The sequence below is a fragment of the Embleya sp. NPDC008237 genome (assembly GCF_042956465.1).
GTDB lineage: Bacteria > Actinomycetota > Actinomycetes > Streptomycetales > Streptomycetaceae > Embleya.
Window position 1 is genome coordinate 115,130 of record NZ_JBIBGL010000002.1, and the last position, 57,671, is coordinate 172,800.

Annotated in this window: 35 protein-coding genes (2 of these 35 running past the window's edge); 18 read left to right on the plus strand and 17 right to left on the minus strand. The window is 70.3% G+C overall.

Annotated elements, in window-relative coordinates:
- Positions 1–5,437, plus strand: partial view of an amino acid adenylation domain-containing protein gene (locus ACFZBU_RS03885; protein WP_391581873.1) — the end only. The gene continues 12,071 nt to the left of window position 1, outside the view; the window shows 5,437 of its 17,508 coding nt (coding positions 12,072–17,508); its start codon lies off the left edge, out of view; it ends in the stop codon at positions 5,435–5,437.
- 283 nt (positions 5,438–5,720) lie between these two features.
- Here ACFZBU_RS03885 and ACFZBU_RS03890 read toward each other — a convergent pair whose 3' ends face one another.
- The 3 genes from ACFZBU_RS03890 to ACFZBU_RS03900 are packed head-to-tail and all read right to left on the minus strand — an operon-like array spanning position 5,721 to position 15,897.
- Positions 5,721–6,917, minus strand: a complete 1,197-nt coding sequence (locus ACFZBU_RS03890; protein ID WP_391581874.1) for an NAD(P)/FAD-dependent oxidoreductase — start codon at positions 6,915–6,917, stop codon at positions 5,721–5,723.
- Positions 6,914–9,844 carry an amino acid adenylation domain-containing protein gene (locus tag ACFZBU_RS03895; protein WP_391581875.1) on the minus strand — a complete coding sequence of 977 codons (2,931 nt, stop codon included), beginning with the start codon at positions 9,842–9,844 and terminating at the stop codon, positions 6,914–6,916. The genes ACFZBU_RS03890 and ACFZBU_RS03895 overlap by 4 nt, the downstream gene beginning before the upstream one ends.
- The gene (locus ACFZBU_RS03900; RefSeq protein ID WP_391581876.1) at positions 9,841–15,897 is read right to left on the minus strand and encodes an amino acid adenylation domain-containing protein; all 6,057 of its coding nucleotides are present in this window, start codon (positions 15,895–15,897) and stop codon (positions 9,841–9,843) included. The genes ACFZBU_RS03895 and ACFZBU_RS03900 overlap by 4 nt, the downstream gene beginning before the upstream one ends.
- Positions 15,898–16,323: 426 nt before the next feature.
- Here ACFZBU_RS03900 and ACFZBU_RS03905 point away from each other — a divergent pair, with 426 nt between their 5' ends.
- Genes ACFZBU_RS03905 through ACFZBU_RS03930 form a run of 6 tightly spaced genes read left to right on the plus strand, consistent with a single transcriptional unit; the run spans position 16,324 to position 20,599 of the window.
- Entirely contained in the window at positions 16,324–16,653 is a 330-nt protein-coding gene (locus ACFZBU_RS03905) for a cupin domain-containing protein (protein WP_391581877.1), read from the plus strand.
- Between the two features lie 16 nt (positions 16,654–16,669).
- Positions 16,670–17,209 carry a prephenate dehydratase domain-containing protein gene (locus tag ACFZBU_RS03910; protein WP_391581878.1) on the plus strand — a complete coding sequence of 180 codons (540 nt, stop codon included), beginning with the start codon at positions 16,670–16,672 and terminating at the stop codon, positions 17,207–17,209.
- Positions 17,206–17,958: a hypothetical protein gene (locus ACFZBU_RS03915; RefSeq protein ID WP_391581879.1), complete on the plus strand. Its 753-nt coding sequence runs from the start codon at positions 17,206–17,208 to the stop codon at positions 17,956–17,958. The genes ACFZBU_RS03910 and ACFZBU_RS03915 overlap by 4 nt, the downstream gene beginning before the upstream one ends.
- 26 nt (positions 17,959–17,984) lie before the next feature.
- A complete protein-coding gene (locus ACFZBU_RS03920; protein WP_391581880.1) occupies positions 17,985–18,956 on the plus strand; it encodes a quinone oxidoreductase family protein in 972 nt (323 codons plus the stop codon).
- Positions 18,957–19,013: 57 nt separating this feature from the next.
- The gene (locus tag ACFZBU_RS03925; protein WP_391581881.1) at positions 19,014–19,289 is read left to right on the plus strand and encodes a chorismate mutase; all 276 of its coding nucleotides are present in this window, start codon (positions 19,014–19,016) and stop codon (positions 19,287–19,289) included.
- The gene (locus ACFZBU_RS03930; protein ID WP_391581882.1) at positions 19,286–20,599 is read left to right on the plus strand and encodes a 3-deoxy-7-phosphoheptulonate synthase; all 1,314 of its coding nucleotides are present in this window, start codon (positions 19,286–19,288) and stop codon (positions 20,597–20,599) included. The genes ACFZBU_RS03925 and ACFZBU_RS03930 overlap by 4 nt, the downstream gene beginning before the upstream one ends.
- Positions 20,600–20,682: 83 nt before the next feature.
- Here the strand turns inward: ACFZBU_RS03930 and ACFZBU_RS03935 are convergent, their stop codons facing one another.
- Together ACFZBU_RS03935 and ACFZBU_RS03940 are read right to left on the minus strand one after the other, a co-directional pair.
- Positions 20,683–21,459, minus strand: coding sequence for a thioesterase II family protein (locus ACFZBU_RS03935; RefSeq protein ID WP_391581883.1), 777 nt, complete (start codon positions 21,457–21,459; stop codon positions 20,683–20,685).
- 21 nt (positions 21,460–21,480) lie between these two features.
- Positions 21,481–24,051, minus strand: coding sequence for an amino acid adenylation domain-containing protein (locus ACFZBU_RS03940; protein ID WP_391581884.1), 2,571 nt, complete (start codon positions 24,049–24,051; stop codon positions 21,481–21,483).
- Positions 24,052–24,845: 794 nt separating this feature from the next.
- Here ACFZBU_RS03940 and ACFZBU_RS03945 point away from each other — a divergent pair.
- The 10 genes from ACFZBU_RS03945 to ACFZBU_RS03990 all read left to right on the plus strand — a co-directional run bounded on the left by ACFZBU_RS03945 (position 24,846) and on the right by ACFZBU_RS03990 (position 35,582).
- Positions 24,846–25,169, plus strand: a complete 324-nt coding sequence (locus ACFZBU_RS03945) for a hypothetical protein (RefSeq protein WP_391581885.1) — start codon at positions 24,846–24,848, stop codon at positions 25,167–25,169.
- Positions 25,170–25,179: 10 nt separating this feature from the next.
- Entirely contained in the window at positions 25,180–25,821 is a 642-nt protein-coding gene (locus ACFZBU_RS03950; RefSeq protein ID WP_391581886.1) for a nucleotidyl transferase AbiEii/AbiGii toxin family protein, read from the plus strand.
- Between the two features lie 424 nt (positions 25,822–26,245).
- Positions 26,246–27,565 (plus strand): helix-turn-helix domain-containing protein, encoded by a 1,320-nt coding sequence (locus ACFZBU_RS03955; protein WP_391581887.1) that lies wholly within the window; start codon positions 26,246–26,248, stop codon positions 27,563–27,565.
- 194 nt (positions 27,566–27,759) lie between these two features.
- Complete coding sequence (locus ACFZBU_RS03960) at positions 27,760–28,377, plus strand: toll/interleukin-1 receptor domain-containing protein (protein WP_391581888.1); 618 nt, start codon at positions 27,760–27,762, stop codon at positions 28,375–28,377.
- Positions 28,370–30,697, plus strand: a complete 2,328-nt coding sequence (locus ACFZBU_RS03965; RefSeq protein WP_391581889.1) for a hypothetical protein — start codon at positions 28,370–28,372, stop codon at positions 30,695–30,697. Before ACFZBU_RS03960 ends, ACFZBU_RS03965 begins: the two co-directional genes overlap by 8 nt.
- Before the next feature lie 3 nt (positions 30,698–30,700).
- Positions 30,701–31,588 carry a hypothetical protein gene (locus ACFZBU_RS03970; protein WP_391581890.1) on the plus strand — a complete coding sequence of 296 codons (888 nt, stop codon included), beginning with the start codon at positions 30,701–30,703 and terminating at the stop codon, positions 31,586–31,588.
- A 116-nt stretch (positions 31,589–31,704) separates the two neighbouring features.
- Positions 31,705–32,862: an OmpA family protein gene (locus ACFZBU_RS03975; protein WP_391581891.1), complete on the plus strand. Its 1,158-nt coding sequence runs from the start codon at positions 31,705–31,707 to the stop codon at positions 32,860–32,862.
- Between the two features lie 69 nt (positions 32,863–32,931).
- On the plus strand, positions 32,932–34,488 hold the full coding sequence (locus tag ACFZBU_RS03980) for a hypothetical protein (RefSeq protein ID WP_391581892.1): 1,557 nt from the start codon (positions 32,932–32,934) through the stop codon (positions 34,486–34,488).
- Positions 34,485–34,913: a hypothetical protein gene (locus tag ACFZBU_RS03985; RefSeq protein WP_391581893.1), complete on the plus strand. Its 429-nt coding sequence runs from the start codon at positions 34,485–34,487 to the stop codon at positions 34,911–34,913. Before ACFZBU_RS03980 ends, ACFZBU_RS03985 begins: the two co-directional genes overlap by 4 nt.
- Before the next feature lie 297 nt (positions 34,914–35,210).
- Positions 35,211–35,582, plus strand: a complete 372-nt coding sequence (locus ACFZBU_RS03990) for a DUF262 domain-containing protein (protein ID WP_391581894.1) — start codon at positions 35,211–35,213, stop codon at positions 35,580–35,582.
- Positions 35,583–35,653: 71 nt separating this feature from the next.
- Here the strand turns inward: ACFZBU_RS03990 and ACFZBU_RS03995 are convergent, their stop codons facing one another.
- The 10 genes from ACFZBU_RS03995 to ACFZBU_RS04040 all read right to left on the minus strand — a co-directional run bounded on the left by ACFZBU_RS03995 (position 35,654) and on the right by ACFZBU_RS04040 (position 52,416).
- A complete protein-coding gene (locus ACFZBU_RS03995; RefSeq protein ID WP_391581895.1) occupies positions 35,654–36,622 on the minus strand; it encodes an SDR family NAD(P)-dependent oxidoreductase in 969 nt (322 codons plus the stop codon).
- A gap of 70 nt (positions 36,623–36,692) precedes the next feature.
- A complete protein-coding gene (locus tag ACFZBU_RS04000; protein WP_391581896.1) occupies positions 36,693–37,448 on the minus strand; it encodes an SDR family NAD(P)-dependent oxidoreductase in 756 nt (251 codons plus the stop codon).
- Positions 37,445–37,960, minus strand: a complete 516-nt coding sequence (locus ACFZBU_RS04005; RefSeq protein ID WP_391581897.1) for a MarR family winged helix-turn-helix transcriptional regulator — start codon at positions 37,958–37,960, stop codon at positions 37,445–37,447. The genes ACFZBU_RS04000 and ACFZBU_RS04005 overlap by 4 nt, the downstream gene beginning before the upstream one ends.
- Before the next feature lie 398 nt (positions 37,961–38,358).
- Positions 38,359–39,270, minus strand: a complete 912-nt coding sequence (locus ACFZBU_RS04010; RefSeq protein WP_391581898.1) for an SGNH/GDSL hydrolase family protein — start codon at positions 39,268–39,270, stop codon at positions 38,359–38,361.
- A 359-nt stretch (positions 39,271–39,629) separates the two neighbouring features.
- Positions 39,630–42,092: a beta-glucosidase gene (locus ACFZBU_RS04015; RefSeq protein ID WP_391581899.1), complete on the minus strand. Its 2,463-nt coding sequence runs from the start codon at positions 42,090–42,092 to the stop codon at positions 39,630–39,632.
- Positions 42,093–42,180: 88 nt separating this feature from the next.
- Positions 42,181–43,488 (minus strand): ABC transporter substrate-binding protein, encoded by a 1,308-nt coding sequence (locus ACFZBU_RS04020; RefSeq protein WP_391581900.1) that lies wholly within the window; start codon positions 43,486–43,488, stop codon positions 42,181–42,183.
- Positions 43,489–43,631: 143 nt separating this feature from the next.
- Entirely contained in the window at positions 43,632–46,445 is a 2,814-nt protein-coding gene (locus ACFZBU_RS04025) for an ATP-binding cassette domain-containing protein (RefSeq protein ID WP_391581901.1), read from the minus strand.
- A gap of 2 nt (positions 46,446–46,447) precedes the next feature.
- Positions 46,448–48,769 carry an ATP-binding protein gene (locus ACFZBU_RS04030; protein ID WP_391581902.1) on the minus strand — a complete coding sequence of 774 codons (2,322 nt, stop codon included), beginning with the start codon at positions 48,767–48,769 and terminating at the stop codon, positions 46,448–46,450.
- A gap of 1,189 nt (positions 48,770–49,958) precedes the next feature.
- Positions 49,959–50,843 carry an alpha/beta fold hydrolase gene (locus ACFZBU_RS04035; protein WP_391581903.1) on the minus strand — a complete coding sequence of 295 codons (885 nt, stop codon included), beginning with the start codon at positions 50,841–50,843 and terminating at the stop codon, positions 49,959–49,961.
- 904 nt (positions 50,844–51,747) lie between these two features.
- On the minus strand, positions 51,748–52,416 hold the full coding sequence (locus ACFZBU_RS04040) for a TetR/AcrR family transcriptional regulator C-terminal domain-containing protein (protein WP_391581904.1): 669 nt from the start codon (positions 52,414–52,416) through the stop codon (positions 51,748–51,750).
- A 1,250-nt stretch (positions 52,417–53,666) separates the two neighbouring features.
- Here ACFZBU_RS04040 and ACFZBU_RS04045 point away from each other — a divergent pair.
- Positions 53,667–54,356: a cutinase family protein gene (locus tag ACFZBU_RS04045; RefSeq protein WP_391581905.1), complete on the plus strand. Its 690-nt coding sequence runs from the start codon at positions 53,667–53,669 to the stop codon at positions 54,354–54,356.
- A 242-nt stretch (positions 54,357–54,598) separates the two neighbouring features.
- Here the strand turns inward: ACFZBU_RS04045 and ACFZBU_RS04050 are convergent, their stop codons facing one another.
- Both ACFZBU_RS04050 and ACFZBU_RS04055 read right to left on the minus strand, forming a co-directional pair.
- On the minus strand, positions 54,599–54,793 hold the full coding sequence (locus ACFZBU_RS04050) for a hypothetical protein (RefSeq protein ID WP_391581906.1): 195 nt from the start codon (positions 54,791–54,793) through the stop codon (positions 54,599–54,601).
- A gap of 1,567 nt (positions 54,794–56,360) precedes the next feature.
- Positions 56,361–57,671 carry the 3' portion of an L-aspartate oxidase gene (locus ACFZBU_RS04055; RefSeq protein WP_391581907.1) on the minus strand. It continues 420 nt past the right edge of the window, so only the last 1,311 of its 1,731 coding nucleotides appear in the window; its start codon lies beyond the right edge, outside the window — the gene reads right to left on this strand; the stop codon is at positions 56,361–56,363.

Below are 57,671 nucleotides of genomic sequence, written 5' to 3' on the forward strand. Positions count from 1 at the left end.
CAAGGCACACGGCATCGAGGTCACCCCGCGGCAGATCTTCGAGCACCGCACGGTGGCCGACCTCGCCGCGTTCCTGCACACCGGTGACCACACCACCGCCGCCCCGGCGGGGCCGGCGGGTGGCGGGGTGGGCACCATGCCGCTGCTTCCGGTCGCCCGCTACATCACCGAACTGGGAGGCGGCCACGACCGGTTCAGCATGTCGATGGTGCTGGAACTGCCGACCGGCATCGACGAGCGGGGCCTGGTCGCGACGCTGTCCGCGGTCCTCGACCACCACGACATGCTGCGCTCGCGCCTGGTGCCGGGTGTGCGGCCGGAACTGGAGGTCGCCGCGCCGGGCACGGTGGACGCGACGGCGCTCATCCACCGCGTCCGCTGCGACGGCGCCTGGGACCGGGACGACCGACGGGAGCAGGTCAAGGCCGAACTCGACGCGGCCGCAGCCCGGTTGGACCCGAAGGCCGGCGCCATGGCCCGCTTCGTCTGGTTCGACGCGGGTTCGCGGACCGCCGGGCGCCTGATCGTCGTCCTGCACCACCTGGTGGTCGACGGCGTGTCCTGGCGCATCCTGCTGCCCGATCTTGCCCACGCCTGGGAGCAGGTCCGCGAGGGCCGTACGCCCGAACTCGCCCCGGTCGCCACCTCCGCACGTCAGTGGGCACACGCCCTGGTCGAGGAGGCGGCACGGCCGAAGCGGGTCGCGGAGCTGGAGCTGTGGCGCTCGATGGTCGAGGGACCGGACCCCGTTGTCGGCTCGCGGGCCTTCGACCCGGCCGTCGACCTGCGCTCCACCGTGGAGACCGTGCGGGTGGAACTGCCGCCGGCGGTGACCGAGACGCTCCTGACCACGCTGCCCACCGCGTTCCACGGCGGTGTCGACGACGGACTGCTGGCCGCGCTGGCCCTCGCGGCGGCCGAGTGGCGCAAGCGGCGCGGCGTGGACGAGTCTTCGCTGCTGCTGCGCCTGGAAGGTCACGGCCGCGAGGAGGCCGCGGCGCCGGGGACGGACCTGTCGCGCACGATCGGCTGGTTCACCAGCATGTTCCCGGTCCGCCTGGACGTGACCGGCTTCGACCTGGAGGACGCGTTCACCGGTGGCGGCTCCGCGGGCGGCGTTGTCAAGACGGTCAAGGAGCAACTCAAGGCCATCCCGGACAAGGGCATCGGCTACGGCCTCCTGCGCTACCTCAACCCCGAGACCGCCGACGCCCTCGGGGCCCACGGCACCGGTCAGATCTCCTTCAACTACCTGGGCCGTTTCACGGCGGACACCAACCCGCGGAGCGCGAGCGGCACCGGCTGGACGGTGGCGGCGGACGCGGCGGACCCGGCCCCGGACCCGGACCCGGACATGCCCGCCCTCGCCACCATGGAGATCAACTCCTATGTCCTGGACGGTGAGCAGGGCCCGCGTCTGAGCGCCGAGATCGGCTTCCCGGCCGGTCTGCTCACCCGGGACGAGGCGCAGGAGTTCGCCGACCTGTGGCGCACCGCACTCCAAGGGCTGGCCCGGCATGCGGCCAAGCCCGGCGCGGGCGGCCTGACCCCGTCGGACGTGCCCCTGGTCCGGGTGAGCCGGCGCGACCTGGAGGCATGGGAGGAAAGCCACCCCGGCCTCGTGGACGTGTGGCCACTGACCCCGGCGCAGTCCGGCATCCTGTTCCACAGCGTGATGGCGGAGTCGTCGTTCGACGCCTACCGGATCCAACTCGTGCTCCACCTGTCCGGGGCGGTGGTTCCGGAGCGCATGCGGGCCGCGGGCCAGGCGCTCCTCGGCCGTTACCCCAACATGGGCGCCGCCTTCGTGAACGGCACGGCCGGTGAGCAGGTGCAGCTCATCCTCAAACATGTGGAACTTCCCTGGCGCGTCATGGATTTGCGCGGCCTGAGCGACAGCCTGCGGGACGAGGAACTGGAGCGAATCCTCGCCGCCGACCACGCCGAGCCCTTCGACCCCACCGTGCCGCCGATGGTGCGCATGACGTTGGTCCGGATGGACGCGCGGCGCTCGGAGCTGATCCTCACCGTCAACCACGCCCTGTACGACGGCTGGTCGCTCTCGCACCTGATGCGGGACCTGATCCTGCTGTACGAGGCGGAGGGCGACGCCTCCGCGCTGCCGCGCGTGCGTCCCTACCGGGACTTCCTGGCCTGGCTCGCGCGGCAGGACCACGAGGCGTCGGCCCGGGCGTGGGCGGAGGAGTTGGCGGGTGTGACGGAGCCGACCATGCTGGCGCGCGTGGCCGCCACCGAACAGGGCGGCGGTCTGGGCCAGTTGGAACTCCCGCTCGGTGCGGAGACATCCCATGCGTTGTCCCGCCGGGCACGCGAGTTGGGCATCACCCTCAACACCCTGGTGCAGGGTGTGTGGGGTGTGCTCCTCGGTCACCTGACCGGACGTCAGGACGTAGTGTTCGGCACCACCGTCGCCGGCCGTCCACCACAGCTGACCGGGGTCGACGACATGGTCGGCCTGTTCATCAACAGCCTGCCGGTGCGTGTGCGCTACTCCGCCCGGGAGACGTTCGCGCAGGTGCTCACCCGGCTCCAGGAGCACCAGACCGTGCTGATGGACCACCATCACCACAGCCTCAGCGCGATCCACGAAGCGGTCGGCCTGGGCACCCTGTACGACTCGATGGTGATCCTCGAGTCCTTCCCGGTGGACCGGCAAGGACTCACCGAGGCACACGCCTCGGCCGGTGTCGCCGTCACCGGTGTCCGCATGCTCAGCGGCACCCACTACCCGCTGATGCTGGCCGGCACGGCAGACCCGCACCTGCGGCTCGGCCTGCAGTATCAGGACACCATGTTCTCCGCCGACGCGGTCGAGCGGATCGGTGCCCGACTCGGGCGCCTCCTGGAGCAACTGGCCGCCGATCCGCACACCCCGCTCACCGATCTGGACGTCCTCGACGCGGCCGAACGAGACCTGGTCCTTCGCCGATTCAACGACACGGCGCGCGAGCTGCCCGAGCGCACCGTCCCGCAATTGGTCGAGGAACAGGCCGCCCGGCGGCCCGAGGCGACCGCGGTGGTCTGCCAGGACCGGTCCCTGACCTACGGGGAACTGAACGAGTGGGCCAATCGGCTCGCCCGCCACCTCACCGGGCAGGGCATCGGTCCCGACGACACCGTCGCCGTCGTTTTGCCGCGCACGCCCGAACTGGTCGTGGCCCTGCTCGCGGTGATCAAGACGGGGGCCGCCTATGTACCCATCGACCCGGGCTACCCGAGCACCCGCCTGGCGCACATCCTCGCCACCGCCGAGCCGCGGCTGATCATCACCGACGCCACCGCGGCCGGTGTGCTCCCCGAGCGGGACACCGAACTGCTGCACCTGGACCGAGTGGACGTGTCGGGCCGGCTCGGCACCGATCTCGACGACGGCGACCGGACGCGGGCGCTGCGGCCGGACCATCTGGTGTATCAGGTGTACACGTCCGGCTCCACAGGCCTGCCCAAGGGCGTGGGCATCAGCCACCGCAACCTCGTCAACGCCCTGGCCGGGCTGGCCGAGGACATCGGTGTGCCACACGGTTGGCGGATGCTGGCGAGCACCTCGATCGGCTTCGACATCGCCGCTTTCGAACTGTTCGTCACGCTGACCACCGGTGGCAGCGTCGAACTCGTCCGGGACGTCCTCGCCCTGGCCGAACGCGACGCGTGGGACGTGGACGTGATCAGCTCGGTACCCTCGGCCTTCGCCGAACTGGTCGACCGACTCGGCGATCGCGTGCACCCCAAGTCGCTGGTGTTCGCCGGTGAGGCCCTGACCACGGCGCTGGTCGACCGCCTTCGCGCGGTCTGGCCCAAGGCCCGCATCGTCAACGGCTATGGGCCCAGCGAGACCTTCTACGTCACCTCGCACATCGTGCCCGAGGACGGTCCCGGAGCCTCCGCCATCCCGATCGGCAAGCCGCTGGGCAATCTGCGGGCGTACGTCCTGGGCCCGGGCCTGACTCCGGTCGCCCTCGGCGCGGTCGGCGAACTGTACATGGCGGGCACCGGGGTGGGCCGCGGCTACCACAACCGCCCGGCCCTGACCGCCGAGCGCTTCGTGGCCGACCCGTTCGGCCCGCCGGGTGAGCGGATGTACCGCACCGGCGACCTGGCTCGCTGGAGCGAGGAAGGGGAACTCGAATACGTCGGGCGGGCCGACTCGCAGGTGAAGATCCGCGGTTTCCGGATCGAGCCGGGTGAGGTGGAGGCGGTGGTGGCGGCGCATCCCGAGGTTGCCCAGGCCGCGGTGATCGCGCGCTCCGGCGCGGGCGGCAAACAGCTCGTCGCCTACGTCGTCCCGACGCCGGGTGGGGGCGAGACGGCCACCACCGAGTTGCGCGCCTTCGTGTCCGAGCGGCTGCCGGAGTTCATGGTGCCGTCCGCCTTCGTCACCCTGGAGCGGCTGCCACTGTCACCGAACGGCAAGCTCGACCACAAGGCGCTGCCCGCGCCGGAGCTGACCGGTTCGGCGGCCTACCGAGCGCCGCGCACTCCCCAGGAGGAAGTCCTGGCGGGCCTGTTCGCCGACGTCCTCGGCGTCGGCAAGGTCGGCATCGACGACAACTTCTTCGACCTGGGCGGCCACTCGCTGCGGGCGACCCGCCTGGTCGGCCGCATCCGTACGGTCTTGATGATCGACGTACCGATGCGGACCGTGTTCCAGTCCCCCACCGTCGCAGGGCTGGCCGCGCACCTGAACGGCGGTGCGGAACCCGGCGGCCACACCGACCCGTTCGGGGTGGTGCTGCCGTTGAAGACGGGAGGCGACAAAGCGCCGGTCTGGTTCATCCACCCCGGCATCGGCCTGTGCTGGTCGTACCTGGGCATGGCGGTGCAACTGGGCGACCGGCCGGTGTACGGCATCCAGGCCCGCGGCTTCGACGGCGCACCGGTGCCGACGAGCTTCGAGGCAATGGTCCTGGACTACGTCGAGCAGATCCTCGGCATCCAGGCGTCGGGCCCGTTCCACCTCATCGGGCACTCCATGGGTGGCACCCTCTCGCACGCCATCGCCGCGGAACTCCAACGGCGCGGTCACGAAGTGCCGTTGGTGGTGATCCTGGACGCCGCCCCCAGCAGCAGGTTCGCCGAGCAGGACGTGGTCCTGGACCCGGCCCAGGCGCGAGATTTCCTCCAGGACTACCTGCCTGGCGGACAGGACGACGCCGACCGCCTGGCCCTGATCACCAACGGTTCATCCCTCATGGTCGAACACGTCAAGATGGTGCGGAAGTTCGCACAGCCCACCTACCGGGGCGACGTGGTCTTCGTCAACGCGACGCTCAGCCCGGAGCCGTCGGCCGACCTGTGGGAGCCGTACGTCCGAGGCAGCGTGCGGTCGTACGACATCGAGGCCACCCACTTCGGCCTGACGGCGCCCAAGCACACGGTCGACATCTGCGCGATCGTCAACCGGCACCTCGAAGAGTAGGCACCGCAGCCGGCGCCGCGTACGCGCGCCCCGGCCGGTCGGTGCGAACCACACCGACCGGCCGGGGCCGCCGAGCGGGGGAGTCAGGCCCCTGGCGCGGTGGTATCCGGCCGGTGCCTTCGGCACGCACGACGAACCCGGCCCACTCGCGGTGGGCCGGGTTCGTCGTGCGTACGGTGGTCGAGACCGGCTTCGCGGCGGCTCTCGGGCGGTGAGTCCCGCCGCCCTCACCTTCTTCACATCCCGACGACCGTGGCCGGCAGCCGGCGGCCGCCGTGCCCCGTCACGTCGACGCGAGCAGGTCCAGCAGTTCGGGTGTGACGAACTCGTCCGCCGGACAGGCGCCCGACATCGCCGAGAAGTAGCGATCGGTGAGTTCGGCGCTGCCCGCGATCACCCGGAGCAGCTCGATCTGGTGCTTGCCGGCCGCCAGGGCGGCGGTTTTGAGTGTGTTGCGGTAGTCGGTGACGAGCATGTCGTCGCGCTCCGCGGCAAACCTGCCCAGCGCGCGACCGAGTCGCCGCGGGTCGTGCAACCCGTCGCCGACGCAGTCGACGAGGAGCTGAACCTGGCGGAAGGCATCGGTGATGCCGCGTGCGGTGATGGAATCCTTGTGATGCCCGGCATCTCCCACCAGCACCCATCCCGGTCCGGCGGCCCTGCGGAAGAAGTTGAGCTGGTCGCCCGTGCCGTACAGGCGCTCGAGCGCACGGCCGCCGGACATCTGCTCACGCAGCTCCGGCGCGGTCTGTTGCACGGCGGTGAGCAACGCCCCGAGACCGTCTCCGCGCAACTGCCCGAACCGGTCCTGGGGGAAATACGCACCCACCAGAGTCGCGCCGTCGTTGGTGGGGATGGTCCCCACCCAACTGCCCGGCGCCTCGTGCAACCGGAACCGCTGCGGCAGGTCCGACCAGTACGTGTAGTAGGCACATGTCAGCTTGGGGTCTTCGATCTCGATCGGCGCGCCGACCTTGGCGGCCACCGTGGACCGCATCCCGTCCGCGCCGACGACCAAACCGGCACGCACCGTGTACTCGGTTCGGCCCGACCGCACGCGCACCCCGGTCACCCGGTCACCGTCGAACGTCAGGTCGAGCACGGTGGACTCGTCGCGGAACTCGGCGCCCGCGTCGACCGCGGCCTGCGCCAGGAGCGAGTCGAGGAGATACCGACGGGGTGCGAACGCGGTCCGCACCCCGTCGACGGCCCAGGAGGACCCGTCCAGTCGGACATCCGCCACGGTGTAGCTGACCCGGTCGATCGGCGGGCATCCGGTGGCGACCACACCGGGCAGCACGTTCCACCGCTTGAGCAGCGCGACCCCGGGCTGGTGGATGAGCAAAGTGGACAGTGTGTCGCGGGGAAAACGCCCGCGTTCCAGGAGCAGGACCCGGTATCCGGCACGCGCGAAGTGCATGGCGGTGGGAGATCCGGCGACGCGGGCACCCACCACGACGACGTCGTATGTGTCGTTCATCGCGAACCCCCAGCGGTGCGGGCGCAGTCGAACTCGGGCTCCGGCAGGGCCGCCCGATCGAGCTTGCCGTTCGGAGCCAACGGAAGACGGTTCAGCAGGACGAAGTCCGACGGGACCATGAACTCGGGCAACCACTCGGCGGTGAACCTGAGCAGGTCACTCGCGGAGAGCGAGGCCGTCGAATCCACGCTCGGGTCGCGGATGCCTTCCGTGTCGCCGAACCCCGGATCGCCGGCGGCCACCGGGACGACGTAACCGACGAGGCGCCGGCCGGACTCACCGTCGTGGGCCGTGACCACGGCCTGCGCCACCCCGGGGTGGGTGGTGAGTGCGGCCTCGACCTCGCCCGTCTCGATGCGCACGCCGCGGATCTTGACCTGGGCGTCGTCGCGACCGACGTACTCGTGGACACCGTCGTGGCCGGCCCGGACGAGGTCGCCGGTCCGGTACATCCGCGCACCGGCCGGACCGAACGGGTCGGCCACGAACCGGGAGGCGGTCGGGCCGCGGCGGCCGTGGTAGCCGCGGCCGACGAGTCCCGCGACGTAGAGCTCACCGACGACGCCCGAGGGCACCGGCCGCAGCCCCGGGCCGAGGACGTAGCACCGCATATTGGCCAAGGGTGACCCGATCGGGACGGCGGGCCGCTCGGCCGGCTCGCCGACCGCGGTGAACGTCGTGGCGTAGAAGCTCTCGGTCTGCCCGTACGCGTTGATCACCCGCACCCGGGGGGCCACGGCGCGCACGCGGTGCACCAGCGAAGTCGGCAGCGCCTCACCGGCCGACACGATGGTCGGCGCGTCGATGCCGTCGGGCAACCGGTCGAGGACCTCAGCCAGGACCGACGGCACGATGCTGACGACGTCGCCGGACCAACCGCCGCGCTCTGCGATGACGAGTCCGTCGCGGACGATCTCCACGCAGCCGCCGACGGAGAGCGGGGTGATGATCTCGAACACGGACACGTCGAAGTCGACCGAGGTCGCGGCGAGTACCCGTGACCCCGCGCGCATGCCGATGACGTCCGCGAGCCCTCGGACGCCGTTGACCACCCCGGCGTGCGTGATCACCACACCCTTGGGCGGGCCGGTCGACCCGGACGTGAACATGACGTACGCGGCGTTGTCCGGGGCGGCCGCGTCGATCGTACGATCGTCCGCGGCGTCGACGTCGCGATCGAGCAGCATCACCGGGACGTCCGCAGGCAGCACCGACGCGGTCGCCCGGTCGGTGAGCACCAACCGCGGCCGGGCGTCGGTGAGTACCGCGCCCGATCGTCTGCTCGGGTACTGCGGATCGAAGGGCACGTAGGCGGCCCCGGACTTGAGGATGCCGAGCATGCCGACCACGAGTTCGGCCGTTCGCGGCAACGCGATGCCCACCAAATCCTCCGGCCCGATGCCTCGGCCGGCCAACGCGTTCGCCACCCGGTTCGCCCGCGAACGCAGTTCACCATAGGTGAGCGAAACACCCTCACTGATCACGGCCACCACATCGGGATCCGTGTCGGCCTGCGCGTCGACCAGGCCGGGGACGGTGAGAGCGGGCGCGGCGGACGTGGTGCCCGCGAACCGCGCGAGCAGCAGGTCGCGTTCGACGGCGGTCAGGATGTCCGCCTGGGCCACCGGCAGGTCCGAGTCCTTGGTCAGCTGCCGCACCAGGCGCAGGTATCGCGCCACGATGCCGGCCGCCGTCGCGGGGTCGAACAGATCGGTGGCATACCCGAGGCGGCAGCGGAGTCCCCCGGTTTCCGGGTCGGGGAAGAGGGTGAACTCCAGATCGAACCGCGCCGTCCGGTTGTCGAGCACTTCCATTCGCGCGGTCAGGTCCGGCAGCTCGATGTCGATCGCGAAGTCGTCCCTCCAGGTGAACATCACCTGGAACAGCGGGTGATACGCGGTGGGCCGCTCCGAGTCGACGAGTTCGACCAGGAGGTGCTCGAAGGATGCGTCCCGGTTGTCGTACGCGCCCAGGGCCTTGTCCCTGACCGACTCCAGCAGGTCGCCGAACGACGGGTCGCCGGACAGATCGGCCCGCAACACCCAGGTGTTGGTGAACGCACCTATCGCCTCGTCGAGTTGCTCGTCGGTGCGCCCGGTGATCGTCGACCCGATCGCGATGTCGGTACCCGAGGCGAGGTGCCGCAGCAGCGCCACCACGCCGGCCTGCATCACGATGGGCACGGTCACCCCGTGCGCCCTGGCCAGTGCCCGGACCGCCGCGAGTTCGGCGCGGTCCAGCGAGCCGTCGGCGACGTCGCCGCGGTGGCCGGGTTTCGGCGGCCGGGGCCGGTCGAGCGGAAGCCTGGTCGGCTGGGAAAGACCGGCCAGCTCCCGGCGCCAGTACTCGGTCTGCTTCGACAGGAGAGCGGTCGGATCGCTCGCGTCCCCCAGCAACTCCCGTTGCCACAGCGTGTAGTCGACGTATCGGACGGAAGGCTCCGGCCGGTTCGGGGCTTCGGCCCGGACCCGCGCGGTGTACGCGGCGGCCAGATCACGGGCCAGCGGTGTCATCGACTCGCCGTCGAAGGCGATGTGATGGATCGACAGCACCAGCACGTGCAGGTCCGGGCGCACGCGCAGCAGCGTCGCCCGCAGTGGAAGGTGCGCCGCGATGTCCGGTCCCTGCTCGGCGGCCGACCGGAGCGCCGCCTCCAGGTCCGGTTCGGCCACCTCGACCACGGGCACGTCCAGCACCACCCGATCGGCGGCAAGCACGTCCTGGTGCGGCACACCGTCGTCGTCCCGCACGATCAGGGTGCGCAGGCTCTCGTGCCTGACGACGACATCGTGCAGGGCGGCACGCAGCGCCGGGACGTCGAGACGTCCCGCAAGGTCGAGGCGAACGGGCACGGCGCAGGTCGCCGACGGGCCCTCGAACCCGTCGAGGAACCACCACCGGCGCTGAGCGAACGACAACGGGATCACGACCGGGCGCTCCTGTCCATCCGTCGCAGACCTGGTCTGGTGGACTCACCGGCCGCCTTGACCGCGCGCGCCAGGTCGACGATCGCGGAGGCTTGGAAGATGGTCCGGATCGAGACGGCGACGCCGAATTCCTTGCGGATCCGGCTGCTGAGCCGGGTCGCCATCAGCGACGTCCCGCCCAGTTCGAAGAAGTCGTCGTCGATGTCGACGTCGTCGACCTCGAGTACCTCCGCGAACAACGCGCACAACACTTCCTCGTGCCGGTCGCGCGGCTCGCGGCGCACACGCTCGGTCGCCTCCGCCGAAGGCAACGCGGGCACGTCGACCCTGCCGTTCGGCAGGCGAGGGATGTAGGTCAGCGGAACGACGGCGTCCGGGACCATGCAGCGCGGCAACCGATCGGCGGCGAACGCGGCCAGTTCCCCGGCGTCCACACCGGTACCCACCACGTACGCGCTCACCTGCGGGAGATCGGATTCGAGCCCCGCCACCGCGGCGACCTCGACCACCTCCGGGTGCTCGGCCAGCGCCGATTCGACTGCGGGCAGGCTGATCCGTACGCCGCGCACCGTGACCTGTCCGTCGGCACGGCCGACGTGCTCCAGGGCACCGTTCGGCCCTCGACGCACCAGCTCGCCGGTGCGGAACATGCGAGCCGCGCCCGCACGGAACGGGTCCGGGACGAACCACCGCGCGGTTGTCGCGGGCCGGCCCCGATAGCCGAAGCCGAGCGTCGGGCCGGCGACGTACAGTTCGCCGACGGCTCCCGGTGGCGCGGGGTGGAGGGTGTTGTCGAGCACGTAGAGCCCTACATCCGGCAGCGGTGGGATCGGCGGTACGTCACCGGGCACCCCGTCACCGGAATGCGGGGAGAGCGAGTTCGTCGAGCCGGTCTCACTCGCGGCGTACCCGGCGGTTGCCGGCTTCGGGTCACGCGGCACCTCGGGGTCGGCGGCGATCTCGACGCCGCCGCCGACGCACACCGCACCGAGCACATCGACCAGCCACAGGCCGAAGTCGCCGGTGAAGTCGGTCCGCAGACTCGCTCGCGTCACGGCGTTTCGGACCCGCGCGGCGAGTGCCGCGTGGCCCAGCGCGACAGTCCGGCGACCGTCGGGGTATCCCCACGTCGGCAGCAGCGCGGCGATCTGCCCCGGGTGCACCGACTTCGGCGCACCCGCTCCGGCCGCCGGCGCGGGCAGGTCGGTGAGCACCACGTCCGCGTCGTCGTCCGGGGCCACCAGACAGCCGCCCGCGCGCAGCACCGCGACCAGCGCGATCACCACAGCCGACGAGGCCGGCAAGCGAACCGAGACCGTGGTTTCCCGAACCACGCCACGGTCGGTCAACACCCGCGCCAGCGCCGCGGCCCTGCGGTCGAGTTCCCGGTAGCTCAGCGACTCCTCGACGGACCGCACCGCGACGGCGTCCGGTGTCAGCGACGCCCGTACGTCGAGCAGGGAGAGGACCGTCTGCGAGGGGGGTGGGGTATCCGCGGCGACCACGATCGTGCGCTCGGCCGGGAAGAGGGCATCCACCGCACCGGCGCGCAGCATCGGGTCCTGCGCGATCCGGCGCAGTATCAACGCGAACCTGGCCGCGATGTCGGCCGCCGCGGCCCGGTCGAACAGGTCCCGCCGATACTGCACGCACGGGCGCAGCGGGCTGTCCGGCTCGGCGAACACCATCAGGGCCAGCGGGTAGTGGCTCACCGTGAAGGAGCGGATCCCCACCACCTGCAGCCCGGCCGCGTGACCCGCGGCGGCGATGCCGGTCCGGTCCAGCGGGAACGACTGGAAACCGACCACCGTGTCGAACAACGCCGGCACGCCGGACGCCTGGTGCAACTCGCTGAGTCCGTGGTGGTGATGGTCGAGCAGCGTGGCCTGCCTGTGTTGCAGGTCGACGACCAGTTCGGCGAGTGTGCGGGCGGGATCGCAGTCCAGGCGTACCGGAACCGTGTTGAGGAGCATGCCCACGATCGCGTCCACGCCGGGTACCGCGGGCGGGCGTCCGGAGACGACGGCTCCGAACAGCACGTCGCGTCGACCGGTCAACCTGGACAGCAGCAACGCCCACGCCGTCTGGACCAGGGTGTTCACCGTCACCCCCAGCAGCGCGGCACACGCGGCGATCGCCTCGGACTCCGCCGCGGTCAGCGCCGCGTCCACCTGCCCGATTCCCTCGCCGCCGTCGGTGTGGCGTCCGTCGTCGATCAGCGTCGGCCCGTCGACGCCGTCGAGTTCACGCGCCCACGCGGCCGCCGACTCGTTCGGGTCGCGCTCCACACGCCATTCGAGGAAGTCCCGCTGGCCACGTGCCCTCGGCAGTGGTGCGGACCGGGCACCGTAGTGCAGCAGCAACTCCCGCACGATCAGCGGAATCGACCACCCGTCGACGATCGCGTGGTGTGCGGTCAGGACCAGGTCCGCCACTTCCGGTGCGCTGTGCACGAGTGTCATCCGCACCATCGGAGGCACCACGGGATCGAAGTGTTCCCGCAGGTCGTCGGCGAGCAGGCGCTCGAACGCGGTCGTTCGCGCGCTCTCGTCCAGGTCACCGAAATCGACCACACGCCAGGGCAGTTCGGCGTCCGCGAGGATGAGCTGGACCATCTCCCCGCGGCCGTCGGGGGCGAAGACCGATCGCAGGCCCGGATGCCGTGCCAGCAGTCGCTGCCCGGCCGTGCGCATTCGCGCCGCGTCGATCGGCCCCAGCAACCTGAGGACGTACTGCACCTGGTAGGCGTCGAAGCCGGAGTCGACCACCATGCTGTGGAACAGCAGACCCGACTGCAGCGGCGTCAACGGCCAGACGTCGACCAGGTTCGGGTGTCGTTCGGCCCACTCGTTCAGGTCGGCCTGCGTGACCGACACCAGCGGTACGTCCGAGGGCATCAACCCGTGCACGCCCGGGGTGGCCGCGTGTCGGGCGACTCCCGCAAGCGCGGTACTCCACAAGTGCGCGATCTCCGCCAACTCCTCGCGGGTCAGCACACCCGAGGGTGCGGCGAACACCGCGCGCAACTGCGGTCCCTGCTCCGTGTCCACGAGGCTCGCGTTGATGTCCAACTCGGCCGGCGCGGGCATCCTCGGGTCCTGACCGGCGTCCAGCTGCGCGAGCTGGGGGACGTCGACCCGGCTCCAGGCACCGGTGTCCGGCGGAGCGAAGCGGCCGAGGTAGTTGAAGCCCACCTGGGCCATCGGATACTCCCGCAGCACCGCCGCGGTGTCGTCGTTGAGGTGGCGCAGCAGTCCGTACCCGATGCCCTTGTCGGGGACCGCACGCAGGCGCTGCTTGGCCAGCATCACGGCCCGGCCCGCGGCCGGGCCGCCCGCGAGCGCGTCGGCGACGTCGATGTCGGCGAGATCGAGACGAATCGGGTACACGGTGGTGAACCACCCCACCGTCCGGGACAGGTCGGCTCCCGGCGCCGCGCCCTCCTCCCGGCCGTGTCCCTCCAACCGGATCAACACCGACGACTCGGCATCGCCTCCGGCTCGACGCCGAGCGGTCAGCGCCAGTGCCAGCGCGGCGAGCAGACCGTCCATCACCTCGCCGCGGAACACCGACGGCACCGTGGTCAGCAGCGCCTCGGTGATCGGCACCGGCACGGTCACCGGGACGTCGATCACGGTGGCGACCACATCGGTCGACGGGTCCAGTCGGCGGGTACCCAGCAGTGGGTCCGGCCCGGCCAGGATCGAACGCCACAGCGGCAGTTCGGCCAGTCGGCGCGGATTGCGCGCCTCGTCGGTCAACGCGTGTGCCCACCTGCGCATCGAGGTGCGCACCACGGGCAACCGCGGTTCGTGTCCGGCGCGGATGGCGGCCCACGCTTCGGCGAGGTCGGACTGCAGGACTCGCCAGGACACACCGTCGACGACAAGGTGGTGCAAGACCACGAGCAGCTTGTCCGTTCGGCCGTCGAACCGGACGAAGCGGGCGAGCGCCCCCGAGGACGGATCCAGGCTCATCGTCGCCCTGTCCAACTCCCCTGCCAGGGAGGGGTGCCAGGACGGGTCGGCCTCGTCGATGCCGTCGACCCGGTCGACGGCAACCGAGACCGTACCGGCGGGCGCCACCACGATCTCGTCTCCCACCAGGCGGGCCCGCAGCATGTCGTGGTGATCGACCACGGCCTGCAGGGTCGCGGTCACACCGGCCTCGTCGATCCCCTTTGGCAGGGACACCACCATTGCCTGCGCGAAGCGGTCGAATGCCGGGCCCCAGTCCCGAATCCACCGCGCGACCGGCAGCAACGGCATCGACCCGATGCCGCCACCCTCGAACTCGTGCAACGCGTCGGCCGGCGCCGCCGCCGAGCGCGTTGTCGCGAGCTCGGCCAGGGCGGCCACCGTCCGCAGCTCGAAGACATCCCGGGCGCTGAGGTGAATGCCACCCTCGCGCAGCCGGGAAACCACCTGGATCGACTGGATGCTGTCGCCACCGATGGCGAAGAAGTCGTCGTCGACGCCCACCTCTTCGAGCCCGAGCACCTCGGCGAATCGCTGCGCGAGTGCCGCCTCCGTCTCGTCACGCGGCGCCTGGTATGCCACCTGCCGCAGCCGGGGTGCCGGCAGCGCCGCGAGATCGGGCTTGCCATTGGGAGTGAGGGGAATCCGGTCCAGCGGCACGAACGCCGCCGGCACCATCGGGGAGGGCAGGAGCCGTGCCGCGAACGCGCGCAGGTCGCCGACCGAGAAGGCGGGCTCCAACGCGAGGGCGCCGTAGGAGTCGCTCGACACGCCGTCGGAGCGCTCCGCTCGCTCCTTCGGGACGACGTACGCGACGAGTTGTTTGCTCGATCGGGTCTCGCGGGCGACGACCACCGCGTCCGCGACGCCGGGATGCGCGGCCACAACGGCCGCCACTTCGTGGGTCTCGATGCGCACGCCGTGGATCTTGACCTGGGTGTCGGCCCGGCCGTGGAACACGAGCGTGCCGTCCGCCGACCGGGCCACCAGGTCCCCGGTGCGGTACATCCGGGCGCCGGCCGGCCCCGACACGTCCGGGACGAACCGGGCCGCGGTCTCGCCCGGGTTGCCCAGGTAGCCGCGGGCCAGCAAGAGGCCGGACACGTACAACTCGCCCACGGTGTCCGGCGGGACCGGGCGCAGCGCGGTGTCCAGGACGTGCACCCGCGCGCCCGTGATGGCACGGCCGATGGTCGGCATTCGGCCGTCGGCGACCAGCGGGTCGCTCATGGTGGCGCACACGGTGGTCTCGGTGGGCCCGTAGGCGTTGATCATCTTCCGGTCGCCGGCCCAGGCTTCGACGAGATTGGGCGTGGTCGCGTCCCCGGCGACCACCAGGTACTCGACGTCGGGCATCGCTTGGGCCGGGAGCGTGGCCAGCACCGGCGGCGGCAGCGTCACGTGGGTGATCCGGCGGTGCGTCAGGGTCTCGGCGAGCGGGCGGCCCGGAGCCAGATCCGCGTCGTCCGCCAGTACCAGCGTCGCGCCGGAGAGCAGAGCCATGCACAACTCCCACACGGAGGCGTCGAACCCCGGGGAGGCGAACTGGAGTACCCGGCTGCCTTGGGCGACGCCGAGTCGGTCGGTGTGTGAGGCGGCCAAATCGGCGAGTCCACCGTGGGTGACCGCCACGCCTTTCGGTCGGCCGGTGGAACCCGAGGTGTAGATGACGTAGGCGCTCTGCGCCGGCCTCGGGAAGGCCGGCATCGGGGTGTTTCCGTCGAGCTCGTCGAGCTCGTCGAGCCCGAGGGTCGGCACCGCCAGATCGGGCAGCTCCGGGTGGACGGACTTGTCCGTCAATACCAGCGCGCATCCGGACTCGTCGACCATGTACGCCAGGCGCTCGGCCGGGTGCGCGGTGTCCAGGGGCAGATATGCCGCGCCCGCGCGCAACGTCCCCAGCAGCGCGGTCACCCAGTCCACCGATCTGCGCAGGGCGATCGCCACGATGGATTCGGCCCGCACGCCGGCGGCGAGCAGTCCACGCGCCACCTGTTCGGCTCGTTCGTCCAGCTCCCGGTAGGTCAATGACGTGGAGCCGTACTCCACGGCCGTCGCATCGGGTGACGTCGTCACCCGAAGGTCGAACAATTCCGGAAAAGATCGTGCGCCACCGTCGGCATCGGTGCCCGGTCGTCCCACGTTCCCATCCCCCACGGTTCCTCCTAGACGTTGCCGTGCGACGGGCTCCGCAGATTCCCGGTCATGGTCTGGCGGAGTAGCGAACTCAAAACAGTGCAAATTGACCGCCGAATCCGATTCGACCAGCGTACGAACACGACTGCTCAAGCTGTCAAGGAATGCACGCCGGCAGCCTTCCGATAGCGAACAGTCCACCGCAAGGGGCTTGCCTTGTCCTGTCGCCGGGACACCCGACGGTACGCTCTCCTGGTAAATCCGCGGGAGACACACCCGATCGGAAATTCCCGAACCACATCGGGCCGCACTTTCCCTCACGCATTTCGAGCGCATCGCACCTCGACGACCCACGGGAGTAATAAAATGGCAGCGAAGAAGCACCGTTCGGGCACCTCGGTGATCGCCGACATGTTCCCGAAGGCGCGCCTGGAATTCATCCACGGCGACACGATGACGGTCACCCTGTGGCAGTTCGACCAGGGCGGCGACGTGCCGCCCCACCAGCACCCGCACGAGCAGATCGTGCACTGCCTCGAGGGTCTGTTCGAGGTGACGGTCGACGGCGAAGTCGTCGTGCTGGAGGCGGGCGAATCCGTGGTCATCCCCGGCGGTGCCGAACACGCGGCACATGCGCGAACGGCCGCCCGGGGAATCGATATCTTCCACCCGGTGCGCGAGGATTACCGACTCTGAAGTGAAGGGAACATTCGTGTCCACGAATAACCGCCGCCTGCAGGTCCACACGCTGGGGCCGACAGGCACGAACTGCGAAGCGGCCGCACAGTACTACCTGGAACAGAACAACCACAAACAAGGCGACGTCGTTCTCTACGAGACTCTGGAAGAGGCACTCGACGGCGTTATGTCGAACCCGGCGGACAGCGTACTGCTCGGTTGTGTCGTCTACCCGAAGCTGAACGAGATCGTCTTCCGGAACCTCAAGTCGATGTCGTTGCACGAATGCTTCATGATGCCGACCCATCCGATGGTTCTCGCCGGGCGCGATCACGGTCCGGTGCAGAAAGTGCTGAGCCACCCCGCGCCGGTCAACCTCCTCGAGGGCCGCGGCTACGACATCCGGCTCGTGACAAGCAACGCCGCCGCCGCGCTGGAGTGTGCCGGCGGCTCGGCGGACGCGTGCATCACCACCAGTGTCGCCGCCGAGGCGAACAACCTCGAGATCCTCGAAGACTTCGGCCCGGTGCGGATGGGCTTCAGCATCCACGTGCCGCACGGAACCGCGCTGTGACGGCGGGCATCGACGACCGGCGGCCCGACACCGACGCCGAGGCGCCGCACGGCGAAACCCACGCCCTGATCGCGAAGGCGGTGCAGGAGCACGGCATCTCCACCGCCACGATCGCGGACGTGCTCGACGGGCTGGGAATCACCAACCGGGTGCTGGACTCGCGGCTGCACCGCGTCTCGGGCGACGACCGGTTGTTCTTCGGCGCCGCGTACACCGTCTGCTGGGTGATGGTGCGCAAGGGCCCGAGCATCGTGGCCGCCTCTCCGAGCACATGGCAGGAGGTCCGCGACTTCCTGGTACCCGAGGTCGTCGACGGCCGAGGCATGGTCTACGTCGCGGGCTCCGGGCCACTGATCACCGACGCCGCGCTCGCGGGCGGCCTGTCCACGACCTATCTGCTCGAACAACTGCGCTTCGAGGGGATCGTGTTGGGCGGCGCCATCCGCGACCGAGACGTCGTCGAGCAGAGCACCCGTCCCGTCGTCGCGAGCAACTTCGTCCCGACCGACACCCAAGGCGCGTACCGCGTCGAGTCGGTCGGTGGCACCTGCCTGGTCGACCACGTGCCGGTGCACACGGGGGACTGGGTGTTCTCCGACGGCAACGGCACGGTGGTGGTGCCGGCGGCACGCCTGCACGAGGTGCTGGCCGCGGCCGCGACCACCGGATGCACCGAGCAGGACGTTCTGCGGCGCATCCGGGCCGGCGAGCGGCTGCCGAACATCATCGACGAGGTCGGCACCATCTAGCCCCGACACCCGATAAGGAGGCCGCAATGCGTGCGGTCGCGGTATACCGCCATGGCGGTCCCGAGGTACTGACACCGACCGAGTGGGCAACGCCGGTCGCCGGTCCGGGCGACGTGCTCGTCGACGTCGCCGCCATCGGCGTCAACTACCACGAGACCTACGAACGAAGCGGCCTGTACCCGCGTGAGCTGCCCTACGTCCCCGGACGTGAGGTGGCGGGGACCGTGGCCGCCGTCGGGGCCGACGTCACCGACCTGTCGGTCGGTGACGTGGTGGCAACGGCGGACGTGCCGATGCCCGGCGCCTACGCGGAACAGGTGGTACTACCCGCCGACCGGGTCGTGCGGGTGCCCGAGGGGGTGAGCGCCGAACAGGCCGCCGCGGTGCTGTTGCAGGGCCTGACGGTCCACGTGCTCACCCGGGACAGCCACCCCGTACGCGCGGGGGAGACGGCTTTGGTGCACGCCGCGGCGGGCGGTGTCGGGCTGCTGCTCACCCAGGTGTTGCGCTCGCTCGGCGTCCGCGTCATCGGAACCGTGTCCAGCGCGGCGAAGGAGGAGGCGGCGCGCCAGGCGGGGGCGCACGAGGTCATCCGTTACACGAAGGTCGACTTCGCAGCCGAGGTCGGTAGGCTCACCGGCGGCGGTGGCGTGGACGTCGTCTACGACGCGGTCGGCAAGACGACCTTCGAGGGAAGCATCGCCTCGCTGCGTCCACGGGGCACCTTCGTCCTCTACGGACAGTCCGGCGGCAAGATACCGCCCATCGACCTGAGCACCGGCACACGCGGCTCGATCAAATTGACCCGCCCCTACCTTCCGGACTTCATCGCGACCCCCGAGGAACTGCGGTCTCGCGGCGCCGCGGTGTTCTCCTGGCTACGCCGGGACAACCTCAGCGTCCACATCGGACGACTTTATCCACTGGCCGACGCCGGTATCGCGCAGGCGGACATCGAGCAGCGCCGCACCATCGGCAAGCTGCTGCTGAAACCCTGAGCGAACACCGTGCACACATCCGACCTGCGGCAACGGCACGACACAAGGGGGCAAGGCGTGTTGGTCTCAGAGACCGAATCCCTGGCGGACGTGGACATCCGACTGTCCACAAGAGAAGCGCGTACCGACATCGACAATCTCGACCTGGGCATCATCAGCCTGTTGCGGATGCGTCGTGAAGTGTCCCAGCGCATCCAGCAGGCTCGCCGGCAGGCGGACGGGCCGAAGTTCGACTCCGGCCGGGAAGCCGACATCGCGGGGGTGTACCGCTCCCACTTCGGGGACAGCGGCGACGAGGTCGCGGCCGCCGTCCTGCGGGCCTGCCGGTCGTGACCGCCGCGACGAACACCGCGCTCAGCGGGGTCGATGCGCTGCATCTGCCGGTCGAGAACCAGCAGCCGAACTGGCGTGATATCGACGAACTGGCCGATGTGGTACGTGCATTGGGCAGTCTGCCTGCGCTGGTTTCACCCGGTGACTGCGACGAGCTCCGGCTGCGCCTGGCCGCGGTGGCCCGCGGTGAGGCGTTCCTGCTCCAGGGCGGCGACTGCGCGGAGTTGTTCGCGGGGCCGCTGATCGAGCCGACACGAGACAAGCTGCGCTGCCTCGCGGACATGGCGGCGGTGCTGACCTCGGAGTCCGGGCTGCCGACCCTCACCCTCGGCAGGATCGCCGGCCAATACGCGAAACCGCGCTCGATGGGCACCGAGACCAGGGGCGATCGGGTGGTGCCCGTCTATCGGGGCGACGCGGTGAACGAGCTGCGTTTCGACACCGAGGCGCGTACCGCGAATCCACAGCGTCTGCTCGCCGCGTACCGGGCCGCGGACCGCGTCCTGTCCGACATCCGGCGGCTTCGCACCAGGAGCCACACCCTGTTCACCGACCTCGGCGGCGACTTCTTCACCAGCCACGAAGCGTTGCTGCTGCCCTACGAGACCGCGCTCACCAGGGTCGACCCGGCTTCCGGGCGGACATACGGCCTGTCCGGTCACCTGCTGTGGATCGGCGAGCGCACGCGACGACTCGACGGGCCACACGTGGCCTTCGCGGCCGGCGTGCACAACCCGGTGGCGGTCAAGATCGGGCCGACCACGACCCGCGCGGATATCGCGGAACTGATCGAACTGATCGACCCGCACAGGGAGCCGGGCCGGCTGACGTTCATCACCCGCCTGGGCGCGGATACGGTGCACGACCGGCTGCCCGCGCTCGTCGACGAGGTAATCACTCGGGACTCGCCGGCGATCTGGGTGTGCGATCCGATGCACGGCAACACCTTCGCGACCGCGGACGGCACCAAGACTCGTCGGTTCGAGGCGATCCGGGCGGAGGTGCAAGGGTTCATCGAGGTCCACCGGGCGATGGGTACCCACCCGGGCGGCCTGCACCTGGAGTTGACCAGCCGCAACGTGACCGAATGCGTGGACGAACACACCCCTGTGCAGGAGCGGGATCTGCACCTGCGGTACGAGACGGCCTGCGACCCGCGCCTGAACCGCGGCCAGGGACTGGAGTTGGCCCGATCGATCGCACCGCTGCTGCGCCGGAGTGCTCCGAGCGCTCCGATTGCTTCGAGCGTTCCGAGCGCTCCGAGTGCTTTGAGCGGGGAGTTGTTGCGGGACACCGCCACGCTCGGCTGAGCACACACTCGTGACACCCGACGAAGACGCTGCACGGGCAAGTCGCCCGTGCAGCGTCTTCGTCGGTTGGTGCGGCAGCGGCGCTATGTCCCCAGCAGGGTCCGGCCGACGAACCCGGGGACGTCGTTGCCTTCTTCGGTCAGGTAGAAGTGACCGCCGGGGAAGAGTTCGGTCGTGAACGACGCCGAGGTGTACTCGCTCCACCCCACAACGGTTTCCAGCGGGGCCCGCCAGTCGGACTTCCCGACGAGCGCGGTGATCGGGCTGTCCAAGGTGGGCACGGTGGCGACGCGGTGGCGCTCCCAGAGCTGGAAGTCGGCGAGGACGACCGGTACCAGCTCGTCCATGACCTCCTGATCCGCGCTCACCTCCTCGTCGAATCCGCCGAGGCTGAGCACGGCGGCGTGGAACTCGCGCTCGGGGAGGTCGTGCAACTTGGGCCCGGCCCAGATCACTTCGGGTGTGGACTGCGCGGACACGAACAGCCGGGTGGGGCAGGGGCCGCCCTGCATCTGCAGCGCCCTCGCCACCTCGAAGGCCAGCATCGATCCGCACGAATGCCCGAAGAAGGCGAACGGCCCGGTGAGCACGGGGCGCAGGTCCGCGACGATCTCCTTCACGAGTCGACCGACGTCGGTCGCCGGCTCCTCGGCGATCCGGTTCTGCCGGCCCGGCAGTTGCACGGCCGCCAATTCGATGTCCTGCGGCAACGCGCGCGCCCAGTTCGAGTACGCGTTGGCGCCCCCGCCCGCATGGGGGAAGCAGACGATCCGGTGCCGTGCCTCGGGTCGCCGCGCACGCCACAGGTAGCGGTTCTCGGGGACCAGACGACCCTTCAGGCCGGGTCTTTGGGTGCGCACAATGCCCTCCGCGAATGTGGATCAGCAGGATTGGTCAACAGGTGCGGCGGCCGCCGCTTCGTCGCTCAGCGCCGCGATGGTCTGCAGGCGGAACAGGGCCTTGGCCGAGATCGACACACCCGCGGCCCGAGCCTTGGCGACGACCTTGATCCCGAGGATGGAGTCGCCACCGAGTTCGTAGAAGTTGTCGGTCACCCCGACGCGATCGATGTCGAGCACATCGGCCCAGACCTCGGCAAGCACCCGCTCGTCGTCTGTTCGAGGCGCGACGTAGTCCTCGGCGTCGGCGATACGCTCCGGGGCCGGCAGCGCGGCGCGGTCGACCTTTCCGCTCGGGGTGAGCGGGAACTCGGCGAGCAGCACGACGACCGCGGGCACCATGAACTCCGGGAGTCGGTCTCCGACGAAGTCCCGCAGCACGGCCGGCTCGGGCCGGCGTTCCGGCTCGGGGCGAACGTAACCGACCAGGCGCTTGTGCTCACCGTCGTCGCGCACGACGACCACGGCCGCTTCGACGTCCGGGTGTTGCTGGAGCACGAGTTCGATCTCGTTCGGCTCGATCCGGAAGCCGCGGACCTTGACCTGGCGGTCGATCCGGCCGACGTACTCCAGCACGCCCTCCGCCGACCAGCGCACCAGGTCACCGGTGCGATACAGCCGATCTCCGGGTGTCGTGCCGAAGATGTCGGGCAGGAAGCGTTCCGCGGTCAGGCCCGGACGAGCCAGGTAACCTCGCGCGACCCCCGGCCCGCCGATGAACAACTCGCCGACCACACCCACCGGTACCGGGTTCAGCCGTTCATCGAGCACGTGAACGCCGGTGTTCACGACCGGACGCCCGATGGGCACCGTGCGGTGCTCCTCGATCCGCTCCACCAGGTGCCACGTGGCGAAGGTGGTCGTCTCGGTGGGCCCGTAGCAGTGGATCAGGCGCTGCGGTGGACCCGCCGCCAATGCCTGCGCCACCCGGTCCGGATTGACCGCCTCACCACCGAAGAGCAGGTGGCGCAGCGTCCTGAACGCATCCGGCTGCGCGGCGACGACCTGGTTGAACACCGCCGTCGTGAGCACGAGCGTGCTGATGTGATGCCGAGTCAGCGCGTCCGTCAGCGCCTTGGGGTCGAGCATCGTGTTCTTGTCGATGACCACCATCCGAGCACCCGCGACCAGTGGCCCCCAGATCTCGAAGGTCGCCGCGTCGAACGTCGCGTCGGCGCCCTGGGCGACGACGTCATCGGACCGCAGCGGGATGTAGTCCGCCTCGCAGAGCAGTCTGGTGATCGAACGGTGCTCGACCACCGTCCCCTTCGGTCGGCCGGTCGAGCCCGAGGTGTAGATCACGTACGCCCCGTCCCGCCCGGAGACCGGGATGGCCGGCGGCGCGGTGGGCTGCGCGGCCAGGTTGTGTTCCTGTTCGTCGATCGCGACGAAGTCCGCGTCGGTGGCCTCTCGTAGTTTGCCCACCAGCGCGCTTTCCGTCACGCACACCGCCACGTCGGCGTCGGCGAGCATGAAGTTCAGCCGCTCGGTCGGGTATCCGGGGTCCAACGGCAGGTAGGCGCAGCCGGCGCGAAGGACCGCAAGCAGTGCGGTGACCAGCTCCGGGCCGCGCGGCAGGCACACGGCGACGACATCACCGCGCCGAACCCCGGCGGACACCAGCAGGTTGGCGAGTCGGTTGGCCCTGGTGTGCAACTGCCCATACGTCACGGTGTCCGTGCCGGCGACGACCGCGACCGCGTCGGGCTTCGCCTCGGCGCGCTCGGCGACCAACTCGTGCACGCACGGCCATGCCCGCAACTCCACCTGGTTGACGCCCCACTCGCCGAGCAGGGTGTGCCGCTCCCGCTCGTCCGGCAGCGGAAGGTCACCCACCGGGCGCTCCGGATGACGCACGGCGGCCGTCAGCAGCCCCACCAGGTGCCGGGCCAGCCGCTGGACGGTGGTCGCCTCGAACAACCCCGGATCGTAGGTGACGGTGCCGAGCAGCTCACCCGTATCGGTCGACCGGCAGTCGATGGTGAGGTCGAACGGCTGAGGCACCTCGACGGTGCCGGGGTGCTCGTCTCGCAGCACCAGCAGCACCCGAGGCAGGGGAGAGCCGGTATCGGCGCCGCGGGGGCCCGGCGGGTCCGCAAGTCCGGAAAAGGGCAGGTCCGCGTTGGCCACCGCGTCTTCGACGATCGGGGCGTTTCGCTCGATCAGCCGGGTGAACGGCTCGTCCGGCAGGATCGTCGACCGCAGGACGACGACATTGACGAAACGGGTGTCCGGTTCGTCGAGCGTGCGGCCGCTCGCCACGGTGGCCACAGGAATGTCCTGCTGCCTGCCGTAGCGGGAGAAGAGCACCTGGGAGCCGGAGAGCAGGGCGGTGAACAGCGTCCCGCCGACTTTGCCGGCCACATCGTCCAGGGCCTCGACGACCTCCGCCCGCACCCGGAACTCGACGGCGGCGCTCGCCGTGCCGGCCGTCGTCGGCCGCGGCCGGTCGGTCGGCAGCCGCAATACCGGAAGGTTGTCGAGCCGGTCGAGCCAGTAGCGCCGCTGTTCGGCGAGGTGAGCCTCGGTGAGCCGGTCGCGCAACAGTGTCACTGTTTTCCCTTCGCGTTTATTGCCTGCGACCGGCCCGGCGCACAGCGCCAGGACAGTCCGGCTCGTGAGTTCTGCGGTTTCCGAAGCGATCGCACGCGCAATTCCGCGACGACGTGCTCACGCAGGCACTCGGAACCGCATCTCGACAAACTCTTCCCGAAGCACCTCGAACACGCCGCCGGCACGGTGTCCGAGATTCGGAAGTCGCAGGCCCGCAGGCGAAACGATGCGATGATGGCACCACTTGCCACCACCGCGAACCGCGAGGCCGGCGCCCTCTTGTAAATGCCGTCCGGAGAATCCGACGCGGTCCGGTCGTTGCGGTGGTGCAGGCGGTGTTTCCCGAGGTCACCGCGTTGCCGCAGTGGCTTCATGTACGTAGTGCCGACGCTATCCAATGTCGATTGACCACGGTAGTGAACCGATCGTGATCGATCAATCGGCACGACGGAACGGCACCGTCGGCGATCTTCCATCTGTCTCGTCGACGGGACAGGCCCCGCGAACTCGACCGAATACTTGACGGACCTTTTCATCCGTGCCACGGTCTCAGCGGGAGCGTAATCGACGTTCGACCCCCGGCCGGCCCGCCGAGTCCGCCGGCGATCGGTGCCAGAATTCACGGACCGCATGGAGCCGCGGCAAAACATCGATTGAATTCCGCGTTCCCGATTTCCGGCAAACGACTGCCGCGGAGATATCTGCGGATATCTGCCGAGACCCCGCCCGCCGAGCATCCGGACGCACCGGAGGATCCGCAGGGTCTCTCGGGCGCCCGTTGGCATACTGAAGGGATGGGCCCTCGTGTGCGGTACGCGGATGTCCGGCCGTATGCCGTGCCGGACACCTTCGCGGAGTTGGCCGGCCCGGCCGAGGGTGTCGTCGCGTTGCCCACATCCTTGGATTGGACCCCGAAACAGTCGTACGATCTGGCGGACGACGCCGATGTGCGTCTGCTGTACGAGACGGTGCTGCGTGAGGCGATGCATGCCGAGGAACTCGGTCGTCACGTGAACGGGGACCTGCTGGCGCGGGTGTGGCCGCGGCTGTGGTTGCCGCGTCGCCTGCGGGTGATGTGGGAGTCGAGGTTCCCGGACCTGGTCCCCGTCGCCGCATAGCATTCCGGCCATGTATCCCCTGCACGCCAGGCTCGCCCGCGTCGGCCTCGCCGCCGCAGCCTCCTACGGCTTCGCCCTGGCGGGCGGCTACGCGCTCCAGGCCCACGGCTTCCTTGAACGCATCTCGGACGACGTCGACCTGTTCACCGACATCACCGACCCCGCGGCGTTCGCCGAAGCGGTCGATCGCGTGGCCGCGGCCTACCGGACCGACGGCCTCACGGTCGACGTCGAACCCCTCGGGGAAGTCTTCGCCCGCTTCGCGGTGATCGACGAGGCGGGACGCGCGGCCAAGGTCGAGATGGGCTGCGACTGGCGATCCCACCCGCCGGTACGACTCGACATCGGCCCCGTCCTGCACCCCGACGACGCGGTCGCCAACAAGGTCACGGCACTGTTCGGCCGAGGCGCCCCACGCGACTACCTGGACGTCGACGCGGCCCTCGACTCCGGCCGCTACACCCCGAATCGCCTGCTCGAACTCGCCGAAGAACACGACCCCGGCTTCGACCGCGCCTACTTCGCCCTGGCCCTCCAAGCCGTCGACCGCTGGCCGGACCGCGAATACGCGGTGTACGGAGTGAACGAGAAACAGAGCACCCACATGCGTGACCGGCTGAAGAAGTGGGCCGCCCGCATCACCGACGCGTGACCTGATGGGTGTCGGAGGTCCCTTGCTGCTTGTCGGGCGGACGAAAAGGACCAAGGCGCGTGCGCGGGTGGTGGCGACCCACAGAAGTCGACGTTGCGCCCGGGTGCGCTCCGCAGCCCGGCCCGGGTCCAGCAGGCGGTCCGCATAGGGGACTTCGACGGTCACGCCGTCGAATTTTGAAGCGATCCTGCGGAATCGAAACCGAGCGGATTCGAAAACCACACCCGATCCGCATCGCCTGCCATGGCGGAGCGCCACCCTTTCCGGCGCGTCCACCGGCTCCGCCGACCGGAACGCACTTTGTCACTTCCGCTTTTCGACACTGGGAAGTCCGCTCGTGTGTAATCTGTCTATCCGACAGTACGCGGGCGAAGACGGGCAGGTCGCACGCCGGGTCCCAGGCGGTAGTCGGCGGGGGTGTGTGGTGGGATGGACATCGGCGCGATTCGGAGACGAACTGCGCCGCCGAAGGTCCGAGGCGCGGTTATCTCTCAGATCCTTTGCAGAAACGATCAACTTCTCACAAAGTCATATAAGCAAGGTCGAGCGAGGATTGAAGAATCCCAGCCCGGAACTCGCTCATGTGTGCGATGCGGCTCTGAATGCGCACGGTGAACTGAGTCGATTGATCGCGCCGAAACCACCCGCCGAGCCGGCGCCACCCGACATCACGTCCTCGTGGGCCGTGCCATGGACGTTGCACCTCTCCCCGGACGGCGGCAACGAGTTCATCGCGCTCGACGACGGGCCGCGGGAATCCTCCCTCGTCAAACCCGCGGTGATGACCTGGAAAGGCCCGCCCGTCGCATATCCCGGTGGCCGGTGCGGACTCTCCCTGCCGCATTTCCATCGCCTGCTCGACGAATACCGCGCGCTCGGGCAGTTGCTCGGGCCCGCGGTGGTCGCCCAACTCGTCGTCGCCGCGACCAACGCTCTGCGGGGTATCGCGCGATCGACACGCGGCGCGGACCGCGACGCGACCCTCGCGTTGGCGGCCCGCTTCGCCGAGTACACCGGCTGGATGACCCAGGAAGCCGGCAACGACGTGGCTTCGCTGTGGTGGACGGACCAGGCCGCAACGCTGGCCGAGGCCGCCGGAGACACGGAACTGGCCGTGTACACCCTCATCAGAAGGGCGGAGGTCGCCTTGTACCGGGGCGACGCGTACTCGCTCCTGGAGCTGGCCCGCGGGGCCGCCGCCCGCTCGCACAGTCCGCGCATCCGCGGCCTCGCCGCGCAGCGGGAGGCGCAGGGCCACGCCCTGTTGCGCGACGACCGGGCCTGCATGGCGGCCCTGGAACGCTCTCGGGAGTTGATGGCCCAGGCGCTCGCCGCGGGTGATGCCGGAGGCGAACCGGCCCTGGGCAGCGTCTACTTGGCGCGCAACGCGGCCTTCGTGTCCGGCTGGTGCCTGCACGACCTGGGGCGTGACGCCGCCGCGGTGCGTGCACTGGAGGGTGGGCTCGACGCGATCCCCCCGCAGGCGCTGCGAGCCAGGGCGCGGTGCGGCGCACGCCTTGCGGTGGCCCTTGCACGCTCCGGAGAACTGGAACGGGCCTGCGCGATCGCCGACATGGTCACGTCGTCGGTCACGATCGTGGACTCCGCCACCGTCCGCGCCGACCTGCATCGGCTGAACCACACCCTCGGCCGTTGGCCGCGCGACGAGGTCGCCCGGCTCACGGTCTCGCGGATCGCCGCCGCGATGCGTGTCGGCGGATACCACCCCCAGTCGAACACGTAATCGGTAACCCGAGCGAGTGTTCCGTTTCCCGGAGAAAAGGGCGCAGGAAACTCGTTGACCCGCCACGCGAATACTGAAACGCTCACCTCTCCGGCTTTCCCGAGCCCATATTCCAACGCATCTCCCGCCGCGCCGAGGAACCGGTCGATGTCGCAAGGCGGAATGCCAAAAACGGAAGCGAGAGTCGATTCCTCATGCCCGGCGTATTCATCAACTATCGAACCGGAGACGGTGACGCCACCGCCTCGCACGTCGACGACAAGCTGCGCCGAGTCTTCGGTGACGACAACGTATTCCGAGACCGCCGCAGTATGACCTCCGGGACCGACTTCCCGCCGGAGCTCCGCCGCAGGCTGGAGAACAGCACGGTGCTCCTGGTGCTGATCGGCGAGAGGTGGCTCGACATCGAAACCCCGGACGGCAGGCGCAGGATCGACGTCGACGGCGACTACGTGCTCGAAGAGATCCGCTGCGCGCTGAGCTGGCGAAAAGTCGTCATCCCGGTATTGCTGGACAACGCCCGACTGCCCGCCGTCGGCGATCTCCCGCCGGATATCTCGGACCTCTCGAGTCGACAGCAGATCGTGCTGCGCACCCCCTATATGCATCGCGATCTGGACTGGATCGTCGAAGAGGTGGCGCGCCACATTCCGCCCGCCCCCGAAACGACCCAGGAAAAGACCGGAGGCGGCCCCCCGGACGATCGAGGCGGAGGGAACTACGGCGGCACGTTCACCCGCAGCGCCGTGGGGCCGAAGGCCTCGTACGTGGAGAATCCCGCCCCGAGGCGGAAGAAGAACCGCGATGACTGAGCAGGCCGGCCCGGAGGGCGCCGAAACCCCCGGTGGCGAGGAAGGCGTCGACACCGTGGGCACACCACGAGAGGCGAGTGAGGAAGGCCCGCCGAACGACGAACGGGCCGGCACCGAGACGCCCGCCGCACCTCAGGGACCCGCCGCCCCCGCGGCCGACGCTCCGCCCGTCCGACCCGAGGCCGCCGGCACCGGGTCGCCCACGCGACGCAGGGTCGAGCGGCCCGCCGACTTCGCCGAGAGCCAGGACGCGCACGAGCGGCACGGGCTTCAGAAGATCAAGCGCGCCGCGTTCAGTTCCGGCACGAACGGCACGGCCTTCTACGTCGAGAACGTGTTCGCCAACGGCGACGGAGAAGCCCTCACCGAGGTCCGGGTCATCCCTTTCACCGAGGACGCCGTGATCGACCTGTACGAGCCCGTCGCCGACCACGGACGGATGGCCGCACACCTGGAGGAGGTCCACATCGTGGCACTCGCCGGGCGCGTCGGCAGCGGTCGACGCGCGACGGCGGCGGTCCTGCTCGTGAAGCACTGCCACCGATATGCTCTCGGCACCCTCCACCGCGAGGGACCGGACCTTGTACGGGCCGTGTGCGACCAAGCCGACGAGCTGCTCGCGAACGCCCCGAAATACGACGGCTACCTGCTGGACGTCGGCCCCCACCCCGTCACGGCCCAGGCCCTCGACACCCTCGCGCAACTCGCGCGTTCCGCCGGCAAGTTCCTCGTCCTGATCGGCGGACCCGAGACGTTCCCCAGCGACCCGCCCACGCCCCACGTGTTCGAGCACGCCGGCGCCGACCGCAGGGCCGTGCTCGCAGTACACCTGCACGCGCAACTCACTTCGCACATCGCCGACTGCGTCCCGCAGGAGGGGACACACGAACGGTGCGACCCCGCGACCACCCGCGCGTACGTCACCCGTGTGCTCGAAGGCGCACAGATCCAACATGCCCTCGACATGGCCCGATCCGTCGAACGCGTCGTGCACCTGGCCCGTCTCCTGGCCGAGAACATCCACGGCGCGGACGCCGACGGAGAGGCCCGCATCATCGGTCGCTGGCGCGACCACCTGCCCGCACTCGCCAGGAAGCTCCTCGGCCCCGACGAGGCACGCGAAGGCGACCCCATCCTCGACGACCCGCACCGGCAGGCCTTGCGCATCGCGTACGCGCTCTTCCACGGCCACCCGCTGTCGGACGCCATCGAAGCCGGCGACCTGCTCGGCCGCACCGTCCTGCCGTACTTCGAGGTACGCGAAACCGCCCCCCTCAACCACGTGTTCGAGCGGGACCTCAACCGGCTCATACCCCGCGAGATGCGCGCCTCCGAATCTCTCGCGGGAGTCGAACCGGACGACAACCCGCGTCGCGCCCTGCTCGTGCACGAAGAACTCCTGCACGCCGTGCTGGAAGTCGCCTGGCACGAATTCCCCAGCCTGCGACAGCCGTTGCTCGCCTGGCTCGACCTCCTGATCGGCGTCGAACAAAGGAGTCTGGACTTCGAGCGGATCCGCGTGCGTGTTGCCCACCTCGCCGGCCTGCTCATGCGCCGCGACTTCGGATTCGTCTACCGCGAGATGGTCGGGCTCTGGGCCCGCCACTCCTCCGGTGCCTACCGGCAGTGCGCCGCACTCGCGATGGAGATTGCCGCCGAGGACGACACGTCGGCCGTCCGTGTGGCCACCCTCGTCAAGGACTGGGCGCGCAGCCCGGACACCAGGTTGCAGGACGCCGCGGCCCGCACCTACGGAACGAGCTTGGGAATGCGCGATGTTCAGCTCACCTTGCGCGAACTCGGCCGACTCGGCCGGATGCCGGGACTGTCCGCCAGGACCTCGGTCGCCTTCTCGACGGCATACCTGCTGCTCAACGGCCGCGTCGACGAAGTGCTCGCGGACCTCGACACCTGGATCACGTCGAAGGACGCACACCTGCCGCGGCATGCGGTACGCGCAATGCTGGCGTTCGGCCGCTACACCAGAACCCCCGACCGGCGCGGTCGACCCGCCCTGGCCGAACTCGCGCTGAAACAGACCGGGCATCGCGAGCTGCTGACGAACTTCTGGCGCCACGCGCTGAGCGAGCAGGAGACCTCGGCCCGAGCCTGGCACCTCCTGGAGCGCTGGCTCGCGGACGCCGACGGCAACGACGACCTCGCGCAGCTGTACGTGGACCTCGCCCCCCGCTTCCTGGGCGCGGAGCTGACCGGCCGTTCGATGTTCCACCTCGGACTTTGGCGGATCCGCCACCCCGATTCGCACACCCTCCGCCGTGTTCAGCGGTCCCTGGCAACGGGGACCGGAGAAGGGAGATAGCGCATGTCCTCCAGGAGAGGCCTCCTCGCCCGACTGCGCGACTGGTGGAACGCCAGTCACCCGGTCACGGATCCGCCGTCGGCACCGGTCACCGCAACCGCCTTGCAGTCGCCGGCGATCGTGGAACTGCCATTTGATGGGAAACCGTTGCCGTGCGTCGCACGGGGCGACGTGTTCGAGTTCCACCTGCTGCCGCACATGCGCTGGAGCAGCACCGAGATGAGTTCCGCGACGCTGCGCGAACGCGCCGGCCTCTTGCAGGAGGCCGCCTTGGTCGAGGTCCTGCGGCGCGCGTGGACCGTGACCCGCGGCTGCGAGGCCGGCGACCCCGCCGGCGCCGAGACGCAGATCAACCGGGAACTGGGTGACGGCTGGTGCTACACCGACGACGAGGGCCTGATCAGTTGCCGCCCCTCGGTGCGCGTACGCATCGATCCCTCGCTGCGCGACCACCTGCGCCCCTTCGTCCTGAGCGAAGTGAGCATGCGGAGTGAACACGGCAACGCACTGCTCAGGGCCGCGCAGACGGAGGCGCTCGTCGAGGAATGGATGCAGGTGATCGCCAGGCTGGAGATGTCGGGCGGACTCGGGCCGGCGCAACGTCAGTTCCTCGTACCGTTCGTCGCCACACTGGTGGACAGGGACTTCGCCGCCGCGACGGGCGCACTGCGGGACGCGCGCGGCAGCGGCACACTCGTACTCGCCGAGTTCCTCAAGACCGCGGTCGGCAACCATGAGCGCATCGGCCTGTTCGAATACGCCAACGCTTACGACAAGGCATTGAGCGGATTCTGCGTACAGATGGGATTGTCCCCGTACGCGATGGTCTTCCCGCCGAGCGACGAGCCCGCGTCCGCGCCCGTGAACGGCGTCGCGGGGGCGACATCATGACGAGAGGCCGCACCGGTCGTGCCCGAGGGCGGTGTTCGCGATTGCTCGTACTCGCACTCCTGGCCGCGGGCATCACGTCGTGCGCGCAGCCGCACGATTCCCAACGGTGCGGCTGGATGAGCCGGGACGTCGGCGCGGCGAACGGCCAGGGTCGAACCGTGATTCTCGTGGACACGTCGGCATCGCTGCGCGGAACCTCGCCCACGACACCCGGACGCGACGGCGCCCGAGCGCTCACCGACCTCGTCGCGCGCGTTGTCGCAGACAAGGACATTGTTGCGGTCGGGGCGTTCGGCGGATCCTCGGACATCGCCTGGATCAGGCAAGGCATGACGACCGACTGGGCGAAGGGCATAGCCAACGGCACCAACCGGAACAACCGCAGGCAGCAGGCCCTTGATTGCCTCACCGCGACCATCACCGAAACCCGGGAATCCGTACCCCGGCAAGGCGGCACCGACGTCCTCGCGGCTCTGCGCGCGGGCGGCACCGGATTCGCGAACGCCGGCGCGGGTCGCCGACTCATCGTGCTCACCGACGGTCTGACCACCAGCGGGTGCGCCGACCTGCGTCCGGCGGGATTCCGCGAGGACAGCGAGATCGACGCCGTCTCTCGGGTCTGCCTCGAACGGCAGGAGATCACCGAACGCACACTCGCGTCGGTACGAACCGTCCTGGTGGGACTCGGACAGCCCGCGGAAGGCCAACCGACACCCACCGCGGCACAATCCGCGTGGCTGAAGCGCCTGTGGCTGAGGCTGTGCACGGACGCGCACCCGACACCCGCCGTGGAAGGCGACTGCGTCGCGCCGGACACGCCCTTGACGAACGAGTCGAAGGCCCCGACGGCATCGGTCACGCCCCCCGCGGATCCGGTCGTGCGATTCGGGCAGAACCGGCGCACCACGTACCCACTTTCCCAGGTTGCGCTGTTCGCCCCCGGCTCCCCGACCGTACTCCCGCAGGCCAGGCCGCAACTCGAAGACATCGCGGTGCGGGTGCGCAGTGTGCCCGGCGCCGAGGTGCAGGTCCACGGATACGTCGACCCACGCGGGGACCCCGGGAACAACCAGCGGCTTTCGCAGGACAGGGCCGAGGCCGTCAAGGCGGTCCTCGGCGAACTCGGCATGACCAACAACGTGACCGCGTACGGCCACGGCGTCGCCAACGACTGCCCTCAGCCGATTGCCGAGGCCCCGAACACCGGATCGACGAACGCCGCGGACCGGGAACTCCAGTGCCGGCGCCGCGTCGACGTCGTCGTCATCGAATGAACGTGCCGTCCGGCAACGGACGTTGCAGAGCAGCCAGGCGACATAACCCAGGGGGATGGGACGACGATCATGAGCATCAACGGCAGCTCGGCGGCGTCGGCCGCCGTCTACCAGGCTGCGGTTCCCTGCCCGTGTGACACATTCTCGACGAACGGCGCCGACGACGGACACCGCCGATCCAAGCCGGTCGACCGTGTCGAGAGTCGCGAACAGGCCGCGCTCATGGCCGCTTTCGCGGCAGCCAACACGGGACTCGCCCAGGATCAGCGTGGCCTCGTCCGCGCGTGCGCCGCCGTCGACGAGTCCGCCCGGCGCGTCGAGGGCGGCATCGAGGCCGTGGAACGCTTCGCCGCGATACGTTCGGTCCGCAAGTCCCGCGAGCGCAGCCTGGCGACGGAACGATTGCACGCCGACGACGGCCCCGAGGACCTGCGGCGCCCGCCGACCCTGTGGCGCGTGCTGTTGTGGCCCGTGCTCGTCGCGGGTGTCGTCTTCGACGCGATGTTCATCGGCAGCGTCATCCGGAGCTTCCTGAACGGCGAAGGCGGCAACAAACGCACGATCGGGTACTGGTTGGCGTGCCTGCCCGGACTCGGCGCGAGCATCTGCCTGTTGGCCGCCGGAACCGTGTTTGCGGAAGCGCTGTTCCGAGCGCGCACCCGCAAGGCGCGCGCCGGCGAGCGGCGGCGGTCCGGACTCCCGGCCATCCTGCGCCACCGCTTCGGTTTCCGGCGGCCCGTGGAACGGCGCGAGCCCGGAGACCTGCCCTGGCCGGGCCTGGTCGGACCCACGCTGCTCGTCGTGGGCATCTGCGTGATGTTCGGCGTGTGGGCGAACATCAGGGCGGACCAAGCTGCCGCGGACGCCGGCTTCGACCCGCAGAACAGGCCGGCCGTGATCGTGCTCCTGCTGCTGCTCAACGCCGCCACGGTCGCCGTCAAGGTGCTTGCCCACAACCCGTACGCCGACCGGGCCGAGGACGACGCGTCCCGCGCGGCCGAGGCCGCGCGCAGCGCCGATCGTCTGCTCCGGGTCGCCCGCAAGGACCTGACCCGGCACGTCGTCACATGGTCCGAACTGCGGGCGGCCGTGGCCGTGGCCGAGGATGTCGCCTGGCGCACCGTCGAGGACGTGTGCATCGGACTGGTCGAGGAGCGGGCCAGGACCGGCGTCGCGGGCGCCTTCGCCTTCCCGCTCGACCGATCCGCGTGGCCCCACCCGGAGAATCTCCACGGCGCGTCCGAGACGGACGGCGCGCACACCAGGCCACCGTACATCCGACTCGAACTCCTCGACCATGCCCGCGAGATCCTGAAGGACGAGCATCCGGAAGGCCTGCGCACGCGCCTGGAGAAGGCCGCCGCCCTGCTCAACGCCCAATGGGGCGCGGAACCGGAGGCCGACCCCACACCGGTGTCCGACGACCCCGACCCCGGTCCGGGCGGGGGAGACGCACTCGTCTCGGAACCGGCACCACCCGATCCGGCACCCGATCCCATGCAGACCCCGAAACCCCCTGGCGTATCCGAACCGGAAACCGAGCCCGCACCGCGGCGCAGCCGCCACCGGATTTCGCGGCCGACACCCGACCGAGGGCCGATTGCGAAGGGCCGGGCGGACACATGACGACGACCCCCGCCCACCACGAAAGGCGGGACAAGCACCTGGAGTTCCTGCAGAGCGCCATAGGCCGCTTCAGCACGAACTCGTTCCTGATCAAGGGCTGGGCCATGACGCTCAGCGGAGCCCTGGTCACCATCGCGCCGCACGGATCCGATTGGACCGCGGCGGTGGTCGCACTGCTGACGACCATCGGCTTCTGGCTGCTCGACAGCTACTACCTCGGCCAGGAAAGGCGCTTCCGCTCCCTCTACGAAAGGGCGGTGACGGCGACCCCTGCGGCTGTTCCCTTCTTCACGATGGACGCCGACCAATACGGCATCCCTGTCCCATGGCGCACCGTCGCCCTCTCTCGCACCATGCTCCTGTGCTACGGAACCCTCACCGTCGTCGACACTGCGGTCCTGGCAGTCCTGGCCCGGAGCGGCTAACCGGGTCCTCGACATCGCCGGCGGTACGAACGCGCGCCCGGCGCCGGCCCGGCCGGCGGGTTCGACGTGTTTGCCACGGAAGGCGACCGCAGTTTCGGTTGGTTCGACTGGGACAACACGTCATCCCCGGCGCGGTGCACGGAGTTCCCCAGCCAATGCCGGCCTGCCACTGAGCCGGACGCACTGTGGGGCGGAAATCGTGAGAAAAGATCTCGAATGGGCACCGCGCAGGTGGTCCACCCGACTTCACGCAGTAACCTCCCCAACACACCGACTCGACCGGGGGACCCTCACCTCATGGCTCACGCCCTCTACAGCGACACCTCGATTTCCGTGTCCCGGCTTGTCGAGGACATCGAACTCGGCGAGATCGCCCTACCGGAACTCCAGCGGCCCGTCGTATGGAGCCCGGCCCAGGTCCGCGACCTACTCGACTCGATGTACAAGGGATTCCCCGTCGGGTCTCTGTTGTTCTGGAGCACCGGGGCCGAGCAGGGTGCGCGGCAGATCGGTGCGGACGAGAAGAAGCGCGCTGCGCGCTACCTCATCGTGGACGGTCAGCAGCGCCTCACCGCGCTGTACGCCGTCCGTCATGCGCGCCCCGCGGGAGCATCCGGCAGTGCCGGCGCCGGCCGTCCGCCTACCGTTCCGCCGGCGGCGCGCACCTGAGGGGCGCTGCCGCCGTGGAAGCGGCAGACCGTCCCGCCCTTGAGCGGGATCGGGAGCGCGGGAGCCCGGTTCTACGTGCCGATGGTCGGGGTGCCTGCGTCGATGCCGAGCATTTTGGCGGAGAGGGCCACTTCGTCCATGGCGCTGGTTGCCACGAGGTGGTCCTCGGTCGCGAGGATGCGGTCGAAGTTGGTGAGGTATTCGCCGGGCGTCGCCTTGGCGGGATCGGGGGAGAGGTAGCCGGGGGCCACGCCCAGGAAGACTCGCGCGGCGCGCCCCGCGCCCACGGTGAACGTCTCGCCGGTGCACGGGGCGTTCTCGTCCGCGAGCACGGCGACGAACGGCGCGACGTATTCGGCTTTGAAGAAGTGTTCGAGGAGGGTCCGCAGTCCGTCGTCGGGGATCTCGGCGGTCAGCCGGGTGTACGCGGTCGGCATGATCGCGTTGACCTTGATCCCATGGGCCACGCCGTCCTGTGCGAGGGCTCGGGTCAGACCGAGCACGCCGGCCTTGGCCGAGATGTAGTGGCTGGTGTGGGGGATGCCCAAGACCGATGTCGACGACGAGTTGACGATGCGTCCGTATCCCCGGGCCCGCATGATCGGCCATGCGGCGCGGATCATCTCGACGGTGCCCCAGTAGTGCACGTCGACCATGCGGTGGAACTCGGCGTCGGGGATGGCGTCGATCTCCCCGCCGCCGGCGATGCCCGCGTTGTTGACGAGGATGTCCACGCGGCCCCAGGTCTCCACCGCGGCCCCGATGACGCCTGCCGCGTCGGTGGTGATGTCGCGCGTGTCGGCGTGCGCGATGCCGCCCGCCGCGCGGATCTCGGCGGCCACCCGCTCGGCCGCGCCGAGGCCGTCCGAGCCGAGGCCGTCCGTCCCGGTCGGGCCGTCGGCGTGCGGTTCGCCGTGGCTGCCGCCGCCGAGGTCGTTGACCAGGACGCGGGCGCCGAGTCGGGCGAGTTCGAGGGCATAGCCGCGGCCGAGCCCGCCTCCGGCGCCGGTGACCACGGCGACGCGGTTCTCGAAGTTCATGTCGGTCCCTTCCTGTGTCGGCGGACCTGCCGGTGGGTCGGTGTGCGCTTGCGCCGAGGGACGCGGTGGCTCAGTGGACCGTGAGGCCGCCGTCGACGCTGACGATCTGCCCGGTCATGAAGCTGCCCGCGTCGGACGCGAGCAGCAGGGCCGGCCCGGTCATCTCCTCGGGGTCGGCCATGCGCTTGAGCGGGGCCGCCTTGGTCATGCGTTCCTGCATGTCGGGTGTGGTCTTGAGGACCATGTCGGTCTTGACGGTGCCGGGTGCCAGCGCGTTGACGCGGATGTTGTGGACGGCGAGTTCGCCGGCCATCGTGCGAGTGAAGGCCACCAGCGCGGATTTGCCCGCCGCGTACAGGCCCTTGCCTTCCGCGCGCGTGAACACGGCGGCGCTCACCACGTTGACGACCGATGCGCGGCCACTGGCGATCAGGTACGGGAGCGCGTACTGGACCAGGAAGACCGGGCCGCGCAGGTTGACCGCGAACGACTTGTCCCAGGCTTCGGGGGTGATGTGCCCGATGGGCTGGGCGAGTTCGTTGGCGGCGTTGTTGACGACGATGTCGAGACGCCCGAAGCGCGCCACGGTGGCATCGACGAGGGCCTGGAGCTGGTCGAGTTCGCCGAGGTGGGTGGCGACGGCCAGGGCCTGCCCGCCGGCCGCCTCGATCTCCTCGGCCACGGCCTTGCAGGCGTCGGCCTTGCGGCTCGCGATCACGACCGCGGCACCGGCGCGGGCGTAGGCATGGGCGATGGCGCGGCCGATGCCGCGGCTGCCGCCGGTCACGATGGCCACGCGGCCGGTGAGGTCGAATCGGTCGGTCACGAGGTCACCTGTTCGTCGGTTGGTGTGGGGTCGATGCGGGGTGCGGCATCGAGGCCGGCCCCGGCGGCGGCTTCGCGCCAGCGTGCGGCGAACCGCTCCAGGAGCTCGCCCAGTTGCTCGCGTTCGGCGGGGTCCCAGTCGCGGACCGCCCAGGCGATGTCGGCGAGCCATGTGTCGCGCACCCGGGCGCGCAGGCGCAATCCTGCCTCGGTGACGCGGAGCAGGCTGGCCCTGCGGTCGGCGGGATCCGGATCGCGCGCGACCAGCCCGGCGGCCTCGAGCGGCCGGACCTGGCGGCTGGCCGTGGATTGGTCGACGCCGAGGCGCACCCCCAGTTCGCTGATGCCGAGGGGGCCTTCGCGTTCGAGGACGGACAGGATCGACAGCCCGGACTGGTGCAACTCGACGCCCGCGACCGCCAGCAGCCGGTTGCGGTAGCCGGGCAGCCGCGCCATGTCGGCCACTTGACCGACGAACGCTTCGATCCGGTGCACGGCTCGGTCATCTGACATGGCGTCAGCTTTGCATGCATCAGTACATGTATACAAGGCCTTCGGGATGGCGGGATCCGAGTTTCCGGCGACGACGCGATGGCGAGCGGGGGGCGAAGGATCCCGACGGAACTCGCGGGCGCTATCCAACCCATTCGGGAGTCCGGTTCCGAACGGGCGCCCCGAACCCCGAACCCCGAACCCCGAACCCCGAGAGGCGACACGCGACACGCGACACATCGAAACGCGACACGCGAAATCCGAAACCGAATCCAGAAATCCGAGATCGGTGCGCGGCAAGTTCCCCAGCCGGATATCCTCGGCCGAGGAACCTGTTTCCGCATCGGCGTTGCGACGGGATGCGACGGGATTCGAACCGCTTTCATGACGCCGCTTCGAGCGCCGCGGATTCGGGTCGGCTAGTGGCTCAGTGCGGCGAGTACCGCCTTGGCCATGGCGTTTTCGCCGGCCGCGTTCGGGTGGAAGGGGACAGTGGGTGAACCCGGTATCAGGCCTTCGATCCACGGTTGGTCGGAGCACACGTCGTGGCCCTTGGTCGGAGTGGCCGTGTCGACGTACGTCGTACCGTTCGCGGCTGCCGTGGAGGCCAGCATGCCGTTCAATCGGGTGATGATGCCGCGCAGGTACGCGACGTCGCCGATCGCCAGCGGCTGGCGTGCGAAGCACGTCCACTCGTTGTCCGGAACGACCGACGGATAGCCGACGAGGACGATCTTCGCTCCCGGGGCCTTGGTGTGGATCGCCTGGAGGGCCGAGGCGAGTTGCGGCGCGGTTGCCGTGACGGCGGCTTCGAGGGCGTCGTTCTCGTACGCCCACGACAAGGTATCGAAGTCGAAGTGCCGGTCGGCGTATTGGTTGTGGCACGGAGCGCCGAGCGGGTCGGACCCCGACACCAGGATGCATTCGAGGATGACTTCGACGACGCCGAGCGGGGAGGCGCTGAGGTCGTTGCCGCCGATGCCGAGGGTCACCAGGTCGGTGTCACTGTCGACGGCGTCCAACTGTGGCACCGGGGATACCTGAGGTGCCGTCAGGTCGAGGACTTTCGCACCCGCGCAGGTCACGTCGCTGTAGTCGGTCACGCCGAGCGAGGCCGCGACGACGGTCCCGAAGTTGTGGTTCGAACGCAGGCACGCGCCGCCGGACAGATCCGGTATGCCCGCGCCCGCGGCGTACGAGTCGCCGAGCGCGGTGTACTTCGAGTAGGACGGCGCACCCTGCGCAGTGGCCGGCCCGGTCAGGACTGTTGCGGCGAGTAGAGCGGCAGTACCGAGTAGTACGGGGGATCTTTTCAGGATCGTGGCGAGCACAATTCCTCCCGGAGGTCCTGCAATGAAATCATTTTGTGGTACCGGCCGGTAAGCTACTGCCGAGTCACTGGCATGTCCAGAGGTGTGGAAAGTAAATCGGCGGTTAATCCTTCCGGGGCTCGTCGGTGGGTTCGTCGGTTGATTCCGGGTGTTATTGCGGGCCTTTTCCCGCATGATGATCCGTGCGGAATGATTCGACGATTTACGGCATGCCGAAATTGCCATTGCCGGACTCCTTCGGGCGTACGCCCCCCACCGTCGCGGCACGGCCCCCAGCTCTCGTGCCGCGACGCCCGCCCCGACGCCCGCCGCAGACGCCCGCCCCGACGGCGGCCCCCGGCCGCATCCACCCCGGAGCGTCAGAGGGCGATCGTGGTCATGAGGTGCGGGTCGGCGGCGTGCCTGCCGATGGCCAGGCGGTAGGTGCCGGGCACCGTGGTCCAGGCGTTCGCCTCGGTGTCCCAGCGCCCGAGGGTCTGCGGTGGGACGTCGACGCGGACGGCCTCGGTGGCGCCGGCGGGGAGGTCCACGGCGGTGAAGCCGATCAGCCGGAGCGGTTCGGGGGCACCGAACAGCGTGCCGTCCGCGGGTTCCAGGTACACCTGCACCACTTCGCGGCCGGCGCGCATGCCGGTGTTGGTGAGCGTGACCTCGATGGTCAGGCCCCGGTCGGCGTCGCCTTCGACGGCGACGTCGTCGTAGCGCCAGTCGGTGTACCCGAGTCCGTAGCCGAAGGGGTAGGCCGGCTTGGTGCCGCGCCGCGCCCACAGGCGGTAGCCGATGGTGTGGCCCTCGCTGTAGTCGATACCGCCGTCGACCACCTTCGTCGACAGCAGCGGGACGTGCTCCTCCTCGGCCGGGAACGTCGAGGGCAGCCGGCCGCCGGGCTCGACCCCGCCGGTGAGGACGTCGGCAAGGGCCGCGCCGCCCTCCTGGCCGGGAAGCCATGCCCACAGCACCGCGGCCACCCGGTCGCGCCACGGCATGAGAACCGGTGCACCCGCGTTGACGACGACGATGGTCCTCGGGTTCGCCTCGGCGATCCGGGCCACCAGTTCGTCCGTACGGCCGGGCAGCGCCAGGTTCTTGCGATCGAACGATTCGGATTCGATGTCGTCGGTGGTGCCCACGACCACGATGGCGACATCGGCCGCGGCGGCGTCGGCGATCGCCTCGATGAGCTCCTCGTCGTCGGACAGCCGCGGCGCGCCCCAGCCCAGGCCGATCTTGCCGAACAGCGTCTCGACCACGCTGTGGAAGACCAGTTCGATGTCGACGGGCACGCCCGCCCGCGCGTCGATTTCCAGGCGCCGCACCGGCGGCCGCAGCAACATCGCGCCCATGTCGGTGCTCTCGGCGGTCGAATGGATCTCGTGGACCACACCGTCGATCGTGAGCGTGAACGCGCCGGCGCCGACGACGTCGATCAGGTGGGTGCCGGTCACGACCGGGGTGAGTGCGGTACGCATCGCCACCGCGGTGGTGCCCTCGGCCAAGGTGCCCGGCCAGAAGACCACGGCCGGGTCCAGGCGCACGGCGGTCTCCAGCACGGTGCCGTCGGCGGCCCGGTACTCCAGACCGACGCCCGGCTCGCCGGTGGCCGGGTCGACGACGGCGTCGCGGGGCAGCGCCGGGAGGTACCGGTGGGTGAACGCGCCGGACCGTACCGTCAGTTCGACGTCGGGTCCGAGGGCGGCCCGCAGTCCCTCGGGGATCCCGACGACGTGCTCGGGGTTGACGTGCGCCGAGCCGCCGCCCTGGGCGGACAGGCGTACCGCGTTCGGGCCGATCAGCGCGACCCGGCCCAGCGCCGAGGCATCCAGCGGGAGTTCCCCGGCACGGTTCTCCAGCAGCACCATGGCGCGGGCCGCGACCGCGCGCAGCTGCGCCGTGGCGTCGGCCGGCGTGCTCGTGTGGCTCCGCGCGACCTCCTCGTCGAGCACTCCCACGCGAGCCGCGAGCCGCAGGATGCGCAACACCTTGTCGTCCAGGACGGCCTCGTCGACCCGGCCCTGCCGGACCGCCTCGACGAGCGGTTCGAGCCACTGCGTGGTGGGGCCCGGCATGGCGACGTCGGTGCCTCCGGCGACGGCGGGCTCGGTGGAGCGGACCGCCGTCCAGTCGGAGACCACGACACCGTCGAAGCCCCACTCGTCCTTGAGGACGTCGTTCTGCAACCGGGAATTCTCGGTCATCGACGCGCCGTTGACCGAGTTGTACGCCGACATCACGAGCCACACCCGGGCCTCGCGTACCGCCGCCTCGAACGGCGCGAGGTAGACCTCGCGCAGCGCGCGCTCGGCCACGCGGCTGTCGTAGGACATGCGTTCGTCCTCGGAGTCGTTCGCGACGAAGTGCTTGATCGTCGCGGCGACTCCGGTCGACTGGACGCCCTCGATGAACGCGACGGCCATCCGCGACGTGAGCAGCGGGTCCTCGGAGTAGCACTCGAAGTGCCGCCCGCCCAGCGGGGTGCGGTGCATGTTCACGGTCGGTGCCAGGAGGACGTGGACGTCCCGGTCCAGCGCCTGGGTGCCCATCAGCCGGCCCACCCGGCCGGCCGTCTCCGGATCCCAGGTGGCCGCGGTCGCGGTGGGGGAGGGGAACAGCAGCGAGGTCTCGTGCTCGCCCATGCCGACGCCGCGTACCCCTGCCGGGCCGTCGGACATGCGCAGCGCGCGCAGGCCGATCTGCGGCAGTTCGACCAGCGACCACATGTCGTGGCCGGCGACCAGGCGCACCTTGTCCTCTAGCGTGAGCCGGCCCAGCAGGGCGGTCAGGTCGTGGGCGTCGGCCGGGTCCGGCGGGATGAGGTCGTTCATGTGCGACTCCATGGCTTGCGTGTCGGTGCCCTGTCCGGCCGCTGCGGAACAATCAGCCGAACGATCGGGGGAGCAGTGGGTCGGGCAATCAGGAGGGCACCGCGATGAAGCGATTGGTGCCCGGCTCGTACGTCTGGATCCGGAAGGGGAGCGCGCCGCTCGGCGTCTGCTGCGCGTACGTCGCGTCGTCCCGGTAGTTGGGCAGCCGGTACTTCCCGAGGCCGAACCCGGCCTGCTGGAAGCTGTTGTAGTTCAGGTCCTTGCCGGCCTTCCCGGCGATCGCCTCGAACAGGGAGAGGTTGATGCAGGCCGTCTGCACGGACCCACCCAGGGTCGGCAGGCCGGGGGCGACGGTGGTGGGATCGACGAGCTTGCCGGTGAGCGAGGGGTCGGCCTGCTCGACGGTGCGCACGCAGTCCACGATCCGCGGTTCCGTCCAGTCCAGAACGGGGTTGACCACCACCGAGCCGGTGAGTGTGCCGAAGTCGTGCCGGCCCTTGTCCTGGGTGTAGCCCGAGGGGTTGAGGCTGAACAGCAGGCGCGGGCGCCAGTCCGACTTCTCCAGGATCGCCGGGATCTGCGAGGCCGCGCCGCCGGTCAGCAGGATCGTGTCGGCGCCCGCGGTCCGGGCCTTCTGCAGCAGGACGGTGCCCTGCTGCAGGGTCGCGGCCGGGTCGCCGGCGGTCGACGCGAGGTAGCCGGTGGCGACGGGCGTGACACCGTGGCGCTTGAGCGCGGGCAGGAGGACGTTCTCGGCGTCCGTCTGGCCCTGGGCGTCGGCGACGACGGCGATCTTCCTGCCGGTCAGGTCGCCGTGGGCGGCGAGTGCTTCGACGGCCTTGGCGGAGGCGTCGCCGTCGATGTCGGTGAACCAGGGAGCCCGGGCCTGCGCGTACAGCGCGGCCGGCATGGCCCCGCCGATCAGCGCGGTCTTGTGGGCCTGGACGTAGCACGAGGTCTGGTCGGCGATGGGCAGCATGCCCAGGACCGCGAACACCTTCTCGTCCTCGGTGAGTTTCACGCAGGTCTCCTGCGCGGAGGCGGGAGCCAGCAGGTTGATCTTCGCGAACACCGGGACGATCTTGCGGCCGTTGATCCCGCCCGCGGCGTTGATTTTGGCGATCAGCGCCTTGTAGGCGACCTCGAAGTCGCCCGCGTCGAGGTTGACGAACGGCTTGAGCGCGGCGAAGTCGGGGTAGACGACGCCGATCCTGATGCTGTCCGCGGTGACCCCCGGCGCCGCCGCCGGGACGGCCGGAGCGTTCGAACCGGAGGCGGTGGCGGGCGACTTCTCGTCCTCGACGGTGCAACTCGCCGCGGCTGCCGCCACGCACAGCGCGGCCAACATCGAGGTGGCACGCCGGGCGGTCGCACGGATACGTCTGGTGGTGGTCATGCCGGTGGAGTCCTTTCGGAAGGTGGGGCGCAACTGGAGGGCGGAGCACGAGAGGGCCGGGCACAACGGGGCGGAGCACGAGAGGGCCGTGGCACCACAGGGCGGAGCACAACCGAGGGGGTGTGACCGGCGACCGGACCGGCTCAGGTGGGCACGGGGTCGCTGCGTTCGATGGCGCGTTCGTCGGTGCCCAGGTAACTCGCGACGACCTTGGGGTCGTCGCGTACGGCGGACGGCGAGCCGGCGGCGATGACGCGGCCGGTCTCCAGGCAGTACACGCGGTCGCTGATGCCCATGATCAGCGGCATGTCGTGCTCGATGATCAGCATGGACGCGCCGAGTTCACGGCGGATCTCCCGAATGAGCGGGCCGAACGCCTCCGTCTCGCGCTGTGCGACACCGGCGGTCGGCTCGTCCAGGCACAGGACGCGGGCGTCGAGCGCGAGCAGACCGGCGAGTTCGACGATGCGCCGGGTGCCGGTGGACAGGTCGCCGATGAACGCGTTGGCGTAGCGGCCGAGTCCGAGGAAGTCGATCAGGTCGCCCGCTTCGGACTTCTTGGCGCGTTCGCCCCTGATCGACTTCGGCAACCACAACGCGGACGACAGCAGTCCGGTCCGCCCGCGCGCCTCCAGGGCGATCTGCACGGTCTCGGTGACCGTGAGTTCGGGAAAGAGCGTCGCGGCCTGGAAGGTGCGGCCCAAGCCCACGCACGCGCGGCGCGCGGGCGCCAGTGCGGACACGTCCCGGCCGAGGAGTTCGATGGTGCCGGTTGCGGGGACGAACCCGCCGATGGCGTTCATCAGCGTGGACTTGCCGGCGCCGTTGGTGCCGATCAGGCCGACGATCTCGTTCGGCATGACCTCGATCGCCACGCCGTCGACGGCGTCGACGCCGCCGAACCGGACCCGGATGTTCGAGGTCGCCAGCACCGGCTTCCCGTCCGGCAGCGGTGCGCGCGAGGTGGGGGTGAGCGACCCGGGGACGACACCGACGGCCCTCGCCGGTGCCGGGCCCAGCCGTCGTTCCGCCCGGGAGAGCACGGCATCGCGCAGCGCGTAGCCGATCCGGACCAGGCCGCCGGGGAAGTACAGCAGCAGCATCAACAGGCCGAGGCTGGAGGCGAGCAGCGGCACGATGGAGTTGTCGGGGAACACCGCGGGCAGGCCGATCACCCACAACGATCCCCATACCGGGCCCGAGGTGGTGCCCAGTCCGCCGATGACGACGACGGATACCAGCATCAGGGAGTCCGAGCTGCGGAAGTAGGCGTCGCCGTAGGGCACCGTCTGAAGCGCGCCCGCGAGGAGGGCCCCGCCGAGTCCGGCGACGCCTCCCGCCAGGGCGAACGCCCGTAGTTTCACGCGCGCCGCGGGGACGGTGTACGCGGACGCGGACGCCGGGTTGTCGCGTACCCCGATCGTGGTGCGGCCCACGCCGGTACGGCGCAGCCTGCCGGTCACCGCGAGGACGGCCACGAGCACGACCAACACCACGTAGTAGTAGGAGCGTTGCGCGGTGACGTCGATCCCGAAGACGTCGGTGCGGGGGAAGGACGCAGCGGTCTGCGTCGGACTGTCGTGGAAGACGTCCTGGGTGTAGACCCACTGTTCGCAGGCCACCGCGAACGCGAGGGTGCTGACCGCCAGAAGCAGTCCCCGCACACGCAGTGCGCCCGCGCCGATCACGGCGGCAAGGGCCGCGGTCAGCAGCGCCGCGACGCACACGGCGGTGGGGAACGTCAGGCGCTGGACCACGAGGACGTTGCCGCCCCCGATGTCCAGCCGCAGTCCGCGCGAGAGCGAGGCCGCGGTGAGCGCGCCGATCCCGGCGAACGCCATCTGCCCGAGCGAGAGTTGCCCGGCCCAGCCGGTGAGCACGGTGACCGAGGCGGCGCAGATCGCATACGCCAGGATGGTCGTGTAGAGCAGCTGCTTGGACGGCTGCGTGACGAGCAGCGGCAGGACGACCGCGATCAACCCGAGGAACACCAGACCGAATCGCTCGAGATTGCGCACCCACCACAGCTCTTGTAGGCGTACCGGGACAGGCCGGACCTTGGGCGCGAAGGAGAACGTCGACGTCTCGGTGTCCGGGCCGCGCCCCACGACGAACACCGCGACGAGCACGAGCGCGAAGACGACCACGTCGGTCAGGCCCGGCCGGTCGATCCAGTTGAACTGGACGACGGATTCCAGGAACCCGAGGAACACCCCGGCGACCAGGGCGACCCGGAAGGAGACCATACGGGCGATCACCGCGGCCGCCAGCGCCCTCATCAAAGTGGTCATGCCCAGCACCGCGGGGGAACCGACCGAACCGGTACGGCCGGAGATCAGGATCAGGCAGATCGTCGCGACCAGCCCGGCGATCGCCCACACCGCGGTGGAGACGGCCTTGGGGCTGATGCCGTTGAGCCTGGCCAGATCCGGGTTGTCCGCCGAGGCCTTGACCGTCTTGCCGAGCACGGTACGGGCCAGGAACCAGCCGAGCGCGAGCGCGACGAGCGGGACCACGACGAGCACGGCGAGTTGGGTCGCGGTGACCTCCACGCCGGCCGGACTCCACCTCGACGTGGACCACACCGGATACGTGTTCGCCGCGTCGACCTCCGGATAGGCCATGACGATCACCAGCGCCAACTGGGCGACGCCGATCGTGGCGACCAGGAGGATCACCCGCGGCGCGGCGAACAGGCGTCGTACCACCACGAGATCGACGACCGCACCGAATCCGGTCCCGACGACGAGGGAGACGGCCAGCGCGATCCAGAACGGGACGCCGTAGCGCAGGTTCAGCAGGGCGAACAGCGCCGAGCCGACCAGACCCATGTTGGCCACGGCGAAGTTGACGATGCGGGTGGAGCGGTGGACCAGGACGATGCCCATCGCGAGCAGGCCGACGACCATGCCGTTGACGACGCCGTCGAAGGCGAGTTGCCGGGTGAGTTCGATCACGATCAGCCACCGTCCTTGCCGAGGAACACCGCGCGGGCGAGGTCGTCGCGCTCGGCCAGCTCGCGAGCGTCGCCGGTGAACCGGACCTGCCCCTTCTCCAGGAAGACCGCCCGATCGGCGATCGCCAGCGCCACGTTCAGGGACTGCTCGACGATGATCATCGTCATGCCGTCCGCCTTGAGGCGCTCGATCACCGCGAGGAGGTCCCGGACCACGACGGGCGCGAGCCCGAGCGAGAGTTCGTCGATGAGCAGCACCTCGGGATCGTGCATCAGCACCATGGCGAGGGCGAGTTGCTGCTGCTGGCCGCCGGACATGCTGCCCGCCCGCTGGGCGAGGCGGGCGTTCAGATCGGGGAACACGTCCAGCACGTAGGCGAGTCGGGCATCGCGGTGCGCCCGGTCCCGGTCACGCAGCCCGAAGGCGGCCATCTCCAGGTTCTCCGCCACGGTCATGCCGGGGAAGGTGCCCTTGCCGCCGGGCAGCAGGCGGATCCCGTACCGGCCGCGCCGCTCGGGCGAGACGTACGTGACGGTCTTCCCGTTGAGCCGGACCACGCCGCGAGAAGGGGTCCCGAGGCCGCAGATCGCCTTCAGGATCGTGGACTTGCCGGCGCCGTTCGTGCCCAGGAGGGCGAGGACTTCGCCGCGCCGGACTTCGAACCCGACACCGAACAGCACCTGTACGTTGCCGTACTCGAAGTCGACGTCGTTGACCTGGAGCACCGGGACCCGCTCCGGGTCCCGGGCCTGGCGGTCCCGCTCCGCGAGCTCCTCCCGCAGCTCGTGGACGACCAGGGCAAGGTCGTGTTTGATGAACGAGGAGCTGCGGATCAGCATCAGGCTGCCCACCAGCGTCGCCGGCACGCCGATGACCAGTGCCGCCGCGCGCGCGTCGTACGAGTCCAGGATGAGCGCGGACAGCAGCGAGCCGCCGGTCGCGCCGATGAAGAAGATGTGGATCGCCGCGAGCGCGGTGCCCAATCCGCGCAGTCGGTACGGGGATACGGACTGCATGACCGGGCCGATCATCGCGAACGCCGCGGACAGCAGGACGAGCGGCAACATCTGCGCGATGACGAACGCCGGCGCGGTCGGCATGAACCACTGCACCGGCGTCAGCGCCGCCACCGGCAGGATCAGATAGCCGACCAGCTTCAGGGCGCGCGCCGGGTCGGTGCGGTAGAGCCGGTCGTAGCGCGGGCCGACGAACGGCAGCACGGCCAGCACGCCCAGGCCGCCGAGAGTGCCGTACACCCCGCGCTCGAAGGTGCCGAGCCCGAAGTGGTCCTCCATCCACAGGTTGGTCAGCACCGGTCCGGTGAACAGCCCGAAGCCCATGGCCGCGAACGCCAGGACGACCGTCCTGGTGGTGCGGATGCGCATCAGCCGGGCGAACGCCGCCTCGATCGAGATCGGCATCGGCTTGTCGTGGGTGATGACCTCGCCGAGCACCGCCTTCATCTCGTGCTGTCCGCGCGGGGGTTCGGGCAGCCGAAAGGCGTACAGCGCCACGAGCGCGGTGGGCACGCCCAGGATGAAGAACGCCCAGCGCCAGCCGTCGTCGCCGCCCGCCACGGCGGCGATCGCGCCGACCACCAGCGGACTCAGCACCCCCGCGAGGCGGCCCGCCATACCGGTCGCCGCGGCGATGCGGCCCCTTACCCCGATGGGGTAGGTGTCCGCGTTCAGCGAGCCGTGCACCGGCAGCGTGCTCGCCTTGGCCACCCCGACGCCCAGCCGGGCGAGGAACATCAGGAAGACGTTCGCCGCCATACCGCACGCGAACACGAAGGCGGCGAAGGCCAGTCCGGCCCACCCGGCGACCCTGCCGCGCCGATACCGGTCCGCCAACCAGCCCATCGGCAGCGCACCGAGGACCAGGAACGCGCCCGACGCCGCCGACAGGAACACGATCGCGCCGTCGCTCATCCCGAACGAGTCACGGATGTCCGGGGCGAGCACGCCCAGTGTCGCGGTCTCCAACTCGTCGAACGCGGACAGCGCCATCAGCGTCAGGAACGTCGCCGACCCGCCCGCGGCAAGGCCCTGACGAAGGGTCAGCTGCTCGCCGCCCACTCCGGGCAGCAGATCGTCGGCGAACAGCACCTCACGTTCGACCTCGGCCGCCCGGGCACGCTCCGCCTCGGCATCGACGAGTTCGATGGCCAACTCCGCGGCGAGGCGGCGGTGTTCGGCCCGAGGGGCGACGGCTTCGGTGGTTTCGTCCCGGGTGGCGTCGTGCCTGGTGCCTTCGTCTCGGGTGGCATGGTGGGCTTCGTGCCCGGTGGCATCGTCGGCTTCGTTCCTGGTGGCATCGTCCACCGCGCCGCTCATCGGCAACGCCCGGACCGAGCAAGTTGGTTGCGCCCGGCCGTTGCCTGTGGCCCGGCCGGATGACGCGATCGCCGGCCGTGCCGCCCATGGGACGGATCAGGCGCAGGGGGGCGGAAGGTCGTACGCATCGGGCATCCTTCGCGGCTCGGAACGGTCACCACACAGACGAACCCGCAGGCGTGACACCCCCGACTGCGCGTATGCGGCCGTGACGTCTCCCGGTGCGGAGCCCAATTGTTTATTCGAGATTAAATAAATGTCCAGCCCCTTGGGGAGGGGACTTCTCGGCGATTCCGGGGGTGATCAGTGCACCGACCGACCTCCGCACGCCCCGAGGAAGCGGCGCCCACCGACCGCTCGACACTGCTCGGCGCGCCGCGACTGCTCGGCGCGCCGCGACCGCTCGACACCGCGACTGCTCGGCGCACCTCGACCGCTCGACACCCGCTACTGCGCCCCCGGGGGATCGCCGCTCGCCAACCTCGGCGGATCTGCCGCATTGCCGCGTGCCAGCTTCGGGACACGCCAGGGAGTCGGCCCGCCCAAGCCCTCCAACCCTTGGCGCGCCGCCGGGGAATTGCCGCTCGCCAACCTCGGCGGATCTGCCACATTGCCGCGTGCCCGCTTCGGAACACGTCAGGGAGTCGGCCCACCAACTTCCGCACACGCCGAGAGGGCCGCCACCCCACCTCCGTACGGGGAGGTCTACCGAGGTTGGTGGTGGCGATTCCCTGGGAGCGCCGGGGTGGGTGGGCCGTGATTCCCAGAGGGGTGCCGAAGTGGCCGCGCGGCGATCGGCGGACATGCCGAAGTCGATCGCGGCCGTGCCCGGAGTGCCCTGCAGGTCCTTGTGGGTTGGGTCTGCAGGGCGTGCCGTCGACTGCGGCACGAGGCGGCTTGGAGGCTTGACTCTCGGGGGATCGCCGCAGCGGATGGGGGTCGGCGTTGCTTGTCCGTCGGCGCCCACGCACGCTGCCGAGGATCGTCACGCGGGCGAGGGTTCGGCGGGGTGCCAGGCGAGGGCGCCGGGTGGGGGCGCCGGGCGGGCGTCTGCGGGTGGGCAGCCGCAGGCAGCCGGGGGCAGGGTCGGCGGGGCCGGCCTCGTGGGCTGGTGGGCCGGAGGGCCGGAGGGCTGGTGGGCCGGAGGGCCGGGCGGGAGGGCGGCTGGGTGGGCCCCTCAGCTCTCCACGTCCACCGAAATCCAGAAGTCCGCGAGCGCCCTCGCGGTTTCCTCCGGCCGTTCCTCGTTCGGCGTGTGCCCCGCGTCCGCGATCACGACGTACCGCGCGTTCAGGTTCCGCGCCATCTTCGCTTGCGTCGCGGGCGTCCACGGCTGGTCGTTCTCGCCGCACATCACCAGGAAGCGCACGTCCGTTTGCGCCAACGCCGCCACCCGCGACGGCTCTCCCAGCATCGCGCGGATGATCCCGATCAGGTTTGCCTTGTGGGTGTGGACGAGCCGGTGCTTCAGCCACACCTGCGAGCCGTGCGCGAGTCCGGCCTTCCTCAGTTGGCCGCGCATGAGCTTCCACAGCAGCGACGTCCCGCCGATCCGCAGGATCCACACGAGCGGCCCGACCATCCTCGCGCCCGCGAAATCGGTGTTGCCCGGACCTGTGCCGAGCAATGTCAGGCTCCGCACGCTCGACGGCGCGTCCGCCACGGCGCGCTGCGCCACGATCCCGCCGAAGCTGTGTCCCAGCAGGTGCACCGGCGCGGGATCGACGGCCGCGATGACCTCGGCCAGTTCGGCCGCGAAGGTGGCCACGTCGTACTCCCGCCACCGGGTCGGTCCGGGCGACTGGAACTGGCCGCGCTGGTCGTACGACACGACGCGGTACCCCTCGGCGGCCAACGGCTCCAGCATCGGCAGGAAGTCTTCCTTCGAACCGCTGAACCCGGGCACCAGTACCGCGGTGCCCCGCGTCTCGACGCCTGCCGGCGGCATGATCTCCAGGGCAGCGAGCGGCCCACCGGCCGTACGCAGTTCGATCCGTCGGGCGGACTCGGGCAGGGGGGTCGGGTAGAGCGACGGGTCGGCAACGTCGGCAACGGTGGCCATGACCACTCCTCGATCGGACGGTGTGCGGCTGCGGAAATGACGCTGAAACGAGTCAGCGGCCGGAAGGCGCCGAGTGTAGAACCGCCGAATGCGCAAGGGAAGACTCAGCCCGCAGGCCCGGGCGGGGGCGGGGCGGGGGTGTGGGTGTGGGTCGCTCGGTGGGGCGGCTCGGCCGGGCGGCTCGATGGGGCTGTCCGGTTGGGCTGCTTGGTGGGACGGCTCGATGGGTTCGCCCGGTTGGCCGCTCGGCGGGGCCGCTTGGTGGAGCTGTTCGGTCGGGCGCCGGGTCGGGCTACTCGCCTGGGCCGCTCGGCGGGGTCGTTCGGTGGGGCCGCCGGGGTGGGCTGCTCTGGGGGTTGCCGGGGCGGGCCGCTCTGTGGGGCTGCCCGGCGGCTCGCTTGGTGCGGCCGCCGGGTCGGGTTGTTCAGTGGCACGCTCGCTCGGATTGCCGGGGTGCCTCTCGCTCGGGCCGCTCGGAGATGCCGGTCGGTGGGATTGCGAGGCGGGGCCCACCCGGTGGGCTGCTCGGTGGGGCTGCCGGGTCCGGCTGTTCGCCTGGGCCGCTCGGCGGGGTCGTTCAGTGGGGTCGCCGGGTCGGGCTGGGTGGTCGGGCTGTTCGGTGGGGCTGCCGGGTCGGGTTACTGGGTGGGGCCGTTCGGTGGGCTGCTTGGTGGGGCTGCCCGGTCGGGAGGCTTGCTTGGGCTGATTGCTCGGGTTGCCGGTCCGTCGGCCTGGTCTGGTTGCCCTGTGGGCCGTTCGGTCCGGTTGCCGGGTCCGGCTGCTCGTTCGGGCCGCTCGGTGGAATTGTTGGATGGGTCGCCGGGGCGGGCCTCTCGGTCGGGCTGCTCGGTGGGGTCGCCCGCTCTGGCCCTCGCTCCGGCCCTGGGCGGTCGGGGCGCTCGGTTCAGCCCTGGTCGCGGTCGGCAGGCGAGGGCGTCAGGCCGGTGAGCACCGCGTCCAGGTCGAAGGCGAACTGCGCGTCAGGGTCGTAGTCGGCGTGGCCCGCGGCGCGCATGAGCGGCAGCGCGTCCGGCTCGTCGTGCAGGATTTCGCCGATCGTCGCCCGATGCGGCTCCTGCCCGTGGACGCGCAGCATGAAGACCGAGCGAACGTTGATGTGCACCAACTCGCCGATCAGCGTCACGCACCGCCCCGCGCCGATCGGGTCGAAACCCGCGTCCACCAGGACCTCGTGCAGCCGCTCGATCTGGTCCAACTGCCGCCGCCCGGCCGGTCCGCTGAACGCGAAGTACTCCGCATGCCCCGGCAGGGTCAACGACGCCTCGCGGGTGGCGTAGGCGAACGCCCGCAACCAGGTGCGCCAGTCCGCGTCCGCCGGAGGCATCCACGACTCGTCGAGTACACGCTCGATCCGCGCCGCAGCCACCAGCGCCGCCAGCGAATCGCGGTCGCCCACGTGGTGGTACAGATTCGGCGAGTGCACCCCCAGACGGTCGGCCACGGCCTTCATGCTCAACGGCTCGCCGGCCGCGTCCAACTCCAGGGCCGCCTGCACGATGCGGTCGCGGTCGATGCGCGCCGGCCGTCCGCGTCCCCGCCGGCCGCCGCTCATGCTCCGACCTCCCGCAATGTCTTCTCCCGCAAATCTCCGGCGCAGCCGCCACCGGCGCACCGCAAGTGGGAATCCTCAGCGCGATTCTTCCACGGGGCTCGCTTCGCGCACCGCGCCGCCCGGGCGTCCACCGCGGACCGCAGACCGCAGACCGCAGACCGCGGAAGGCAGCGGGGACGAGGGCGAGCCGCTGGGCGGATGCGCTGTGGACCTGCTGTGGATCGCTGTGGATCGCCGTGGAGCGGGTGCGGACCCGCCGCGGACCTGCTGTGGATCGCCGCGGACCCGCCGCGGTCCGCCGCAGACCTGCCGCGGTCCGCCGTGGCGACCGGAGCCGCCGGTCGGAGCGCACCCGAGTAATTCATCGCGGCTGCCCGCGAGTTCGGTCCCACCTCCGCACACCTCGCCGCCGGCGCGCGGCCGATGCGGTCGGTTCATGGAAAGCGAAGCGCGGTTGTCGCCGGCATGCACTGCTGCCGAGCGGCTGCCGGCAGCACGCCTTGCTCTGTCCGCGCGTTCGCCACTTGTGCCCGCCCGCCCTGTCGGCGGCGCGCGGCCGATGCGGTCGGTTCATGGAAAGCGAAACGCGGTTGTCGCCGGCTCACACTGCTTACGAGCGGCTGCCGGCAGCACGCCTTGCTCTGTCCGCGTATTCGCCACTCGTGCCCGCCCGCCCTGTCGGCGGCGCGCGGACGATGGGGTCGGTTCGTGGGCGGCGAAGAGCGGTCGCGGCAAGGCACGCACGGCTCACGAGCGTTCGCAGCCGCATGCACTGCTCCGTAGGCGAGTTCGCCCCGCGCCTCTGCCCGCCCCCTCCGCACGCCCCGCCGGCGGCGCGCGGCCGATGCGGTCGGTTCGCGTGTAGCGAAGTGCGGTTGTCGCCGACAAGCACTGCTCCGGCCGGTCGCAGCCGGCATTCAGCGCCACCTGGCAGGCGCTGCCACCATGCATCGCTCCAATCGAGCAGTCAGCCCCCGCATCCACCACCAGCCACCCGAGCCGTCGCCCCCCGGCATGCAATGCCCACCCGATTGGTTCTCCTTGCAGCCTTTATCCCCCAGTGGTACAAGAAACGCGGAAGCTGACTCGATTCAGCGACTCAGTGGTGTGGTTGCGGTGCCGTCGATGCACGGATGCATCGGTGCTTCGCCGCGCCCCCGTGCCCCCCGTGCAGGGACCACTGGATTGCCGCCCGCTTCCGGTACACCGGCATGCGCCGGTTCGTTCGGCGCCTCACCGAAGGGCCCTCCATGTCACGAACCCGTACCGCCGCCAGATTCGCCGCCGTGGCAACCGCCGCAGTGATGGCGGCAGGCACTCTCACCGTCACGTCCGGCGCGGCCGCAGCTGCCGCCGACTCGTGCGCCGACATCGACGTAACCTACGCCATGGGCACGCAGTTCGGCGTGTCCGGACCGCCCGACTCCGACCCCGTCTACGACGCCCTCGTCGCCGCACTCGACACCCGCCTCGCCGGCACCAAGACGGTCTCGTACTACCGCGTGAACTACCCCGCCAGCCTCGAGCCCTGGTCCGCGTCCGTCGGCAACTGGGACCTCGTCCGGCACATCAAAGCCCAGGCCGCCGCCTGCCCGAACCAGACCTTCGCGGCGGTCGGCTACTCGCAGGGCGCCAACGTCGTGTCCAACTCCGTCGGCGTCAGCAGCCTCGGTTCCCTCACCGGCGCGCCCATCGTCGCCGTCATCCCGGCGAACATCGAACCCCGAGTCACAGCGCTCGTGGTCTACGGCAGCCCGCAGCGCGGAATGCCGCTGTACAAGCCGACCACGATCACCGGCACCTACCAGGCCCGTACCCTCGACGACTGCGCCACCGGCGACCCCGCCTGCGGCGGCGGCGCCGACCCGGCCGCCCACCTGTCCTACTCCCGACCCGAACACAGCGTCCCCGCCGCAGACTTCATCGCGGCCCGCAGCTGACCTACGCGAAGCCTGCCGTCCACCGGGCCTCCGCCCGCCGGGAGGCCCGGTCCTCAGGGACACCGCTCCGCTGCCTCCCATGCGGCCCATGAGCCGTTCGGATATCGGGGCGGCGTCCGCCCGGACAGGAGTCCGATGCCGGTGTGGGCGGCTTCGTGTCCAGAGGCGACGGCCCCATCGGTGTAACCGAGGGAGGAGGGGCGAGCGCTCTGCACATGCGGCGTCTCGGCTGGGTAGCCGACCTAGACCTTTCCATCAGGGGACTGGCGGTGCACGTCCCCGAGGTCGTCCATGACACATGGCCGGCCGGCGGCGACGAGCAGGTCCAGCACTGGGTGTGGGGCGCTGAAGCCGGTGAGCCGGTCGAAGGAGGAGTCCGGGAGGTGAGTGTGCCGGTCGGTGTCGGGGGACGGCGGGACCAGGGTCGGGAGGGTCACTGGGTACCTCGTTCGTGGACGCGGCGGGACGCAGAGCGGCGGAGCGGGGCGCGGCTCACGGGCCGGGTGCTGCCGCGCCCCGGGTATCAGTCTTCGAAGGCGGGGCTGCGGTGCTCGGTGTCGAGGAGGGCGGCGACGAACGCGTCGATCAGGTCGCCAGGGGTGTAGCTGGTGAACGGTCTGGGTCCAGCCGATCTCTCCGTCGGGGCCGACCAGGCCCACGACCCATGGGGCTTCACGGGCATCGGGGATTTTGGGCAGGAATCCCACGTACGCGCGGCCGTTGGGGCAGGACAGGTGGGCGTTGGACAGGAGGTCGTTGACGTTCGACCGGCCGGCGGCGAGCAAACGCTCGATGATGGGGTACGCCGCCATCCGAGGCCGGTCACCGGCCCCCGGGAAGCCTTCGTGGCCGCGGGAAACCCACGGCACGGCGAGCCGGCGGCCGCCCCACACGCCGAGCCGGCCGAAGCCGCGGCGCCGTGAGCCGCCCCGTCTCGCCGCCATGCGCCGGCCGAGCGCTCGGCGCGTGGGCGTTCAGCCGCCTTGGGTCTCCGGACGCGCCGGCCCGATGCCCGATCACCTCGGATTCCGTGGTGGACGACCGCCGCCCCGTCGATGCCCAACGCACCTTCGCAACGCACGAGTTGCCGCGTCGGGAAGCCTCACTTCTCGCCGAGGTCGTCCGGGATGCCGTCCACGCCCCCGGCGCGGTCGACATATTCGCCGCCCTTACCCGCCGAGGTGGAACCGCAGCCCTCACCGGCCGAGGCGGAACCGCAGCGATCAACGGGAGTCTGCGGAGGTGCGGCTCTCAAGAGGATCTTCGCCAAGACCGGGGTGCGAAGCCGGCGTGACCCGGTGGGGACGCTCTTCTCCCGTGCCGGCGCCGAGCCGGTACCCAGGCAGCCGCCGCAGGGCGTGTGATCCGCACCGTCAGGGAACCACGGGGTCGGAGTCCCCTGGCGCCGGGAGGCGAGGAACTCCGCCACCGAGACACCGAACTCCGCCGAACGTTCGAGACGGGCCGGGGAAGTGCCGTTCCCGGGCGCCGCCTTGCCCCGTGGGCGGTGTCCGGAACGAGTTCGCCCGTGCCCGCGGCGGTGGTTCAGGACTTCCGGCCGCGGTACAGACCCCTGCCGGTGCGCCGGATGCGGGACGTGCCGACCAGGCGGTCGAGAGTGCTCCTGACCGCGTTGATACTGCCGCTGTCGGTGTCCCGACCAAGCGCGGCTGTGACGTCCCGGGCGCGCACGTCGACGTCACCGACTGTCGAGAAGTGCTCCGTGATCTGTTTTCGGTGAGTCCTGGAACCGACCAGGCACCATCCGCCTCTGACGCTTGCAGGGCCTCGGCGCGCCTTACCGGCCCGAAAAGACGTCCACCCCGGGTGGACGTCCCACACCTGCACGTCGGCTCATCGGGTGAAAGCGGTTCGCGAACGAGGAATGGCCCTCCCTGTCGACGCGGGTGGGCCGCACGTTGCTCGTGGGGCGGGAGCGAAGCCGGTCGGCATCGAGGAGCACGTTCGGCGGAACACGCTCGACGGAACACGTTCACCCGTGGGTCATTCGGCGAGTTTTCCGACGGTGGAGACTTCCTCCATCAGGGCAGCGATCTCGTCGGGGATGGGCGCAATGCCTTCGTGCGTGATCCCGGTGGTGGGGGACCAGACGAGGTTCACCCGGAGGGCGGGATCGCTCTCGGGGTAGTCGCTGCGGTTGTGGCAGCCGCGGGTCTCGCGGCGTTCGAGTGCCGCTTCGAGGGTGGCCCGGGCCGCGAGGGCGGCCGACTTGAGGTCGAAGGCGTGTGCGAGGTCCTGGTAGCCGGCGATGTCGGGGTGGATGCCGACGTTCTCCATCCGCTTCTCGATCGTCTCGAGTTCCGCGAGTCCGGCGCGAAGCCCCTGCTCGTCGCGTACGACGCCCGCGTGTTCCGTCATGGTGTTGCGGATGGCGCGCTGCAGGGCCCGGACGTTCTCGGGGCCGTCCGCGGTGAGCAGATCGTCGATCTCGGCGCGGGCCCGGGCGACTGCCGGTGCCGAGCGTGGTTGGGCGGTCAGGGCCCGCGAGTAGTCGGCGGCCGCCTGCGCGGTGATCCGGCCGTAGACGAGCAGTTCGATGAGGCTGTTGCCGCCGAGCCGGTTCGCACCGTGGAGTCCGCTGGACGCTTCCCCGATGGCGTAGAGGCCGCGTACGTCGGTGCTGTGGTCCTCGGGGCGGACCCAGACCCCGCCCATCGAGTAGTGGGCCGTGGGTGCGACCTCGATGGGGTCACGCGTGATGTCCAGCATCTGTAGTTCCAACAGTGTCCGGTAGACGCGGGGCAGGCGGTCCATGATCGTCCGGCGTGGCAGGTGGGAGACGTCGAGCCAGACACCACCGTTGGGTGTACCGCGGCCCTCCTTGATCTCGGTGTAGGCGGCGAGGGCGACACGGTCGCGTGTGGACAGTTCCATGCGGGCGGGGTCGTAGCGATTCATGAACCGTTCGCCCAGGCCGTTGCGCAGGATGCCGCCCTCGCCCCGGGCGGCCTCGCTGACCAGGGTGCCGGCCGCGTTCTCCGGCTCGATGATGCCCGAGGGGTGGAACTGGACGAGTTCTGGGTCGCGCAGCCGCGCACCGGCGTCGACGGCGAGCCGGAACGAGTCGCCGGTGTTCTCGTCGCGGCGTGACGAGGTGCGCCGCCAGATACGGGTGTGACCGCCGGCCGCGAGGATCACCGCGTCGGCGTGGACGAGATGGCGGGTTCCGCTGCCGAGGTCGAAGCCGTAGGCACCGAACACGGCGCCGTCGTGCACCAGGAGCCGGGTGATGTACACGGTGTCGAGCATGGGGATGTCCAGCTGCTTCGCACGCCGGATGAGGGTGCGCTGGAT

What these genes read in the sequence shown, in the direction of transcription:
- ACFZBU_RS03950 (WP_391581886.1), top strand. Translation starts at nt 25,180, where the DNA reads ATGTATCCCCTGCACGCCAGGCTCGCCCGCGTCGGCCTCGCCGCCGCA.
- ACFZBU_RS03965 (WP_391581889.1), top strand. Translation starts at nt 28,370, where the DNA reads ATGACTGAGCAGGCCGGCCCGGAGGGCGCCGAAACCCCCGGTGGCGAG.
- ACFZBU_RS03990 (WP_391581894.1), top strand. Translation starts at nt 35,211, where the DNA reads ATGGCTCACGCCCTCTACAGCGACACCTCGATTTCCGTGTCCCGGCTT.
- ACFZBU_RS03890 (WP_391581874.1), bottom strand. Translation starts at nt 6,917, where the DNA reads ATGAACGACACATACGACGTCGTCGTGGTGGGTGCCCGCGTCGCCGGA.
- ACFZBU_RS04045 (WP_391581905.1), top strand. Translation starts at nt 53,667, where the DNA reads ATGTCACGAACCCGTACCGCCGCCAGATTCGCCGCCGTGGCAACCGCC.
- ACFZBU_RS04015 (WP_391581899.1), bottom strand. Translation starts at nt 42,092, where the DNA reads ATGAACGACCTCATCCCGCCGGACCCGGCCGACGCCCACGACCTGACC.
- ACFZBU_RS03945 (WP_391581885.1), top strand. Translation starts at nt 24,846, where the DNA reads ATGGGCCCTCGTGTGCGGTACGCGGATGTCCGGCCGTATGCCGTGCCG.
- ACFZBU_RS03960 (WP_391581888.1), top strand. Translation starts at nt 27,760, where the DNA reads ATGCCCGGCGTATTCATCAACTATCGAACCGGAGACGGTGACGCCACC.
- ACFZBU_RS03995 (WP_391581895.1), bottom strand. Translation starts at nt 36,622, where the DNA reads ATGAACTTCGAGAACCGCGTCGCCGTGGTCACCGGCGCCGGAGGCGGG.
- ACFZBU_RS03905 (WP_391581877.1), top strand. Translation starts at nt 16,324, where the DNA reads ATGGCAGCGAAGAAGCACCGTTCGGGCACCTCGGTGATCGCCGACATG.
- ACFZBU_RS03970 (WP_391581890.1), top strand. Translation starts at nt 30,701, where the DNA reads ATGTCCTCCAGGAGAGGCCTCCTCGCCCGACTGCGCGACTGGTGGAAC.
- ACFZBU_RS04040 (WP_391581904.1), bottom strand. Translation starts at nt 52,416, where the DNA reads ATGAGCGGCGGCCGGCGGGGACGCGGACGGCCGGCGCGCATCGACCGC.
- ACFZBU_RS04035 (WP_391581903.1), bottom strand. Translation starts at nt 50,843, where the DNA reads ATGGCCACCGTTGCCGACGTTGCCGACCCGTCGCTCTACCCGACCCCC.
- ACFZBU_RS04020 (WP_391581900.1), bottom strand. Translation starts at nt 43,488, where the DNA reads ATGACCACCACCAGACGTATCCGTGCGACCGCCCGGCGTGCCACCTCG.
- ACFZBU_RS03920 (WP_391581880.1), top strand. Translation starts at nt 17,985, where the DNA reads ATGCGTGCGGTCGCGGTATACCGCCATGGCGGTCCCGAGGTACTGACA.
- ACFZBU_RS03985 (WP_391581893.1), top strand. Translation starts at nt 34,485, where the DNA reads ATGACGACGACCCCCGCCCACCACGAAAGGCGGGACAAGCACCTGGAG.
- ACFZBU_RS04005 (WP_391581897.1), bottom strand. Translation starts at nt 37,960, where the DNA reads ATGTCAGATGACCGAGCCGTGCACCGGATCGAAGCGTTCGTCGGTCAA.
- ACFZBU_RS03980 (WP_391581892.1), top strand. Translation starts at nt 32,932, where the DNA reads ATGAGCATCAACGGCAGCTCGGCGGCGTCGGCCGCCGTCTACCAGGCT.
- ACFZBU_RS03975 (WP_391581891.1), top strand. Translation starts at nt 31,705, where the DNA reads ATGAGCCGGGACGTCGGCGCGGCGAACGGCCAGGGTCGAACCGTGATT.